The organism is Mesotoga sp. BH458_6_3_2_1 (genome assembly GCF_003664995.1).
In the GTDB taxonomy this organism is placed as follows: Bacteria; Thermotogota; Thermotogae; order Petrotogales; family Kosmotogaceae; genus Mesotoga.
The window spans coordinates 115343-173013 of record NZ_JFHL01000018.1 but is presented as its reverse complement, the minus strand read 5'-3'; the positions used below and the strand labels follow the sequence as shown (position 1 = coordinate 173013).

Genomic DNA, 57671 nt, shown 5'->3' with positions numbered 1-57671 from the left:
AAGAGAGCTGTACGGTCGGCCATTAAAGGTGCCGGTCATTTCACAATCAACGTAGTCCATGGCGAGGAGAACACCGACGGAAGTTCGGAGGAACGGAAAGATATCTCAGAAATTTATCAGGATCATGTAATGAGTGATCACGGCTTCAAACACTTCTGGAGGAACCAAAAAGTCTTCGATAACAGTGCTGGCGACACGTACACGCAGTCCAGATTCGATCGTCACCTCTTCAGATCATTTACTCCTGCTGAAGAGCGTGAAAGTTCACCGAACAAGGAAAAAAGCGAGGGAGCAAAAGCAAACTTCATTGGCGTTTTCGGAGAACGGTATTTGATTGCGGAATCCGAGGACGGTCTCTTGTTGATCGATCAGCATGCCGCACACGAGCGGATCATTTTCGAAGCTCTCAAAGAAAACAAGAAGATCTCCCCCCAGAATCTTCTCATGCCTCTTGAGCTGAATCTCGAGAGGTCTAAAATGGATCTGGTTATCGCAAGAGAGGAAACGTTGATGAAACTTGGGTTCACTTTCAATTTCGTCAATGATAAAATAATAATGGTATCCATTCCTCAAGTCATTAGAACGGAGGGTGCAATAGATACACTCGAGGAAATTCTAGACGAGATGAGATTGGAAGGTCTTGAAACTCCTGCGAAGGTTTTCGATAATCTATTGGCCTCTATAGCATGTAAAGCGGCAATAAGGACTGGAAACAGACTTGACATAGGGCAGGCTGAAGTTCTCTTTGAAGAGTTGAAGAAGAAGAATCTTGTTGTTTGCCCCCATGGAAGACCGATATCCATGGTAATAAGGCTGGAGGATCTGGACAGATACTTCTCCAGATAGCTCTCAGAAACAATGCTTCACATCAAGGGAAACCGGTGCGAATCCGGTACGGTCCCGCCACTGTAAGCGGTACGAACTCTGCAGATGCCACTGGGCAACCGGGAAGGCGCAGATAGTAGATTGATCCGCAAGTCAGGAGACCTGTGTGAGGCTCAGATATCACCATCCTTCCGAGGCAGAAGGATGGTGAAATTCCTTGCAAAAGGGGTGAGTTTTTTGAAGAGGTTTTTGGCAGTCGGTTTTGTGGTGCTATTCTTTGCTCTGTCACTTGCATTTGAAATCGTGGATGATCTTGGAAGACTCGTAACGATTGACAATCCCCCCGATAGAGTTGTCATAGCTTCTCCGGCAATCACCAGGTATCTTGAAATTCTAGGTGTATCATCCAGGATCGTGGGAGTGACTGACTGGGACCCGTATGCACTATCGAATGAAGTGGAGAAAATAGGCAATCTCGTTCCTCTCAACCTTGAGAAGATACTCTCTCTTGGTCCTGATCTGGTAATGATCTCTGGTGGCTTTCAAGAGGCGGAAGTTGCCAAGCTCGAGAAGATAGGGATCACAACCTTCGTAATGAATCCAAACTCTTTCGAGGATATCTACAGGAACCTCATGGTTGTTGGCAATTTGTTCGGCATACCTGATAAAGGAAGGAGAACGGCGTCGAACTTCAGAGATGAGGTTCTTGAAATCGCAAAAGACTCCTATAATGTTCCACAGAACGAGAAGCCCAAAGTTGTGTACGTTATGATAGCCGGCGAGGTAAGCGATATCTGGACTTGCGGAACGGGATCTTTCGTTAACCAGGCGATCGCATATGCCGGTGGGGCAAACGTCGGAGCACCTTACAGCGGAAATAACGGATGGTTTCCCGTCAGTCCTGAATTCGTTTTGAACTCCCAGCCGGACGTAATTCTTGTACCGTATTATTACGACGGTGGGCAGGAAGAGGCGGTAAAAATGATAACTTCTTACAAACCCTTTGCAGATCTTCCGGCTGTGAAGAATGATCGTGTTTACCCGCTCTATGACGGCCTAACCGCTTATGCGAATCCCAGTTTTGTGGATCTCGTGAAGACATTGAAGGAGCTCTTCTATTGAAACGTATTGCACTTTTCGCTTTTTTTTCCACAGCATCCGTACTTGGGATGCTGTGGCTCTCGAGTTTCGGAACAGTCAATTATTCGTTGACTGAGATTTTCGGCGTATTTTTTGGAGATTCTTCGGGACCAGCTTCCAATATCTACATGAATCTCAGACTACCGAGATTATTGGTAGCTTTCCTGATCGGCTCAGGGTTGGCCGTAGGTGGGAATGGACTTCAACTGACTCTGAAGAATCCCCTGGCGGACCCATATATTATCGGCATATCGGCAGGAGCCTCCTTTGGAGCTGTTTTGTCATTGTTTTTGAGAGATGTTGGCAGAATATCGTTGAACATGGACCTCCTTGCTTTCGTCTTTGCCTTGTTTTCTTCCTTCCTAACCTATGCTATCTCCCGCAGGGGTGGGAGAATACCCATAACAACACTAGTTCTCTCCGGAGTAATAGTCTCCTTTCTTTTCAACGCGGCGGTAACTTTTCTTGTCGTATTTGCCTGGCGAAATGTTATCACCTTGCATTTCTGGTCTCTCGGTTCTCTATCGGGTGTCACATGGGATGATTTTTTGAAACTGCTTCCGATTATTGTTCTCCAGTACACTTTGTTCACGACAATTCGCCGAAAAATGATAATAATGGCGGCCGGAGAAGAGCACGCCATGACTGTCGGAGTTCACCCGGAGCGCATAAAGTTCCTGGTATTCTTCACCGTATCAATCGTCTCGGCAATTGCAGTCTCAACGGCCGGTTTGATAGGGTTTGTGGGTCTTGTTATACCCCACATGGTCAGGCTTGCATTTGGCACGGACAGCAAGTTGAACCTACCCGCAACTGCGATGTTCGGCGGGGTTTTTCTGGTGGTCTGCGATACCATTGCGAGAACGCTCTTCCAACCGACGGAACTCCCAATCGGTGCAGTGACTGCCCTGGTAGGCGCTCCGGTATTTATATATCTTCTAAGGAGCAGGGAAGTGGCCAATGATGGTTGATCCAATACAGGTCAGAGATCTGCATTTCAGTTATGGAAAGGAAGAGGTTCTGAGTGGAATCGATCTGGAACTGAGGCACGGAGAAGTGCTTGGAATACTGGGACCAAACGGGAGCGGGAAATCTACTCTGATGGGCGTTATCTGTGGAATTAGAAAGGACTGGAACGGACTTGTGAAAATCATGGGAGAAGACCTTCATAGCCTTTCGGTGAGAAAACTGGCAAGAATTGTATCTTACATACCACAAAGCTTCGAACCATCATTCGATCTGAAAGTCGAGACCATTGTTTCCTTTGGAAGAAATCCACATTTGAGGAGACTGGGAAACTTAACAAATGAGGATTACATGGTAATTGACGACTCGATGAGGCTTACGGAAGTGTATGAATTCAAGGATCGTTCCTTCAGTACCCTCAGCGGAGGCGAGAAACAGCGTGTAATAATTGCAAAGGCTCTTGCCCAGGAAGGGAAGATACTTCTTATGGACGAATTCACAACTCATCTAGACCCGGGGCACGCAAGAAGAGTCGGAAAGATCGCGACCGATCTCGTCCGCGCAAAAGGACTGAGTGCAGTAGCGATCTTTCACGACATAAATCAGGCTGTAGAGATTTCGGACAGGCTTCTATTCATCAATAATGGAGGAGTAATTGCTTCAGGCGAGGTCTGGGATGTCGTTACTCCGGAAATCATTAGGCAGGTTTACGGCCTCAAATCAAAAATCATGGAGAATCCGATCAGCGGGCTGCCACTGGTAGTGTTCTACGATTGAGACATAGGATTGCTGACATCGGCTGCCTCGGCACCAGTGATCCTTACAAGCTCTTCGAAATTAGTCTCGACAGCGGAACCGGACGTCCCCGCAGCGGGAAAAACAGTGTCATACTGTTGAAGAGACTGATCGACAATGATCTTGACTCCTGAAAGTCCATAGGGGCAAACGCCACCTGGCGAGAAACCCGTAACTCTAAGCGTTTCAATCTCATCAGCCAGGCGAGGTTTCTCACCGGCTATCCTCTTGAGCTTCGAGGGTGAAACCTTTCTATCACCTGGGCAGATCACTAGATAAGCTCTTCCACTTTTGCAAGTGAAGAGGATCGACTTCGCTATTTGACCGACTTTCACTTTCAACATCTGAGCAGCCGTCGTGGCCGTGGGTGTCGTCCCTTCGGGGAACTCGTAGAACTCCAGGTCGTTGGCCTTAAGTATGGCCAGCACCTTCTCTGGGATCATCGTACACCTCCGGGAAAGGAATTGAACTATGATACCACGAGTTTGAGAGCCAAATTGCGTATTTACTACAAATGTGGAGCAGAAAACTTAAGCAAAAGGCTTTTACTTTTATCAAGGAAACGTTCAGGTTTTTCTGCGTAATTTCTACTTCGACATAGAAAAGACTGTAGAAGCTCTGTACAAAACCGATTGAAGATTAAACCATTAGCAAATTGAATCTTACAGTAAGACGGAGAACCGCTCTTCAAATGAATGAGAGCGATTCTTTCCATTCATACCTTCCCGCAAAAAACTCTCGACCCACCGAATCAATTCGTTCCCATTCCGTTCACTATTACGGCTTTCGCCAGTTCGTGGGCGAGCGCGGTGAAATCCTTTCCCTCGATGTTGCTCAGTACCACCACGAAAATGTCGTCGTCGACGTACCGATTTATTCTAGTCGAGGTACCCTTCGTGTCTCCGTCGTGATACACAACTCTTCTGTACTCGCCATCTATAAACTCGTTACCGACAAAGACTCCATAGCCTGCCTCAAAGAGTTCATTCGTTGGACTCTGCATTAGTCTTAAAGAGCCTTCCGTAAGCACTTTCCCGGAGGAAAGCGCTCTGTCCCACAAATACAGATCATACACAGTGGAGTACAACCCCCCGGCTCCGCCAGGAAGCCTTCTATCGACCCAGTCAGCAGGTCTTACGCTAGAGAGATCTATAACATATGAATCAGAGTAGTAAGGAAGACCCCATCCGCTATCGTACTCATTGTAATCGTAACCGGTATCATTCATTCCCAGTGGTTCGAAGAAGTTCGTTCTCAGATATTCATCATAGCGCTTCCCACTTGCCCTTTCTACGATGACACTAAGAAGGAAATAGGCGCTGTTGCTGTATAGAAAGCTATTTCCAGGCTCAAATCTTAGAGGCAGTGATGATATGTAAGCTATTTCTGCCTCCTGAAGGCTCCTTCCCTCACCGAATTTCTCCACTTCTTCGAGAAGTTGTTCGGTATTTATCATCGTTGGAATCCCCGAAGAGTGATTAAGCATCTGATGGATAAGGATTCTCTCTCCGTTAGGAAATTCGGGAATGAATTTCGCAACAGAATCTGAAAGAGATATTGTCCCCTCTTCCAGTAGTTTAAGAACTGCAGCTGCGGTAAACTGCTTGGTAATCGACGCGATTCTGAACTTCTTTTCAGGAGTGTTGGGGATATTCCTTTCAATGTTAGCCATTCCGTATCCTGCCGCGTGCAATATCGCATCTCCTCTTGATACAAGGACGGCTCCCCAGAAGCCTTCAAACGCAATACTCTTATTCATAACTTCATCGATAGGATTGGAAAATAGAAGAAAGGAAAGAGAGATGACGAACAATACGACAGTAGCCAGTCTTCTGAACAAAAGGCACCTCCAGTTGAGAGAGTTTGTGGAGCCCATAATCAATGATAACTCACTTTTGCAGTAATGAGATGGATTCTGGATTAACCGTGCGAACCGCTCTTCGTTCTGAATTCACCAGCCAAAATTGTTATCTACAGTATTCCAATCGAATTGATCTGTCACTGTCACCGGCTTTGAATGAAGTCAATCGAATCTCTGAAAGGGCCTTCACTTACCCGGCAACTCAAAAAAAGAGCCTTTCTGCACAGTCGTGAGTTCATATCTACCATCGTTTTGATGAGCAGAATGAAATCATCTGCGATAGACTATAGTTGAGATACAACGTTTGGCAAATCTATTTCAAATGTCTCACTTTGAAAGCAGCGTTAGGTCTCTGCTACCATAAAGATTAGAATAACACTTGTAGAGGACGCAATTATCGAAGTACATCTGACGGCTGAATCGGAGAGATTACCGAAAAGATTTGTTTAGGGAGGAATGAAATGAGAAAGATTCTCGTGATAATCACGCTTTTTTTCATTACAGTGACCAGTTTGCTATCTCAAAAAATCGTGGTCGCAGTGATGCAAGATCCCGATTTTCTTGATCCACATAGAGCGGCTGCTTCGGGGACTTACGAAATGATGTTCAACGTATTTGAGGGTCTCCTCAAACCCGACTCGAATGGAAGTGTTGTTCCGGCCGTGGCCGAGGATTACCATATATCGGATGATGGCCTGACCTATACTTTTACGTTAAGAAGCGGCGTTAAATTCCATAACGGATCTGAGGTTACTGTCGACGATGTTCTGTACTCTCTGAAAAGGCTGAAAGGAAACAATCAGGAAAGGGGCCTTTCATCAGACTTCGAAAAATTCGTCTCAAAGATCGAAGCGGTAGACGAAAAGACAATAAAGGTGGAACTCAATACCCTGAACACCGACTTTCTCGAGAAGTTCATCATTGCGATCATTCCCGCAAATAATGACAACCATGAACTCAACCCGATCGGAACGGGACCGTTCAAATTTGTCAAGTATCAGCCGGGCCAAAGGCTTGTAATAGAGAAATTTGACGAATACTGGAACCCCAAACTGCCAATAGTGGATGAAGTCGAATTCAGGATAATTCCCGACAACCAGGCTGCTATCATGAGTTTCATGGCAGGTGAAGTTCAGATACTTCCAAGACTCGACGCAATTCAGGCAATGGTTCTGGGTAATCGGTTCAACTTAATAACTGCAGAACAAAACATGGTCCAGTTGATGGCAATGAACCATGCGGTCAGCCCTTTTGACGACATTAGAGTCAGGAGGGCGATTAATCACGCTGTGGACAAGGACGAAATAATAGAAATCGTAGCTGGCGGGTACGGAACAAAGCTCGGCTCAAACATGTCTCCAATAATGAGCAGATATTATCTGGAGGGTCTCGAGGATTATTATGAAACCAGTTTGGTAAGGTCAAGGCAACTTCTTTCTGAGGCAGGGTATCTTGACGGCTTCAAGACAAAGATTACGGTACCTTCGAACTACCAGTTCCATATAGATACGGCTCAGATAATTGTCGAACAGCTTAAAAGAGTTGGCATAGAAGCCGAAATAGAGCTGGTAGAATGGAGTGTATGGCTGGACAAGGTCTATACGTCAAGAGAGTACGAATTGACAATAATTGGTCTTACTGGGAAACTAAGCGCGTACGATATTTTGAGGCGGTACATTTCCGATTATCCGAGGAACTTCTACAACTACTTCAACAGCGAATACGATCGAGTGGTCAAAATGGCCATTGAGAGAACTGACATTGAAGAGAAGGCCTCTCTATTCAAGCAGGCACAGAGAATCCTCACAGAAGATGCTGCGGCGGTTTACATAATGGATCCCAACTTCATTGTGGCACTTGCTCCCGATCTATTTGGGTACAAGGTTTATCCACTGTACGTACAGGATATGTCAACTCTTTATTACCGTTAGCGAGGAGCGCCATCTGTGTATGTATATGTGAAGAAACTCTTTGCCATGGTTTTTACAGTGCTTCTGGTTTCGCTCATAGCTTTTGTGGCCTTCGAGGTGATCCCCGGAAATCCTGCACTGTCGAGACTTGGCGTAGACGCTGAAGAATCGCAATTCGAAGCTCTTTCAGCCGAATTGGGACTGGACGATCCTCTCGAAGAGAGGCTTTCAAGGTGGATTAGGGGTCTTCTGACTGGCGACCTTGGTACTTCTATGAGATACTCAGTCCCAGTATCTGATCTGATTTTTGACAGGATACCGGTAACTCTTTCGCTGGCGGTTATGGCCATGATGTTCATTACTCTAATCGGAATTCCTCTAGGAATAGTCAGTGCAAAATATGGTCACAGACTTCCCGGCATTTTGATCTCTATGATCTCACAGATCGGAATGGCCATCCCTTCTTTCTGGAGCGGGATAATCTTGATGTACATATTTGGAATTGTCCTCCGCTGGGTTTCACCTGGAGGGTACGTCCCTTGGAGCGAGGATGCCGTAGGAGCTTTCAAGTCTCTGCTGCTCCCCGCCATCGCAATTGCCCTTCCGTCAATTGCTTCGATCATAAGGTATACGAGAAACTCCGTAATGGATCAGATGAAGAGCGACTACGTACAGCTGGCCCTATCGAAGGGTTTGAACATGAACTCTGTGTTGTACAAGCATGTACTGAAGAACTCCCTCATTCCGATCATTACAGTCCTCGGTATGATAGCGGCAAACATTCTTGGAGGTTCCATTGTGATCGAACAGGTTTTCACGCTCCCCGGTCTTGGAAGACTGTTGATAAATGCGATCTCAACCCGAGACCTGCCTCTCGTCCAGGGGATGGTGCTGTACATTGCGTTTATAATTGTGATCATCAACTTCCTGATAGACATTGTTTATACCGTAATCGACCCTCGAATCAGATTGGGTGCACGAGGATAATATGGACAGGAGGAGCATAAATCTCAAAATTGGAATTGTATTGATATCTCTTCTGTTCTCAATGATGATTGTGAGTTTGTTTTACACGCCATTTTCAGTAACGGAAATCAACAGGGAAGAGCGTTTTTCACCTCCGTCAGGCCGCCACCTTTTGGGTACAGACAATTTCGGAAGAGATGTGCTTAGCAGGATCATGAAAGCTTCTCAGACGGCCTTTTTTGTGGGATTGGTTGCAGTTTCTATCGGAACTCTCTTTGGAGTAACGATCGGTGCCGTGTCAGGTTATTTCGGTGGAATGGTCGATGAGATAATCATGAGATTCATCGATGCGATGATGGCCTTCCCCAGCATTCTCCTTGCACTGATGTTCGTTTCAGTCTTTGGGGTGGGTCTAAGAAACACGATAGTCGCAATAGGTATTATGTCAATTCCTTCATTTGCCAGGATCACAAGAAGTGGCTTTATCCAGCATAAAGAGCTGGATTACGTAAGGAGTGCAAAGGTAAAAGGAGTCTCAAACCTGCGTATCATGTTCAGACACATTTTGCCTAATGTGCTTTCCCCAATTGTAGTCGCAGCATCTATGGGTTTTTCAAATGCGGTTCTGGCCGAAGCGGCGCTCAGCTATCTTGGACTTGGAATTCAGCCGCCCAATCCCAGCTGGGGAAGAATGCTGAGTGAGTCTCAGGTCTTCATAACCGTCAGCCCCTGGTACGCGATAGCACCTGGAATCTTTATCACGCTTCTTGTGCTGGGCTTCAATTTTCTCGGAGATGGGATTCGGGACATGAGAGAGAAGAGAGAATAGGTGAGGGCATATGCGAGTTGAAAAAGAGCCTCTGTTAGAAATCAAAGATCTCAAAATCGCCTTCGATTCTGCAGAAGGAATGCTCTACGCGGTGAAGGGCATATCTCTGGAGGTGCTGGAGAAGGAGATAGTAGGGATCGTTGGAGAATCTGGATGCGGAAAGACCGTGACAGCTCTTTCCATAATGAGGTTGCTTCCAGGGAATTCGCGCCTGAAAGGAAGTCTCTTCTTCTCAGGAACCGATCTGCTTTCTCTTAATGAGGAGAAAACCAGGCAAATACGTGGAAAGGATATCTCGATGATCTTTCAGGAGACACTTTCATCACTCAATCCTCTACTTAAGGTCGGGTGGCAGATTGACGAAAACCTTAAGATGCACACTTCTCTAGACAAGGAGGAGCGATTCTCAAGGGTTCTTGAGATCATGAAAGGTGTCGGTCTTCCAGATCCAGAAAGAACATACGGCAAGTACCCTCACGAACTGTCGGGCGGTATGAGGCAGAGAATAGCTATAGCTATAGCCATAGTCTGCAATCCAAAACTAATAATTGCAGATGAGCCCACTACTTCTCTAGACGTAACAATACAGGCACAGATACTGGAATTGTTAAGAGAGATAAATCGCGAGAGATACTCCTCGATAATTTTCATTTCGCACAATCTCGGAGTAATTCGGGAGATCTGCTCGATGGTCTACGTTATGTATGCCGGGCACATCGTTGAGAAGGCACCTGTCAGTAAGCTTTTCACTGATCCGGCCCATCCTTACACAATGGGACTTATGAAAGCCATACCTAAGAGAGACTCAAAAGGCAAAGAGCTTTTCGACATTCGCGGCCGAGTGCCGTCAATAGCGGAATCAATTCCCGGTTGCCCATTTGAGCCAAGATGTGGCTACGCTGTCGAAAGATGCAAGAAAGAGTTCCCCGAATTCAAAAAGATGACCAATGATCACGAAGCGAGATGCTTCCTTGCTGGAGACATTTGATGAAGAAAGGTATTCTGGAGATTCACAACCTTAGAAAACATTACAGGCTGAGAAGAACCCGATTGCTGAAGAAGCCGGGATCGATCAAGGCACTTAACGGAGTTTCCTTAAGCATTTCTAAAGGAGAATCTTTCGGACTTGTTGGTGAGTCAGGTTGTGGAAAATCAACGGCCGCCTATACAATCGTGGGGCTTTTAAAACCGACGGAGGGGAGGATCCTCTTCAAAGGCAATGATGTCACTTCGCTGAATAGAGATCAGAAACGGGAATTCAGAAAGAAGGTTCAGCTAATCTTTCAAGACACTTCCGGTTCCTTGAATCCAAAAGGAACAGTCGAATGGATACTGAGAGAACCTTTGAGAGCAATGGGAATGCAGAAGAAAGAGATAAAAGAATTGATTTTGGAGAGTATGAACCTTGTCGGACTGGACAAGGATCTGTTGGGGAGATTTCCTCACGAGCTTTCTGGAGGTCAAAAACAACGCGTAGGAATAATGAACGCATTAATTCTGAATCCTGAAGTCGTAATAGCCGATGAACCGATTTCTTCCCTCGATGTCTCTATTCAGGCACAAATTCTTAACCTTATGAACGACCTTCAGGAGAGGCTTTCTCTGACCTATCTCTTCATTTCCCATGATTTGAACGTTGTTCATTACTTCTGCGACAGAATAGCCGTCATGTATCTTGGCGAAATCGTTGAGCTCTCCGAATCTGAAGAGCTATATAGATCACCGCTTCACCCATATACTCAGTCCCTCCTTTCGGCAATTCCCGGTGAAACCGGTCACAAGCTTGAAAGAATAATACTTGAAGGTGATGCTCCCAGTCCCTTGAATCCCCCAACTGGATGCTTCTTTCACCCCAGATGTTTCAGAAGAATGGCGATTTGTTCGAGTGTGAAGCCGCAAATGACCGAGGTAACGAAAGATCACTTTGTAAGCTGTCACCTTTACTAAGCATTCCACTCTCCTGAAACTGGAACCCGAGGCGGTTTTTTGACCGGCATCGCTTCAAAGAGCACGAATCAACTCTTTCATCCGATCTTCTTGAGTAGATACATACTAAGCACATAAAGACAGCTTGCCATAACAGCCAATGAGATAAAAGCAACTCCAAACGAGACTGTGTCAGCAATTCTTCCGAAGATGGGGAAGAAAACTATCATTACTAAGCTGTACATCATGCTTGCAAAGGATATTATCGTTGCCCTGCTCTTGGATGGAATCAGCTTGTTTATGTAGTCGTTACCCGCTACAAACAACATAGCTTCAATCATGGTTACAACCATGAAGAAGGGTAACTTGTTTGAACAAAGAGCCACACCCCACATGGATGCGACGGAGATTAGAGGCAGTATGATTAGGACTTTCTTCTCCTTCAGCAGATGAGATAGCCTCTGAACCTTCATGGCCACTAATCCGGCTAGAAACGAACCGGCCGCGAGGTATATGCCAATCTGGAACTCGGTACGGCCAAGTCCTTTCCAGTAGTTCTGAATGTAAAAGAATATGCAGGCACTGAATGCAAGTATTGTCTGAACAAAAAAGATAAGAAATGCAACCTTTCTATCTCTAGCGATTATTGAGAAGCTATCAGCAATTTGCTTCAGGAAGCCCCGGAAGGTTTTTGAGTTACGGCCCACAGACTCGAGGATTGGTGGTTCTGTGAACGAAAGAGAATAGACCGCCGAAAATGCGATGATCCCGGCGGAAACCCAAAATGCATAGTGATAATTGTACGTTCCCAGGAACCCGCCTAGTAGAAGCGCCGCAACTGAAGACACTTGAAATATGGCCTCCTGCCTCCCAAGAACCGATATGAAATTCTCTTCAGTTTTCAGATATTTGAGAGAATCATATACAAGAGCCTCTCCAGAACCCGATTCCAGGTTATACGAAAGAGCAGCTAGTACCATGAAAATGGTGAAATGAAAGAAGCTGGTCGCACCGATCAACACCAGAATACTCGCAAGAGAGAGACATCTACCAATAGTTCTGCTGAGCTTTCTACCGAACAAGTCTGCTACAGACCCGGTAGGGACCTCCATCATCAAAGAGGTCACGTGGAATATTCCTTCAAGGAAACCGATCTGCGTCAAACTCATTCCCTTGAAGGCCATGTAGATCATCCATAGACCGCTCGACAGTCTCATGTTCATAAGGAAAGAGAATAAATAATTCTTCTTTATGTTGCTTTTCATTCGCTCAACCGTATTATTCATAACATTTTCTCCCAAAAGAAAGAGGCCGTGACGCTCGTCACGGCCTCTTGATTCACAGCTAAGATTTCAGAGCAACCCAGGCTCGACGAGATAGCATTCACCCACGGAACTCGAAAATCCGCCCAAAATAGCTCTTCTATAGGCCTGAATAACTTCTAGCATGTGGGTTCGCTCCTTCTCCTGGATTGAGTTACGAAGATTATACATCAAATAGGCTAATAAAAAAACTCCCGATGTGGATGAGGTATTTCTTGCAATTCTCTGGGTTGTTCAGCCGCTGGAAAAACTCCACCGGTGCCGAGCTCTCAATCTTCTTCCTCAGACTTATGAAGGAGATTTTTTGAGCTTCTCCTGAAGATCGACTCATCGTAGGAGTCCGCAAGAATCTCTTTTGTGCGGGTAAAGGAATCGATATCAATTTCCTCCGAATACTCGAAGCTCTTCAGCATACCTTCTTCAATGGTGACAATTTTTTCGCCATGTTCTGCAATGAACTGCCTGTCGTGACTAATGAAGAAAAACCCTCCCGAGAAGTCGTTTAGAAGTTTGTCAAGTACTTCGAGAGATTCAATATCCAAATGATTGGTTGGCTCGTCCATGAAGATGAACTCAACCTTTGAAAGAAGAGATTTTAGTAAGGCAAGCCTCATCAACTCTCCATAGCTCATCGTTTTAATCTCCGAGAAAGCCCTCTCTCTCTTGAGACCGATATTGGCCAGGTGACTTCTTACTGCGGGCTCTTCCAGTTCAAGGTCGGCAATTTCTTCATAGGGAGTTTTTCTTTCGAAGAGTTCTGCGACATTCTGTGGAATGTACATCCAGTTTACACTCTCATTTCTGTAGATTTTGCCACTCGATAGTTCCAGAATTCCTACAAGGCATTTAATCAGAGTTGTTTTCCCCGAACCATTCGGCCCAATGAGACCGACTCTATCGGAAGTGTCTATGTTAACAGAGGCCTCCCTTATGACTTCATTTTCTCCGTAAGAGAACGACAGGCTCTCCACCATGACCATTTTTCTTTTCGGAACTCCATATTTGGGAATCCTGACATTAACTGGCTTCTCAACAAACGGTTTTTCGCACTCCAGTTCACCGATCAGTCTTTCAGTCCTTTTCTGTACGGCTAACGCCCGTTTGGCTAGTTTGGCCGCCATATGTCCTTCATGGCCTTTATCGCTTGCAAATCTCTTTGAAGCCTCTCTTGAATTGGACCAGCTCTTTCTCCTGGTCGCATCGAGTTCCAGTTGGCGTATCTTCTTACTTATTTCTTCACTTGTCTTCTGTCTTGAGAGGAAATCTCTTTCAAGATGCGCCAGCATCTCAGAATAACCTCCTCGAACTCCTACTGCCTCTCCCCTTTTCAGACAGATCGTCTTGTGAGCGACTTTGTCGATGAATCTCCTGTCATGGCTCACTACAATAACTCCAACACCTCTCTCGCTTAGTGAGGTAATGATCTCTTCAAGTCTCAAGGTCATTTCTATATCGAGATGGTTTGTCGGCTCGTCAAGCAAGAAAAGATTCGAACCGGAGAGAACTCCCCTAATCAGTGAGAGAATTCTCTTCTGCCCATGGGAAAGATTCATGTACGGGAAATCCAGGTTGTCAACATCGATACCAAACTCATTTAGAGATGAAGAAATCTTCGTTTCGAACTCGAATCCCCCAACATTATGAAATTCATTTATGAGTTCCGCATAAGCCATAGGATCATTTACAGACCCACCCAATTTCTCGTAGATATCGAAGAGCTCTTCTCTCGCCCCGAGAAGATACTCCTTCACTGTCCCATGAAAGTCTGACGTCTCCTGGTTCACAAGAAGCGGTTTGATACCTTGCTCTATAGTTATTTTCCCATCCGAGGGAGTGATTTCACCTATAATTGATTTTAGGAGAGTCGACTTGCCGGCACCGTTTGCCCCGGTGACAGCCAAAACCTCTCCTGCAGCGAGATCGAAACTGATTTTCTTAAGAACGTCTACACTTCCAAAGGAAATTGAAAGATTGTATATTCGAAGCAAAGTGATCACCTCCAGTAAGGCTTAAAGCTAGAAATCATTCAAATTGAAAGGTCAAATAGAATCGAAGTCTTTCGATGCTTTTTTGAGGAAGTATTCAGTTTTGTCGATTAAAGAAGTCTATTCTTCATTTCAGCACCTGCTGGTTTGTGATCACTTACTTATAGCATATCAAGGCTAATCAAGTCAAATAGTTAACGTAAATCTGCCCTTCAAATTGTTATTCTCAGTATATTCTTGCCGTCTTCGTAAGAGTATTCTATCCCTCTCGAAAACCTTCTAATGAGGTAAACTCCCATTCCGCCTTTTTGAAGGAGCTCGATATCCTCGAGGTCTGGCTCATCGACCTCTAGGGGATTGAACTCTTTGGAAGTATCTTCGATAGTGATAGTCACTCTGTCTTCTCCAATAGTGAGATCGACAGATATGCGGTCTTCTTCGTCAAGTTCTCCATGCTTCACTATGTTAGAACAAGCCTCGATAACTATGAGCCCGGCTCTGAAACCGTTTTCGTTGCCCATGTTTTTTCTGACTATATCGGATACCTTCGCAGAAAAAGCATCTATCTTGCCTAAATTGGGCTCGATCATGAAGCTGTAGTTCTTCTCACCCATTATTCAGCACGAATTCTTGACAGCTTCTTCAACGCTGCAGTCCTTAACGATAAACAGCCTGTCAAGCCTCAGTGTGTTAAGCAGTTTCTTAATCTCCTCAGAGAGATTCACCAGAACCAGATCATTACCCTCCGCCGCAATAGTCTTATAAATACTTATGAGAGCGGCAATGCCCATCGAATCAATAAATTCGATATTAGTCCCATCAAGAATTACTCTCGAACAGCTCTTCAAATCTACTGTATCCTGCCACTTTCTAAAGTTTGAAGACGTTTCTCCCGTAATTCTCGCCCTCTTCTCGAGAGAAATCACGCCGATCTCATCTTTCGCCAACCTGAACTCAAACATCCTTCACTCAACTCCTCGTTTTATATATTTCCACTTGTAAGGGGGCGAAACTAGAATTCTATTAGCAGCGCCGTAATATCGTCTTCGGCAAGCGCATCACCTTTAAAACTCTCATATGAATCTTTCAAACGCCCAGAGGTTCTTTTGATATCGATTTTAGAACAGCTTTTCACCAGATCTATCAGTCTATCCTCACCGAACATTTCACCGCCTTCATTCATTACTTCTATCAGTCCGTCAGTGTACAGCAACAGCCGATCTCCGCTAAGAAAAGGGATCTTTGCAACGTCTCCCCGAATCATATTTATACCGACCAGACCTTCTCTCTGTCTGTCAAGTAATTCGACAGACCCATTTCTTTGAATTAATGGCGATGGGTGTCCTGCATTTGAAAGAAGGACAATGCCTTCCTCAAGATCCACGATTAACGAAACGATTGTGAAGAAAAGGTTGAATCTCTCGAATACAAAGCTCTTGTCGAGCTCCTTCATGAAAACGCCAAGGTCGAAATCCCTATCCCCCATACCAATTCTGAAATCCTCAATGAACCTGTGGACCATTACAGAAAGCATTGCGGCATTCACTCCGTGACCCGACATATCTGCGAGATATACAAAGAAACGATTGTCACTCAATTTGAAAACATCGAATATGTCCCCACCAACTCTATAAGAAGGTTCATAGATCCACTCAACGGCCAAGCCCTGTGGATTACTCTGGGGCACTAACGCGTTCTGTATCTTTCCCGCTGCCAGAACATCGCTTTCAAGATTGTCCACCGCAATTCTCAATGACTTTATAAGATCATGAAGCTTCAGTTGGGTATTCACTCTGAGAATAACCTCTTCAGGAAGAAAGGGCTTAGAGATGAAATCAACTGCACCAGAACCAAGCGCGGTAAGTTTGCTTTCCCGGTCGGCAGATCCCGTAAGGACAATAACGGGAATAGATTCAAGTTCTCGATCTTGCTTCAGCTCGTTGAGAATATCCAGTCCGTTGTAGTCAGGCAACATGAGATCCAGCAAGATCATATCTGGCTTCCCCTTTGATAGTGAGGAAAACGCCGATTTGCCATCTGCACTTTCTACCACTTCATGTTCGTCTCTTGCGAGTATCGATTTCAGTAGAACCCTTACCGACAGGTCATCGTCCACCACCAGTATTCTGCTCATCTAACCACTTCCTATTCGAAGTACCTCAAAGCTTCTGCAGGCACGATTTTCGAGGCCGAATAACTGGGAATAATCGTTGAAACAAGTGAAGCTATATAAAAGATCAGCGTCATAGCAATTAGCTGATCCCAAGGGATATAGAGCTTCATACCCTCCATCAAAGGAGAAGCGTAAATCTCTAAACTCGTAAGTGTTCCTGTTACTATACCAAGAACAATACCAATAATCGCAATGAAAGACGTTTCGAGAAGGAACGAAGAGAATACCATCTTCTTGGTGAAGCCTATTGCCTTAAGCATACCAATAATTCGCTTCCTTTCGTGAAGCGCCTTGAACATAATGATCGCGATTCCAACAATCCCCACAAGCATCCCGAAGTACAGGAAGGATCTAAGAATACTAATCGTACCCTGCAGCATGGTCGAAGTAAGGTTAATTATGTCATCAACATAGAGCAGGAAGAGATTGCCAGATGCGATCTTGTCCTGTAGGGCATCGAAGTTTCCTTTCTTTTCACCTTCGGTGGCGCCTGCAAGGTTGAAAAGGTACTGCCTCTCAGCAACATTCCCGGATAACTCGGTAGGAACGTTTCCTCTATATATAAGCAGACCGTTCAAGAAGGAGATAGTGTTCTCCGGGATCGTAGCAATCACTTTGAGATATACGGATTTAGAATCAATCATCTCAGAGGCGACATTTCTCCTCAATAAACCGCTTACGCCATGTCCGCTATCTTCTTGAGCGATGACTCCTCTGAGTTCCAGAACATCCCCGGGTTTGACGTCGGGCAGGACGCTGTTCGATACAACAACCGTGCCAGGATTGTCTCTGAGGTACTTCCAGAGATCATTCGGACTTGATATACCTAGTTTTTCATCATAATCAATTTCGAGCAACCTGTTGTAGTCAACAAAACTATCATCGACCGAATAGATCTGCTCAAGACCGTACCGATCATCCCTTCTTACTGCTACATTCATTCCGGCGACAGTAGAAATCTCTCTTACTTCTGGCTGGGACTGCAACTCACTGAAGGAAATGCTTCCATTCCCGGTGAAGGAGAAGGCCCCAACATCGAAACCGGAAAAGACAGCATCTCGACTCTTGACAAGCATTTGCTCCATAGAGTAGGGAATTATCGAAATCAGAGTGATAACAAAAATCACTACGGCAAACATAGCAATTGTAAGCCCCGTTCTCATTCGGTTTCTGGCAGAAAAAGCAACAGATATCTTGAATACGGGAGCCGCCGCTTTTGCTCTCTGGAAGAGCTTATTCAATAGGAATTCAAAGGTCTTAAGATTATACACAATCAGGAAAAGTCCGGCAAAAAGAATTGCGGCGCCTTTCGCCACCGTGAGGTAAATCGACGAACCGGTATTGGAAGCAATTAAAGAAAAGGAATTGCTGAGCATTGTGAATACAATCACACCAATCGAGAACAACGACTCTATCAACCTCTTGTTTTTCACCGGAATTGCAACTGGAATTAGGAGACCCGCAAGCACCACGCCGGTGAAGAACCCGGCGGCATTTCCCAGTGTGTAGCTGCTGTAAGCCATGATAGTCGAAAATAAAACGCCCACAGCAGCAAGAATATTCAGGAGAAGCCTCTTGCGGTCGTCCAGCTCTTCAGGGATGTTCCGAACGGCGGTAACAATGTTCGTTCGGGATATCTTTCTGCCCGTGTAGACAATAATAACCATCGGAATTATCAGTCCCAAAAGAAAACCATAAGCGATAGAATCTGTGCGTACGAAGAAGACAAACGAACTCTGCATTGAACTGAAAGCCATGTTTGCTCCTTCAAAGGGAATAAGTGAAGCAACGTCCTCGAAGAGGTTCACAAAACTCCCCAGGATAAACCTTGCGATTGCCAAACCGCCTAAGACTCCGATCGCAGATGAGAAAATTGAGTAGAAAAAGCCTTCGTACAGAATCGTTTTCGAAACCTTCCTTCTTGAATAACCTATCGCCCTGAGGGTACCGAGTTCAGTTCTTCGCTCCTGAGCAAGCATCAAGTATATATTTGTCAGAAGCAACGCCCCGGCAAAAATAGCAAATACGCTCAACATAAGGAACAACAAACCGATATTGCCCTGGTCAACCATACTAATGGAGTCTCTTTTGACCTCTCTTACCACATATTCCTCACCGGCTATCTCTCTTATGCTTGTAACAACTTCATCGGTGAGTTTCTCCCCTTTCAGGAAGTCGCCGCGGTTTGAGACAAGAAGAGCATTGAAATAGTCGTCAACACCGATCTTCAGGACCTCTCTGGCAGATTCAATGTCCATCAGCATAGTGAATGCATTTGGCCCCTGGTTTTCAATCTGGTAGTGAAGAACACCATTACCTTCGACAATTCCCGCGACTCTCACTTCGGGAAGAGGTATCCAGAAGAGTAGCCTCTGGCCGGGATCGGCAAGGATTTCGAGCGTATCTCCCACAGATACTCCCAGAGAATCTGACAACTCCTTGTTGATAATCACCTCGAGAACGCCCTCTGTCTTGCCGGGCACTGCAAACTCAACCTCGGCAACATCAGGCCAACCTGAGAGTTTTCCGGGCTCTACACCAATGATACTCACCTGAAGACTCTGCCCGGTTTGACTTCTTGCCTCACCTGGAAGCCCGACAGATACGGTTCTGGTGAGAATCGGAAGCACACCGTCAACCTGTTCATTCTCGGACAGTGAATCAACAAGAGCCTCGATCTTGAAATTGGGGATGAATTCTTTGACAACGTTCTGATTGTCGGAAGGAATGTAGACCATTTCATCTATCTCACCGTGGCTTCTTTCAATTTGAGCATAAAGAAACTTCTGGAAAGAATCGTTCATAGCCATTGAACCCATAATTAAAGCCGTTCCGATAAGAGATCCCATGATCACCAGAAGAGTGTCGGATTTTCTTCTGTAGATATTCCTGTAACCGATCTTGAAGATTATCGGATTCGCTATCATTGAAACTACCGTCGCAATCACAGCGATCCCTGAAAGGATGCTCACGATCTGTATTAACACTATTGCACCTTCAGTTCTTTATTCTCTTCAATCTTGAGAATGCGACCACTGTCCATATGGAGAACTCTGTTTGAGTAATTGGAGACTCTTTCATCATGAGTAACGATCACAAATGTCTGGTTAAATGTAGCATTAAGCTCAGTAATCAAGTTCATCAAATCACTGCTGGTCTTTGTATCAAGCGCTCCGGTAGGTTCGTCTGCCCACACTATTGCCGGCTTATGAACAAGCGCTCTTGCGATAGAGACTCTTTGTCTTTCGCCGCCGCTAAGTCTTGAAGGAAGATAATGTTCGCGCTCCCTTAGGTTGACTTTTGCAAGGATGTCCATTGCGGCCTCTCTCGCCTTCTTCTCATTGCTTCCCATAGTGAGCATAGCAAGTTCAACGTTCTCAACTGCCTTCAAGACGGGTATCAAGTTGTAGAATTGGAAAACGAATCCCATGTGCATCGCCCTGAAGCGTGTCTTTTCATCATCCTTTAATGAATGGAGATCCACTCCCTTAATGATGACTTTGCCTTCTGTGGGTGTATCTATTCCTGAAAGGCAATTCAAGAGCGTACTCTTTCCGCAACCGGAAGGACCCAAAATCGACAGTATTTCGCCCTTATAGATATCGAAAGAGACCCCCTTCAGTGCTTCAACCGATATTTCACCTGACCTGTAAGTCTTGCTTAGGTCTCTGACTTCAACAAATGCCATTTCGAATCTCCTTCCTGTGGGCGAAACAGATACTACAAAGTGATATCGTCCACAGCTTTCTTTATCTCACCATTGAGCTTCTCAATCGTCTTTTCAAGAGTTGAAAAGGCCCTTCTTGATAAGACGACAATTATTACAGATGCAGCGTAAGAGAATAAACCGGCAACAATCTCCGTTCTCCTCTGAATAAGCACGGATGAAAGCATAACTGCGAGAGGAAATAGCGGTGCTGCGTAAGCCGAGAATAGATAGAGTTTTCTCTGCAACTCGGAGGGCTTCCTTAGTCTTTCTTCAAGAGAAGACACCACTTCTTCGAGGTTCTTCAGATTCTCAGAATCAATCATCTTTCCCTTTGTGCTTTCTTCGAATGTACTCCTGAGAGTAAGTATGCTTTGAACATTCTCTAGGAATCCCGAGATCTCTTTTGAACGGCTCTTCCCTGGAACTCCCATGATTATTAAGTAGTCAGCAACGATTATTATAGGCATAAAGAAAAACACAGCCTGAGAGTAAGAGCCCTTAGCAAAATTCAGCATGAATAGGATTGCAGTAGAGACAAAGTAGAACACTGTCACTTTTTTCATCAGTCCATTTCCGGTAGTTTCTCCACCATCACCGAAGATGCGGATACCCTAACCTTACACTCATCAATCTCTTCAACCCAATCTATTGGTATTAGTTTCTTCGACTTTGAGCCAAAGCCACCACACTCGCCTATCAAATGAGTTATCTTACCTTCATCGTTAAGAATGAAACTCCTTACCCTGCCCACCGTCTTTTCCTCAGCAGTAACTATATCACACCCTGGTTCAAGTGACTTGCTGTCTTTTGGAACATTTATTGACGTATTCAGTGGTGGAAGCGGGTAGAGCTCAGCATAGTCGCCAACCGGCCTCAGCCAGTACACCGGAGTCACTCCGCTCTCCAAATTCTCTATTTCTTCACCAGTGACGAAGAATGTCTCTTCGTAATCCTGCAAAGTCTCAACATCTTTCGACTCAATCTTCAGTCTTACTTCATCGGGAGCTGCAAAGAACACAGTAGTTATCGGCACCAGTTTTGCCACTCTGTTGAAAATCCCCTTTTCTATTACAACATGAGTAACCTCGTTGCTCTTGGGATGTATAACCACCCGGATGACTTTTCCGAGATCATTGCCGTCGGAAGAGATCGCTTTGGCGCCCCATCTGATTCTGTTTTCCATAGGTTCACCCCCTTCAGTCAAGTTTATCATGCAACACATACACCATTTCAATTACTAGATGTTTGACTGCAGAAAAAGAGAAGGAGTTGTACAATATATGAGCAGAAGGGAGGAGGACATAGAACACGTCGATCTTCCCGGTTAATGAACTGTTCTGAAAAAGCCATTAAATCTGAGAGGAGGAAGTTCGTCTCTACGTGAAGAATACGACGAACAGTGAAGTCGATGAGCCCGTTCCGGCTATTCTGGATATTTGTCAAAGTTAGTTCATTCACAATTGGTGGTGGCTACGCAATGATTCCCGTAATAAAGGAATTCATTGTCGACAAATACAAAATAATGAAGGAAGATGAATTTCTCGACGTAATTGTGACCGCTCAGACCGTACCCGGAGTGATTGCAATCAACACGGCAATGATTCTGGGCAGCAGATTAGCTGGACTATGGGGAGCTTTCTTTGCAGTTCTAGGAGCTTCGTTGACACCGTTCTTCATAATACTTGTCATTGCAACATTCTTCACAGATTTCGCCGATTTGCCAGTTTTCAAAGGTTTCTTTGCTGGTGCAAGAGTTGGTGTAACGGTAATCCTGGCAAATCTTTCCTTTCAGTTACTCAAGAAGAGTCTGAAAAGGTATCTTATCTTGATAGTGATAGCCGCTGGAACAGTGGCAATTGTTTTCTTCAACATTTCTTCAATATGGGTTTTGCTACTTTGCTCCATACTAATCTATATTATCGACAGGCGGCTGGCGAGATGATTCTCATAGAGCTTTTCTGGTCATTTTTCAAAATCGGCCTTCTTGCTTTTGGGGGGGGATACGGCGCTCTCAGCTTAATTCAAGATCAGATTGTCAACATAAACAACTGGATGAATCTCGAAGAGTTCCTTACGTTGATCTCCATCTCACAAATGACTCCAGGTCCAATTGCTATCAATTCTGCAACTTTCATAGGATATCGGATCGCCGGTGTGCCCGGATCGGTCTGTTCTACTGTTGGAGTTGTTCTTCCAAGCGTATTCTGGATTTTCTTAATTCTAAAACTCCTCAAACTTCTGTCAAGATGGATTGACACTTCTGAGGTCTTCAACGCTCTCCGTTTAGGTATAGTAGCTCTTATTCTTTCGGCCACATTCAGAATAGGGATTGAGTCTATCAACAGTATTTTCACGTTAATTCTTGGAATATTCGCCTTCGTAATCCTTAGCAAATTCAGACTGTCTGTCATTTGGATTGTCTTAGGAACGGGTCTTGTAGGCGTGATCTGGACCGTTCTGCTTCCTTTCTAGAATCTGAATTTATAATCTAAATGCGTTGATTAGCAGCCTTGCGTTGCAGAAGCAACGCAATCTTTCGAATGCAATATGTGAACTATTCATTAGAATAAGTAACCTGATTTATTTGTCTCCATTACTAATTTCTCCAAATTCAAACTCTGGTTCGCATAATATAAAGTCTTGTGTATTAAACATATTATATCTTCTATCGTTTGATTATAGCTCATATCGGTTTTTTGTATCCCATCTTGGGCGATTATTGATTATTAGCAGAGTTCACGGACGATTATCGATGATTTACTAGCCCCTGCATGGTTTTGGAATCTGAACGTCTATGATCTAAAATTGACTTACCGTCTTAATTCGTTTCGAAAGAGTTTCGATCATTTTCGTGCAGGTGACCAACAATATTTTCTTGAACTGTGAACATTCAATAGATATAATCAGTAAATTTGGGTTGATTGAAGAAGGTAATGTAACTCAAACACTTGACCAGGAGGTGCTGTATATGTGGAAGATACCTGAAGAAGAAGATCACTGAAAGATGATAACTAAGGAATTGATAACGTGGACAAGCAGATTATGGAGGTGAATTGAATGAAAAAGATAGCAGCGATTATTCTCATTGGTTTGATAGCTTTTGGTAGCGTTGCCATTGCAGGGCCAGGCCTGTGGAAGATCCCCGAGGATGAGATAACAGTTGACGGCGGACCGGGACTCTGGAAGATTCCCGAGGGTTATTGATAGATTCTGAAGCACATTATTGGGATTATGGGAGGTTTTCGATCATGAAGAAAATTATTGCTATTCTGCTTATTGGACTTGTTGATGATGGTAACAGTTGACGGTGGACCGGGACTTTGGAAGATTCCCGAAGGTTATTGATTTCATTCGAGTCGACGCTGTTCCGATTCATTTGAAGAGCTCGGAGATTATTGAACGCCATAATATAGTTATTTCTTCTTCTTGAACATTGATTTCTTTGCGCTGGGAAAATTCTATGAATTTAGTGAGGAGACCTTTTGAGATCAATTGGTCGCCTTTTTCTTCTAAGTACTTCAGTGCTCTTGCTTTCGTTATTGCTTTTCTGTAGGGCCTGTCCGTTGTCAGTGCATCGAAGACGTCTGCCGCGGCAACTATTTGAACAAGCATGTGGATTTCGTCTCCCTTCAGGCCATCTGGATAACCGTTTCCATCTATTCTCTCGTGATGGTGCCTAACAATATCCCTCACTGCCTTCGGAAAATTCAAATCTCTCAAATAACGTTCGCCATAAACTGGGTGTCTCATTATTTCCGTAAACTCTTCCTCGGTCAAAGACGACGGTTTATTCAGCATATTGAAAGGAATATCAACCTTCCCATAGTCATGCAACATTGCGCCGATTGAAAGATTGAAAAGATCTATCTTCTCTAGATTAAGCTCCTTTCCGAACTCATAGCAAATCTTCAGAACGCGAAGCGTATGGAGAGCCGTATAGTCGTCCTTAAGCCTCAATTCTCTGATAAGCTGGCTGAAAACTGAAGAAATGCTCTCGAAAAGGTTGTTCACAAAGTCTTTTAGATGAGGTGATGTTGTACTGTAGAGAGTGAGTGACTCGAATGCACCAACTGAGTTTTCTAGAGCTCTAAAGTGCTCTCCTTTAACCTGCATTATTGACGCTTCAAGAATCAGCGTTTCTCCCTTGATGTAACTGGTTAAAGACTCATCAGGAAGAGACTTGAGTTGATTTAAAAAACTCTCCGCTCTGGAAACGTCTCCACTCTTCACGTAGAAGTGCCCAAGAAAAATGTATGATACTGCAATGTCTGTCCATTCGATATGAGAATTAATAAGCGATTCAAGTTGTTCGACAATAGCTGCCGCTCTGTCGAGGTCATTCATCTGAAGAAGAATCTTCAAGTTTATCATGAGCTTGTATCCGTTTATTGAAACCACATTGCATCCTTCGAGCTGATCAAGAAGCTCCATTGCTTCAGCGAATCTGTTTTTCGAATAGAGAAAATCGATCATATTCAACTGAACCATGAGGGCTCTCACCGGTGATTCGGCCACTTCTTTTGCTCTCTCATAGAATTTCCACGGATTATCGCCTGTCTGGAGCTGAGTCGAGACCAGGCCAAGATCATTGTAGTATTCAAAGCGCTTCTGGGTCGGCACATACTTCTCTAGCTTCACAAGCTCGTCGAAAAGCGAGAGTGTTTCGTCTCCGAAGCCCATTTCGAATGAAGTCATCATATGTAGTATTTTGAGGTTGATTTCCTGTTCCTTTGCACATTCCTTCGCAATCAGATCCACCGCAAGCTTGGAAACAAGGTAAGCAATCTTGTCCTCTGAATTCCTGGCAAAAAAATATGCCAGAGAGTATATTCCTTCTGCCAGAAGTTCGCTTTGCACATCGGAGAAGTCAAATACACCCGTCTCGTCGAATGTCTGAGAGTATGCAAAGTCGAGAGCTACCAGTATTCCGATATCTTCTCTCGAAAGATCCTCTTCATCAAGAATAGCCCTCAGCTCAGACCTAAAACTCTCGGGATCATCATAGTTAAACCTTAAGGCCAGACCGCAAACTCTAGAATTCTTCAAATCTAACTCCTCTTCCCCTCAGTATTCTATCACGCGAACGGCTTTCTGGTAAAATCGGGATAATGCATGATTAGGCCATCTTGAGGAGTCTTAAGAGATGCAAATAATTGAACTAGAACTTTTCTGTCTGAGAAGGCTTGCCTTCAGGACGATTTCCCCTTTCGCTACTTCTGTACTCGATTGAATTGGACTGTAAGTGATAACCGAGAGAGGTGTTGTAGGTGATAACAGTTAAGAGGTTTTTGTCTAGGACTATGGATGAGAATTGCTACGTTGTGGAGGAAAAGGATAGGGTGACCATTATCGATCCGGGGTGGGGAGTTTCTTCTGAATTTTTCCCTTTAGTAGGAAACAAGCAAGTGCGTGTTCTGCTAACTCACGGACACGCAGATCACATCTTTGATCTTGATAAAATAATCTCTGATGAGATCGTTATCCATGAGCTGGATAGAAATATGTTAATCGATCCCGAGAAAAGCCTTCTCAACATCTTCGGAAAAGAGGCTCTACTGATTGAAGAGGCTAAGATAAGGACAACCGAGATTCTTGATGGTCTGTGGAAGTACTTTCATACACCCGGGCACACAGAGGGCTCTTGCTGCTTCCTTTATGACGAAAAGCATCTGTTTTCTGGAGATACAGTCTTCTCTAATTCTATTGGAAGAACCGATCTTCCCGGTGGGAATAAAATCGAAATGGAGAGAAGCATTCAGCAACTCAGGCGACTTTTCTATGAACTTCCCAATTTGCGGGTCCTCCCGGGCCACGGACCGGAAGCAACTGCCCAAGATATCTTGAGAGAAAACCCCTTCTTTAGGTAGGAAGCTCTTTCTTGAAATTCCTCGCCTTCAACTGTTGAAGTTTCTTGTTCTGCCTATTCCAGTAGTTCCTATCAAAGAAGCCAACCTCTTCTTTCTCCTCTCTAAGTAGAGAAGTCATCTTCCTTGCAATATTCCAGCTCTTTTCGAAGGCCTGACTCGTAAGCACTTCTTCTGACATCTTCTCCCGGTTGAACAACAAGTCCAACTCCAGAGGCAGACAGTATTCCTTCCACAGCTCTTTCGCCTTCGAATTTCTTAACAATGCCAGTCTATTGAATATCTCCCAGTTTCCCCAGTAATTGATTCCTTCTTCTTCGAAGGGAAGGCTTGACTTGAAGCTGTCAAACCACACCGGTTTGAAGATTGAAAGACAAGGAAGACTGCTGTTTGTAACCCATACTTCAATTCTATCTCCCAGAGCAACTACCATAGAAGCTGTAGTCTGAGAGCTGACAACGCCTGGACCCGCATGCATGCATATGTTTCTCATTGAGCCGAGCAACCTGCCTCCTCCATGATCTCTAAGAACTTCGAAACTGCTCTCTATGTCCATTTTTCTCTCTTCTATTAGGCTCTTTACTCTCTTTGATCTCGCCTCTGCGCCAGAGAACTTAGCTATCAGCTTTCTTTCATATGATTGGGCGAAATTGAATTCTTTACCCCTCTTGTGCCACTTTCGATTCTCGGCATTACTAACAACTTGAGGGTGGCTCTCATCGATTTCCTCTCCGATAGAAAGACAGTTCGAAATTGCGGCGTACCCATCAACTCTCTTTGCAACCCAGTATCGATCAGAGGTCTCGACAATCCAGGCGTTCTCTCTATCTGCTATCAAAAAGGAATTGTGGTAATAGAAGTACTTGGCGAAACCCCCATTCCCACCCTGGCCGTACTTATCAATAAGCTCAACAATAATTTTGACAGCATGTTCGGCGTTTTCTGATCTCTCGAGAGCAATTCTCAACATGTCCATTCCAAGCAGCCCGTCTCTTCTGACGCTCTCTTTGGTGAATACCGCCTCATTACCTATGACGACTCCCTTTTCACTGACACCCATCTCTCCACCCCACATCCATGAAGGTTTTGAAATGAGTATGGCATTGGTCTCACTCGCCTGATCAACTCTTTGATTAGTCGTGAATAGCTCATCGCTGTTGTTTGAAGAACGTGGGAAGAAATAGACAGACTGTGGTTCATTTGGCTCACGATCGCTGTTCTTTCCGAAGAGAGTTATGCCATCGGCAGACGATTTCCCTAGAACCACAAACGTATCACACATGATCTAACACCTTACGGACTCTTGAACAGATATCTCAATTGTCCGAAATACTCATGGAGGGCGGCTAAGTTAGCATTTAAGGCACCCTGGTTTGGCAGAAAATCGACATAGCTCAGTTTAGTGTGGTCATACATGTAATCAGTCGGGAATGGTGTTACTCTCAGACCGAACTTCTCGAACGAACTGACTGCCCTTTTCATGTGGACGGCAGAAGTAACTAGAACCACGTTTGACCAGTTGAATTGACTGCAGATATCTGAAGCATAGCGCGCATTTTCCCAGGTTGTCTGAGCTCGAGGTTCAACAATGACCCTGGCAGATGCAACTCCGTGATCGAGAAGCCAGTCTCTCATCAGCTCGGCAACTGTTGAAGTTGATCTCCCCGGCATGAAAGATCCCGTCACGATGATCGGAAGTTTCGTCTGAAGATGAATCTCATGAGCCTTTGACAGCCGGGCAATGGTATGATTATCCAGCACTTGACCTTCCGGAGAGATAATTATGCCGCCGCTCAAGACCACTATTGCCTGTCCACTCACTGTGCGGGGCACGGAGTATGAATTTTCCAGCGGCTGAAGATACAGATGTGTTCCAAATCCTGTAGAGAGAAGATAAGCGAAGAAGCACAGGATAATCATTACAATCCCCGTGATTTTTGTCCTTCTCTCTTCACCCTTCTTTATTAGAATCGCTGCGATTACTAGAAGAATGAGAATGAAAAGTCCCGGTGGTGTCAGAATAGCCGAAGCGAATTTCTCGAGATACAGCAACGCCGTCACCTTCTTTCGCTTTTTCCTCCAAGTGCAGCAATTATACCTTGAAGATTGTCGGTAATTATTATGTCAACTTCACCCCTGATCTTCATAAGTAGTCCGGGATCATCTAGAGTCCACAGCGCGATCTTCACTCCTCTGCTTCTAATAAATCTGATGAAACGCATTCCCAGCTCGAAACCGATCTCATCAAACAACTGGACGGGTAGGTTAAGAGAGAAAGGCTCGTATTTGAGAAGCTCTTCGAAATACTTTACAGGATCCTTTCCTCTTGCATCTTCTCCAACAAGAATACCTATCTTTGCTCGAATTTCTTTTTCTTTCACTTTTCTCAGACATGCATGGTAGAAAGATGAGAAGAGTGTCCTATCAATCGCGTTAAAGCTCTTCACAAGAGGAACAACAAGATCGGCCGCTTTGGGGTCCTTGATCTCCACATTGACAAAAGCCGTTTCAGGAAGCTCAAGATAGACTTTTTCGAGAGTCGTAATTCCTTCGGGATTAACTAGATGCATCTTCTTGAGCCTCTTGAAGCTCGTGTCTCTCAACTCTACATCTACGCCCAGAGTCCTTTTCAAACTAGAGTCGTGGTTTACGACAAGCACTCCGTCTCCAGTGAGCTGTACATCCAGTTCGACTCCGTCAGCGCCAACTTGAACTGCTCTTACTATTGAAAGAAGGGAATTTTCCCCCACACCTGTTCCCATTCCCCTGTGTCCGAGAATCAAAGGCCTGGAATTCATAGAAACCTCCATTTAACAAATTAACCGATGTCGAGGCCATCGAAATTGACGACTGAGTTGCCGATTAACCGGCCTCGATTCCGACAACTGCGTATATCCATAATTATAGCAGGATACGTTGCCTGTTCAAGAGTATGCGTTATTATGCTGGTTTTCTTCAGAGAAAGAAAAGGAATTATACTTGTAATAGATATTATATGGAGGCGATACCTTGGAAAGGATAAAGGAGCATCCGCTTCTTTCTTTCGAGCGAGGAGAGTTAATCACTTTCTTTTTTGAAGGAAGAGAGCTTTCTGCATATTCGGGCGAGACGATTGCTGCCGCCCTTCATGCCAACGGCATTAAGGTCTTACGTTACAGCGCGAAGGGAAGACGTCCACAAGGATTGTTTTGCGCGATCGGTAAGTGTTCCTCATGCTTGATGGAAGTAGACGGAAAACCTAACGTGCGTACTTGCATAACTCCGGTGAGAGCTGGAATGATTGTTAGAAGACAGCATGGCAGAGGTGAGATTAGTGAATGATCTCGATGTACTAGTAGTAGGAGGCGGACCTGCCGGGCTGTCCACTGCAATAGAGACCTCTAAGAGCGGTTTGTCGGTAGTGGTAGTAGACGAGGGTGTTTCTTCGGGTGGTCAGCTGGTCAAACAGACTCACAAATTTTTCGGCAATGAGAGCTTCTTCGCATCGGTGAGGGGTATGGAGATTGCTCAAAAACTGATTGAAGAGCTTACTGCTTTTAAGAACGCTCAACTGTTGAGCGAGAGTTCAGTGATGGCTGTCTATTCAGACGGAGTACCGGTACTGAATATGAGGAAGGATTCTACAACAGTTTTCAGACCCAAAAAGATAGTTCTGGCAACGGGCGCCTCGGAGAAGTTTCTTCAGTTTGAAAACAACGATCTTCCAGGTGTCTACGGAGCCGGCGCCGTCCAAACTCTTATGAATCAGTATGGCATCATTCCTGGTAAAAGCGTTCTGATGATCGGATCGGGCAATATCGGCCTGATAGTTGCTTATCAGTTAATGCAAGCGGGAGTAGAAGTAAGAGCGATAATCGAAGCCTCAAGTGAAGTAGGTGGTTATCAGGTTCACGCCGACAAAGTAAAACGTTTGGGAATTCCCATAGAACTGCGCCAGACAATCTTGAAAGCGATCGGAGAAGAATCTGTCAGGGGAGCAGTGGTTTCCGATCTCGATGAGAGATGGAGACCAATCGCAGGAACGGAACGGGAATTTGCCGTAGACACCATATGCGTTGCAGTAGGGCTCTCCCCATCGATTGAACTGGCGGCACAGGCAGGTTGCAAAATAGAATATATCCAAGAGCTGGGAGGGTATGTTCCTTCCAGAGATGAGGACATGAGAACGTCGGTACCCGACGTCTATGTCGCGGGCGATGTTTCCGGGATCGAAGAAGCCACAACGGCAATGATGGAAGGTAAAATTGCAGGACTCTCAATAATAAAGGATTTGACCGGAAATTGCGATGAGGAGCTCCTCAGAAGTTTGAAGGATACCCTAACGACTTTCAGGAGCGGTCCCAAGTCTTCAAGGACAAGAGATGGACTCGGAAGACTTGGAATCAGAGTCAAAGAGTCATCCTTCGCCAAGAGACAGGCGAGCGATTTCGATAAATATGCAGGAAAGTTGCGTCCCATAATTGAATGCTTGGAAGCGATCCCCTGCAATCCCTGTGAAACAAGCTGTCCATTCGGAGCAATAACTGTCGGAAAAAATGTCAACAATATTCCGGTTATAGACTACTTGAAATGCTCTGGATGCGGTATCTGCGCAACCAGCTGTCCGGGACTGGCGATCTTCATGTTTAAGGAGAATGAAGACGGAACTTGTTCTATAGGAATTCCTTACGAGTTTCTACCGATTCCTTCGAAGGGACAGTATGTAACCGCTAGAGGAAGGAACGGAGATTTTATATGCTCTGCTCGTGTAGAAAGAGTAACTAGATCGCCGAACAACACAAACCTTGTATATATTAATGTTTCTTCCGGAGTCGCTTCGGATGTGCGAAGCATTCTTGTGACCTCAGAAGATGCAGAAGCCGTAGTCTGTCGATGTGAAGAAGTATCTGTCGATCAAGTTAGAAGAGCCATTAAAGAGGGTTATACAGATTTTGAAGAACTTAGAAGATACTTGAGAATAAGCATGGGACCCTGCGGCGGAAGAACCTGCAGGCTGAACACCTTGATGATTCTGTCTAAGGAAACAGGCATACCTATTGAGAGACTTTCTCCCGGGGTTTTCAGACCGCCAGCAATTCCGGTAAGCTTCAGAGCGGTAGCTGAAAGCGGGGATGATGACTGTGAAGAATAGATACAGAGTTGTGATAATAGGCGGGGGTGTAATCGGAACGGCAATCGCCTTCTTTCTAGCGAAGAGTGGGATTCGCAACGTCGCTGTGCTTGAAAAGGATTATCTCTCATCCGGCTCAACCGGTCGATGCGGAGGAGGCATAAGGCAACAGTGGTCAGAAAGAATGAATGTGCGACTTGCCATTAGAAGCGTCGAACATTTCAAGAGATTCGAAAGTGAAGTGGGGTTCGAAATTGAGTACAACCAGGGTGGATATCTTCTTCTAGCCTACACAGACGAAGAAGTCTTGTCCTTCAATAAAAACACTTCAATGCAGCAGGAAGAAGGACTTGACGTTGTGCTCCTCTCAAGAGATGAAACGTCAAGGATATTTCCCTTCATAAACTTGACTAATGTTAAGGCTGCAGCTTACTGTCCGAGTGATGGTCACGCAAATCCGCACTTGACGACGTTTGCGTACGCTCGGGCCGCTCAGAGGATGGGGGTAGATATTCTGACCCATACTTCTGCAGAAAGAATTCTTATAGAAAACGGAAGGATAACCGGTGTTCTTACCGACAGGGGCGAGATTGAAGCGGAAGTAGTAGTAAACGCAGCCGGCGGTTATTCCCACGAAGTGGGAAGGATGGCAGGCATTGATTTGCCAACTGAATCCTACAAACACCAGATATTCGTTACGGAACCTCTAGAGCATTTCATGGATCCGCTTGTCATAAGTTTCGAGAAAAACTTCTACATAAGGCAAACGGAATCGGGAAACTTCATAATGGGGCAGGGTGACAAAGCAGAACTCCCCGGACATGATATCACTCCAACATGGAGGTTCTTGAGAGAGCTTACTGGGAAAATGCAGGAATTCTTCCCATTTCTCAGTGATGTAAGAATCCTGCGACACTGGGCCGGACTTTATAATATGTCTCCCGACGCCCTGCCCATCATCGACAGGTCGCGCGAGATTGAGAACTTCTACTGTGCGGTTGGGTTCTCAGGCCACGGATTCATGCTGGCTCCTGCTGTTGGAGAGGCAGTTGCCGAGTGGATAGTATACGGTGAGCCAAAAACCGTTGACATCTCAAATCTGACTCTGAATCGATTCGAGCAGGGCTTTACTAGAGAGAAAAATGTAGTATAGGAGGTCGATAGGATGTTTGATGAAACGGATTTCTTAATTATTCCACCGTTCAAAAATGAAGTCTACATTGATCCCACTAACAATCACGTGAGATCTAAGATGAAAGAAGCAATCGCAACGGTTAGATCTCAAGAGAAAGACTACGATCTATTGATTGGCGGTAGACGCTGCCCTACAGAAAAGCGAATCATTTCAGCGAATCCTGCCGATCCTGATGAAGTAATCGGTAGAGTCTCAAAGGCCAATAAGGAATTAATAAACAGTGCTATGGAGAGCGCTTATGGCGCCTTTAGAAGCTGGAGCCTACTGCCGGCACATGAGAGAATCAAGCCTTTTCTGAAAGCAGCACAGATAATGAGAGATAGACGATTCGAACTCGATGCTACAATGATTCTTGAAGAAGGAAAGAGCTGGATTGAAGCCGACGCAGATCTTGCCGAAGCAATAGATTTTCTTGAGTTCTACTGTCGCGAAGCTCTCAGGTACTCAGGACCTCAACCGGTTGTTCAGATACCTGGCGAAGCAAACGAACTTAAATATATCCCGCTAGGCGTGGGTGTAGTAATACCACCCTGGAATTTCCCCAGCGCAATCATGGCCGGGATGACCAGCGCGGCAGCAATATCTGGAAACTGTGTGCTGCTCAAACCCGCATCTGACTCTCCAGTCATTGCAGCAAAATTCGTCCAGATTCTGGAAGAAGCTGGCCTCCCTGATGGAGTAGTAAACTTTGTACCTGGTTCTGGAAGCGAAATTGGCGACTATCTCGTTGAACATCCATTGACCAGATTTATCTCGTTCACAGGATCGAAAGAGGTGGGACTGAGAATAAATGAGCTAGCTGCAAAACATCAAGAGGGTCAGAAATGGATAAAGAGGGTAGTATTGGAAATGGGTGGGAAGGACTGCGTAGTAGTCGATGAAACGGCAGACATCGAAGCCGCCTCTTCAGGAGCAGTTTCGAGTGCGTTTGGCTTCCAGGGGCAGAAATGCTCGGCCGGATCGAGAATAATCGTCGTGGAGGATGTATATGACGAAACAGTTCGACTTATAAAGGAGAAGACCGAGGCTCTGACCGTCGGAGATCCCACCGATCCGGACAACTACATGGGGCCTGTTATCAACGAGGCCGCCATGAAAAAAATAATGAATTACATTGATATAGGGAAGAAAGAGTCCAGATTGGTAACGGGCGGCAATCATATTCAAAGAAAGGGATACTTCATAGAACCCACAGTGTTTGCCGATGTGTCACCAGAAGCAAAAATCGCTCAGGAAGAGATATTCGGACCCGTTACGGCAATAATAAAGGCGCATGATTTCGATAATGCTATTGCAATAGCCAACGCAACCGAATATGGACTTACGGGCGCACTGTACAGCAGAGAAAGAGATAGGATAGAGAGAGCAAAAGCGGAAATCCATGTTGGAAACCTTTATTTCAACAGGAAGTGCACCGGGGCGCTTGTTGGAGTTCAGCCGTTCGGGGGTTTCAACATGTCAGGCACTGATTCCAAAGCAGGTGGGAGAGATTACCTCCTGCTATTCCTTCAGGCAAAGTCTATCAGTGAGAAGATTCTCTAGTTCACGATAGAAATAACTAAGGTCCCCTCTTAGGGGACCTTCAGTATTTGACGAAAACTCTCACTCTACTACTCTTTTGACCCAGACAGTTCCGCTCAGATAGATCGTCACTGAAGAATCTGAAGATGCTTCATAGTCGTAAAGAGCTAGCCAATCTATGTTTTCAGAAGATCCTTCGTTGATTATTTCGAGGATCATTTCCAGTGAGCCGGAATCCTTCGAATCGATCTCAAAGATATTTTCTCCCGGTCGAACCACATCATTGAAGAGTCTGTGCTCCATTATGGAATCGGGATTTTTGAAGAAATTAAGGAAGTCTTCCGCTGTCTGCCTTTCTCTGAATACATAGAAGTCGATACTGATTAAGTCATCTGGTTCTGGATCTTCTAGAGTCCAGACAACTCTCGCCTTAACTTCAAGATCCGTAACTACGAAATTGTCCGGTAGATTCAGCTGTGTCCTTTTCTTTGCTTCAATTATGATTTCATCTAGCGAAGGAACTTTCTCAGTTCCAAAATCAAAGCTTGAAACAGCCACTGGGCTTCCTTCAAGTTTAAGAACAACTGGTTCTATCGTTCCTTCAACTATTGGGATGGGCACTGAAACTATATAGAGACATGAACTTCCAAGAGCGATTATCAACAGAAACGTTAGAAACAACAATGCTTTTTTCAAAACCGACAACTCCTCTCTTCATAATCCCCAAATGAACCGGCTCTCTCTGAAGTTACTTAATAATTGAATCTATCTCTTTTATCACATCTTCTGTCAGCTTATCTTTTAGATCGAGAGCCTTTAAGTTCTCCCTCAGCTGTTCCACCTTACTGACTCCTAGAATTATCGAACTGACATTTTTGTTCAAGAGGATCCAGGCAAGTGCCAGTTGAGCGAGCCCGGTGTCAAGTTTCTTGGCAACATCTGCCAACCTTGCAACTTTATTAAGATTCTCATCCGAGAAGAGTTTGTTCTCTTCAAGATGCTTTTTCAGACCGGGGAATTTCGCCAACCTGCTGTCCTCGGGAATCCCATTGTTGTATTTTCCTGTAAGAAGTCCGCTTGCCAGAGGGCTCCAAACGGTGAGACCAAGACCGTAATTTTCGTATAAAGGCAAGTATTCAGACTCAACTCTCTCTCTTACAAACATGTTGTATTGAGGTTGTTCGACTACAGGATGAACCGCATTCAACTTGTCTGCAACCTTATGAGCCTCTTCCAGATCCTTGGCACTCCATTCCGATGTCCCCCAATAGAAAGCCATTCCATTTCTGACGATGTAGTCCATTGCAAGAACAATTTCTTCCATCGGAGTTTCGGGATCGGGTCTGTGGGCATATAGCAAGTCAACATAATCAAGCTGTAGCCGCTTTAGTGAATTCCAGGTACCCTCAAGCAGATGCTTTCTCGAAAGACCTTTCTGATTCGGTTTGCTTCCTCCCCAAAAGATTTTTGTTGATACAACGACTTCTTCGCGTTTGAACTCCTTCAAAATTTCACCCATCATCGATTCAGCCATCCCACTCGCATATGCTTCTGCAGTATCGAAGAAATTGACTCCCGACCTGTATGCTTCTCTCATTGCTTCTCTCGCATTATCAATGTCCAGTTGAGCACCAAACGTGAGCCATGAACCAAGACTTAGTTCACTTATGAGAAGACCGCTCTTTCCAACCTTGCGATATTCCATTATCTACAGACCTCCTTAGGTTTAATTCCGATATAGATTGTTTTAATTATATCATTCTAGATACATCTAGTGAAGGCGCTTGTCAGTCCATAACAGAAGCCATATAGCCGTTTAATTGAATGGGTTTCCCCTAATTGAATGGATTTCCTTTCTTCTCTGATAAACTTGGAGTGGGACAAAAAGAGGAGGTGTTGCATCATGTTGGAGAGAACGGATGGGGCATCCGGCATTGAAGGTATCACTTATCAAACTTTGAGCGGCCTAAGCTATTGGGCCGGATTTGTCGGTATATGGACTATAGTAGGTGCCGTTCTTGGGATCATTGGGTCTATCGCAGGTATGGTGGCAAATCCCTTCTCGATTTTCGGTGCTATAAGCGCGGTAGTCGCTTTGATTATGGGGCTGAAACTTAGGAGTTCGAAGAAGAAATTAGACTCGTTTATCCATTCAAAGGAGTCAATCAACTTGGAAATTGCGCTTGACAGCCTTAGACATTACTTCAGAATTCAGGGAATACTAATAATCCTAGCCCTTGTATTCATAGTTATAACAATAGTTGCCATGGCTGCTATGGGCAGTCTAATGGCGAATTATATGAAAAGCTTCTGAAATAACCAAACTCTGGAGGTGGCTAATTGTTCGTTCTGAATATAGTACTTTTCGCAATAATAGCTATACTCGTTTTCCTTTTCTTCCAGTCGAGGAAGAAGGCAAGCTTCAGATCAGAATCGATAATTCATAAGGTTGAAAGAATCTCCGAACTAAGTACCGCCAGGATGACCACCTTGCTCATCTTTGAACCCGAAAAAGGGAGTTTCGTCCCCGGTACTTTTCAGCGCTTCATTTTCATCGTTCCGTTCCAGGTTCGAGGCTATCTTGATTTGAGAAGGTTGAAGGAGGACGCCATCGAAATACATGAAGGTGAAGCAAGGAGAATAAAGCTCACTCTCCCCTCTCCTAAGCTAGAAGTAACTATCCCTCAAAACAAGATTCCCGATATTAGGGTGATCAATCAAAGTGGGGTGTTAGTGAGAATTTTTGGCAACAGGGACATGTTGAAAACCTTTCAGTCATATAGTGAGGATATTGAAAAACAGGCACTTCAAAACGCCTTTGAAATGGGTGTCGATGAGACATCAAGAGAAAGTGCTAGAAACTTCTTTCACGGGCTATTCCTGGGTATGGGCTTCGATGAGGTAGTCGTTCTCTTTGACCAGGATGACGTATCAAACGCTGAAATGCCGACGGAAAAAACCGATAATCCGAGAAGGGAACTGAGTCAATGAATCCCAGACTATTGATGTGACAAGTTCTAGAAAGGCATAAGAAAGTTTGCAGTAGTTCCCGACAATCAGGGGGGAGATATGATGAAAAGATGGATGATCTATGTTCTTATTGCAGCGGCGGCAGCTGCGATAATCTTGGTTATTACGCTTCCTGGACTTATGAATAAAGAACCGGAACTGGAATTGCCAGTACAGGTTATCAACCAGGGTGAAACACTTACTCTGAACTTGAAGCAGTTTGTGAAAGACGAGAAGGTCGATGACGTTGCTCTCGAAATCTTAGAGGGTCCAGGAGAGTTGTCTGGCTTTTCTTACGTTTTTGAACCAGGTTTCTCGTACGCCGGAGAAATCTCGGTGAGGGTCCAGGCAACAGACAATCAAGGGAAAAAATCGGAAGATGAAATGTTGGTAAACGTTATCAGAGTAAACCGGCCGCCGGAGATCGACACGTCCCCGGTCGTTGTTCAAGAAGGAGAGACGCTATCGATAGACCTGAATTCAATAGCAACTGATCCGGACGGAGACGAGTTGGAATTCTCTGTTGAAGGTCCCGGTAAGCTCGAAGGCAGTATCTATAGCTATGCGCCAGGATACAGTGACTCAGGGAAGGCCGTCTTGAGGGTACTGGCCAGGGATACACAGGGAAATGAAACGGCACGAGATATTCAGCTCGAAGTTACAGATGTGAATGCTCCGCCCGAAGTTAGAGTCAACGACCAGATTGTGAATGAAGGAGAAAGACTGACTGTTGATATCATATCCTCGGTGACTGATGAAGATGTTGAAAAGATAATTCTAAGCATAGAAGATGGTCCTGGAAGACTCGAAGACGGTCTATTCATATACGAACCCTCTTTCGAAGATGCCGGGAAGAAAATTGTGTCAATAAAAGCAGCGGACAGCTTCGGAAACGAGACTTTTTCAAGCTTCGAGATTGAGATTCATGATGTGAATCGACCTCCCAGGCTGTTGCTGAGCGACTTGGTTATGAAAGAGGGCGAGACGGTAGAAGTTGATATCCTCAGCAGAGTGAGCGAACCTGATGGCGATGATGTGCAGCTTCGAATTGAGGGACCTGGAGAGATTGTCGACGGTACATATAGATTAAGTGCAGATTTCGGAGATGCTGGTGACAAATCAGTAAAGGTTTTTCTAGAAGATGAGAAGGGTGCAACAAACACCACTGCCTTCACAGTAAGGGTCGAGGAAGTCAACAGATCTCCGGTGGTGTCAATTCCTGATGGAGTGGTAAAAGAGGGCGAGACTCTCAGGTTCTATCTTAGGGGCTTTGCTTCCGATCCCGATGGGGATGAGCTGACTTTCGAAGTCTCTGAGGGTCCAGGCTCCATCGAAGACGGTAACTACATATTCACTCCCGACTTCGATTCCGAAGGGAGTCATGAGGTCGAATTACTAGTCACTGACAATGAAGGCGCTCAAAGTATCGGCATATTTACGGTAACTGTCGAGAATGTCAACAGACCGCCACTCAAGATCCTGCCTTCATTGAGCACAACCATCATGGAAACATTTACTCTGAGCCTGGATCTGAAAAGTCTCTTCACCGATCCTGACGGAGATGAACTGTCTTACGAGGTGGAGGGTTTTGGAAGCATTTTAAACAACAGCTATTCTTGTTCTCCTGGCTACGGTGATCAGGGTGAAAAAGCGGCTACCGTTACGGCATCTGATCCTTTCGGACTATCGGATAGCATGTTAATCAAGATAGATGTTAGGGACAAGAATAGAGATCCCGAATTGTCAATAAGCGATATGACCACTTCAATCAGAGAAGGTTTTACTTTGAAGATTGACCTTAGCACGCTGTTTAGCGACCCGGACGACGATGAACTGGTTTTCAGCATCACCGGTCCGGGGGAAATAGAGGACGGTTATTACTCATATTCTCCAGACTTCAGCGAGGCCGGAGAAAAGAGCATTGTCATATCTGCCACCGATAGTAAGGGAGGCAGTACCTCTCTGCCGATTCACATTTCTGTAGTAGACGTCAATAGAGCTCCCGTGGTGTCAATTCCCGATGGTGTCGTGAAAGAGGGTGAGACTCTCAGGTTGTATCTTAGGGGTTTTGCTTCCGATCCCGATGGGGATGAGCTGACTTTCGAAGTCTCTGAGGGTCCAGGCTCTATCGAAGACAGCAACTACATATTCACTCCTGACTTCGATTCCGAAGGGAGTCATGAGGTCGAATTACTGGTCACTGACAATGAAGGGGCTGAAAGCATCGGCATATTTACGGTAACTGTCGAGAATACCAACAGACCGCCAAATGCTTTCATACCAGACGGGACTGCAAAGACAGGAAGCGAGTACTCATTATATCTAAGAGGCTTCGCCGGAGATCCCGATGGTGATAAGGTTGCTTTCAAAATCGTTTCTGGGTCCGGTGAGATCGTTGAAGACAGATATCTCTTCCTTCCAGAAAGATCCGACATAGGACCTAAAGAGATTGTTCTGGAAATTTCAGACGAAAAGGGAATGAAAACAGAAACGGCATTCACCCTTACGGTAGAAGCAAGTGAAAGAATCGTCGAAATATCTTATGGACTACCCTCATTCGATGGGGAGTCGATAAAGATCGTTGCCGGTCCCAATGAAATCTTCTCCACCGGTAAACAGGCAGTAATCGAAACCGACTGGATGTTCAACTTCGAGGAAATTTACTTCTACGAAATTGAAGGATCCCAAGAGACTCTGATAGGGACGGCAGAAATCCGAGACTCTAGCGATGAACTGAACAGAAAAATCTACTCTCCTTCCGGAACTTACGTAGGAAATATCATTCTATTGACCAACTGATTTTAATATTTCTTCAAAAAATCAGCCCCTCTTTCGAGAGGGGCTTTTGTCTTTAGGTATATACCCCGGTGAGGCATGCTACTATAACGCTCATTTAAAGAACGACATAGAGCTGATCGATCAGCATAATCTAGGCAGTTCCTCCAATATGCTATAATTGATCGTTACTTGTGCGTGGACGAATGCTTCTATTTACGGGGCCGGCTTACTCGTACGATTTATATCATTTGATTCTTTGGATTGTAGAAGATGAAGGAGGCTTATTCTCAATGTGGTTCGACCATTGAGAGTTCTCTTCTGAAAGAGTTTTGCACATCGACATGGGAAAGACATTGACGCAAATCTTTAATCTAGGTAAGGAGTGATCAATTTGCAGAAACCAAAATATCTCACGAACGTCGACAAGATCGAGGATCTCAATGATGAACAGATAAGAGAGATGAAAAGAGTAACTGAAATCTATCCATTCAGGGCAAATGACTATTATCTTGGGCTTATCAATTGGGAAGACCCGCAAGACCCCATTAAGAGAATAATCGTGCCCGATCTCGAAGAACTTGACGAGTGGGGAGATCTAGATGCTTCGCAGGAGCATAAGTACACGGTAGCTCCCGGAATGGAGCACAAATACACAGACACTGCTTTGCTGCTTGTCTCGAAGGTTTGCGGGAGTTTCTGCAGGTTCTGCTTCAGAAAGAGACTGTTTTCAGTAGAAAACAAAGAAGTTGTCAATGACGTCACGCAAGGTATAGAGTACATTAAGAAGCACAAGGAGATTACAAATGTTCTTCTTACAGGAGGAGACTCGCTAATACTCTCTACTGAAAAGCTGGGCGACATTGTTAGGAGACTCCGAGAAATTGACCATGTCGGAATAATCAGGTTTGGAAGTAAGATGGTCGCTTTTAACCCTTACAGAATAATAAATGATCCCGATCTTCCCGAAATGGTAAAGAAGTATAGTACGCCAGAGAAAAGAATATACATAATGGCACACTTCAATCATCCTACAGAGCTTACGGATGTAGCAATTAGAGGCCTAAACATTTTGAGGGATGCAGGTGCAGTGATCTGCAACCAGACTCCAATGATAAGGGGAGTCAACGATGACGTTGAGGTAATGACAGAACTATTTAAAAAACTTTCATTCATAGGAATACCGCCCTACTATGTCTTCCAGTGCAGACCAACGAAGGGAAATCATACTTACGCCGTTCCGGCCGAAAAGGGTTATGCGATTTTCAAGAAGTCCATTGACAGAGTCTCTGGCCTTGCGAAGAGGGCTAGATTCGTAATGTCTCATGCAACTGGAAAGATAGAGTATGTAGGACTCGATGAGAACAAAATATACATGAAGTACCATAGAGCGGCAGATCCCAGACGATACGATCTATTCATGGCCTTCGATAGAAACCCAAATGCTTATTGGCTAGATGATTACGTGGACCCAAATTCACTTGTCTAATAGAGTAGTCTAGAAGGGCGGTTTCTGCCGTCCTTCATATCCATTCAGTCCTAGCCAATGTCAGCAATCTTTCACCGTTGCTAATCCGGTGCATTCCCTCAACGAAATTATTACATTTTCTGAAGGTGCTAGTTACTGCAATCTCATCGTCTCTTCTCGACTCGTGTATGTATCTAATTGCAAGCCTTTGCAGATGCTTGTTCTCGATTTCTCTCGGAACTGTCTCAATTATCCATTTGACATACGATACATTGTTTGAATGTCCATTTGTGTCCAAATCCGACTGGCGAACTCTTAGAGAGACTTCCATATCCGCGGCTTCCGGTTCGGGAATTTTCGTGAAAGAGAGAGGTTGATGGAAGTCAGTGTCAACACCGTATCTTCTATAGAACTCTTCCCCTATCCGAACCGGTCTCCGCTTCTTCTGATCGATCAAAATCCACTGAGAGTCTGCTTCTACAATGCATGCACCTGAAGTATCATGGATTTCGAAACACCTGTAAGCGTAGTACCTGTCCATCGAATGCGGAACAGTTCGAACAACAACACTCTCCATGTAGTCAGGGTACCTGTCGACCCTTATTTCCCAGCGAAGCAGAAGCCATGCATATTCTCCTTTGCTCATTACGTCGACTCCATGGCCAACTTGCACCGTCTGCAATGTCACAATGTCGTTGAAATAATCCATAATAGATGAAATTGAAGCCTTCCAGTCATTTTTCAGTTCATAATACCGTACTCTGTAAACCTCTTCCGTTACCAATGGTTTCAAATCTTCCCTCCATAGTTATGTCTGTGCTTCACATAATGATATGCTCTATCTGTGAGCAGATGTCTCTAATTGTAGCGGCCTGGACGGTGGTATGAATATGATAGCATTCTGTGGCATAGACTGCACTCAGTGTGAGACATACAGAGCCACTTTGGCTAATGATGATTCGTTGAGGAGAGAAACTGCAAATCGTTGGACGAAAGACTTTGGATTCGATATTGCATTCTCTGAAATCAATTGTTGCGGCTGCCACAGCGACATACGCTTCAAACTATGCGATGGATGCCCCTTCAAGAGCTGTTGTGAAGAGAAAGGAATTTCTAACTGCGGGGAATGCGACAAGTATCCGTGTAAAACCTTGGAAAGGTTCTTGAGATCGTTACCCAGAGCAAAACTACGACTGGATTTAGTTCATGAACAACGATACGGTTCCTCCGATCAGGAACGATGATCGCAGATGCCAGGTGTGCCCCTCAATTTCGAAAGACCTGTGAAGAATCGCCTTTCGAGAGCTTCTGCATCTTGCTCAGTCTGTGGCCTGATCCTCTAGTATCCGTTGGGCAAGTCAAGTCTCTTGGCATGAAAATGAACTTATGTTAATAATGTTTGTGGGTATTAAACTATAGGCAATTGATCCTGCATGATTTCGCCTTATTAACACAAAGTTATATTAATGAAAACAAACTAGAATTACTATAGTTTATAACCCCCCTATCCCCCTTAGATAGGAACCCCATATAGTCCGGATCATTAGATCCGGCTTTTTCTTTACTTAACGGTTCTGGTTTATAATTATTTTCATAGCAAACCTTTGGAGGTGCCGTCGTGAAGTGGATAGACATCAGAGGTGATACAGTTACGGTCCCCGGCGAAGAAATGCGCAGGGTAATGGCCGATGCAGAAGTGGGAGACGACGTTTATGGAGACGATCCGACAGTAAACAGGCTAGAAGAGATAGCCTCGGGCATACTCGGAAAAGAGGCCGCACTCTTTGTTCCATCCGGGACTTTTGGGAATCAACTTTCAATCCTGACACATACATTAAGAGGCGATGAGGTGATCATACCTGCTTCAAATCACATTATTGTTCACGAGGCAGGTGCTTCTGCTGTGATAGCCGGAGTTCAAATGAGAACTCTTGATTGTGATGACGGCATGCCTTCGGTGGAAAGAATCAGGAAAGCGATCAGGTCGGAAGATCTTCACTATCCGAGAACGGGCCTAATCTGCCTGGAGAACGCACATTCCAGCGGACGTTTACTCCCCATGGAATACATGAAGCAAGTCTATAAACTTGCAAGAGAGAGAAGCATTCCTCTCCATCTTGACGGTGCGCGAATCTTCAACGCTGCGATTACTGCTGAAGTAAGCCCGGCAGAAATCGCTGCTCAGTCAGATTCAGTCATGTTCTGTCTCTCTAAAGGTCTCGGCGCACCGATAGGTTCAATGCTTGTCGGCACGAAAGAGTTCATAAAAAAGGCTAGAAAGGGAAGAAAGATTATGGGCGGTGCTATGCGTCAGGCCGGAATTATTGCCGCTGCAGGAGTTTTCGCTCTGGAGAAAATGATCGATCGTCTCTCGGAAGATCACAGAAACGCAAGATTTCTCGCCGAAGGTCTGTCAACGATACCTGGCATAGAGGTTTTCTCTGAGAGGCTGGACATTAACATGGTCTTCTTCAAGCTCAATAACAAGGCACGTTCAAGACTCATAGTTGAGACGCTTCTAGAAAAGGGTATAAAGATAAACCCTCCCGAGGGTGGTGAATGGCGATTCGTGACGAATCTTAACGTTTCACGAGACGATCTTGAAAGAGTCGTCACAGAATTCGAAAGTGCGCTCAAAGTTGCCTTAGCAGGCTAGGCAACTCCTCCAGGCTTTCTATTCTAGGAACGTAGTCAAAATATGATTTGGATCTATCGATAAGTATTCCCTTTATTCCCGCGCCGGAAGCTCCAAGCATATCGACCTGAATACTGTCGCCAACAAAGACAACCTCAGGTTTCTCTAGTCCCATAAGTGATAAGATCTTTTTGAAGATCTCTTCGGAAGGCTTGTATGATCTCGCAGTCTCCGAAGTCAACAGCACGTGGTGAGGAATTCTGTTTCTCTCAATCACTTTCTTGACGAAGACATCATCGGCGTTGGTGAGAATCGCAGTGGTGAACTCCCTGCACATCTTCTTAAGTATCTTAGAGTCTGAATAGGCGGGAAGCTTTGAAAAGGAGTCGTACATGAAATTGCAGTATGATTCCATGTCCCCGGGCAGCTCATATTTATCAATTAGTTCCGTTATCAGAAGGTAATAGTAATATCTTTCTGGCTGAAATGGCAAACGATGGCAATTCTTGAAGTGACGTCTGTAAAGATCAACGAAATCTCGCTCGATTTCCTCTAATTCAACACCAGAGTCTGCCGCCATCTTTGAGCAAATAGGTGTGAAGAGCCTTTTGTTACTCACAATAGTCCCGAATAGATCAAGAACGATTCCCTTAATCATATCTCTTCTCCATCATCGGCCAGCTCCTAGCTTTAGTCTATTTAATTCTGTATAATACAATTGCAATTCTAACATCTTCGAATTGAGATCTGCGAAGATTGGCTGGCTTTCGTCCGACTCCAGGAGGTGGTAGAGTTATGTCAAGAGAAATGAGAATTATTTGGCTACATGACCGCCTGTCAAGCAACGATCCGGCCTCTATGAATGAATACACTGGAAAGTTCGGCATCTCCAGCCGTCAGGCTCGAAGAGATTTCAAGTACATGAGAGCAAATCTGGGCGCTCCACTAAAGTACTCCCACACTAGTAGAGAGTACTTCTATTCCGAAGCGTATCGGCTGCCTTCCCTCTTCGAAGACAGCATGAAGTCGCAAACAAAGAGCGAGAATCTTGTCAGCTCAATCTTTCTTAAGGCCATTAATCGAAAGAAGGCTGTGAAAGTTGTTTTTCGAGGAGGTAATGAGCTCTTCTTCAGTCCTGCCTGCTTTGACGAAAGACAAGAGCGATTCTGCGGAGTTCAAGAAGACGGTGAACTTCTCTTTGTCAGGTCGGATGAAGTCGACAAAGTGAAGATCACAAGCAGGAAATACATTGAAGAGCCAATGCTGTGGAACAAGCTGTTCCCTCGTGGGGCGAAGTTCAGTGAGGCTCACTTTGACTTAGAAAAGGACTTTCGCGTCTATCACTTTTTTCACTTTGGGGACCTCGTTATGTTCCTTGCCTCAAATAAAGAAGCAAGAATTACGGGACCGGAAGATATAGTTGAGAAACTGAAAGAAATCACCGCCAGTCTATTGAAGACCTTAGGTGCATGAAATGAAGATTGTCGTGATTTCTCTTATCCTAATTGTCGAAACCGTACTTTCTGCGCTTACAATGGACGCGTTTCTCCATTCAGATACTCTCCCCTCAAACCTTGAAGAAGGAAATGCATTGATTGTGGAATCGCCATCGCAAGGTCTGATAAAAATCGAGACCATGAAGTTTGATTCAGTTACATGGCAGAATACCCAGTGGCAGAATCATCTGATGATAATAAGACCACCAAGTGTACTATCAACAGTCGCAGTAATATTCATTGCCGGAGATTACAAGTATACTCAGGAAGAGCTCTCCATCTTCAGACTTTTGGCGCTGCAAAACAAAGCATACGTTGCCGTGCTTTTCGATATACCAAATCAGCCACTCTTCGGCGGGTTAAGAGAGGATTGGCTGCTTAGCTACTCCTTCTCACAGTTTATCGAAACAGGGGACTATAGCTGGCCGGCTCTGTTACCAATGGTAAAGTCAACTGTTGTTTCGATGAACCTTCTTGATGACTATATCAAGAACATGGGCGACAAGATTGAAGGATTCATTTTGACTGGCGGATCAAAGCGCGGCTGGACTACATGGCTTACAGCCGCAATGGACAAGCGAGTCAAAGGAATCGTTCCTATCGCCTTTGATAATCTCAATATCGCTGAACAGATGCAACACCAGCTTAGTTTCTGGGGAAGCTTCAGCCCTTCGATAAGAGAATACGTTGAGAGAGGGATACTCGACGATCTTGATAACCCTGTCAAGCGAGATCTCCTTCAATACATAGATCCTTTCACCTACCGCATGGATTTAGAAGTGCCGAAACTCATAGTCGTCGGGACCAACGATCCCTACTGGCCGATAGACGCTTCCAAACTGTATGTGGATAATCTCCCTGGTTACTTCTCGATGGTCTATGCCCCTAACGCCGGGCACGGAACAGAAATCTTCAGAGTAACACAGGCTATCAGTTCAATGATCTACCACATCAATACCGGTGAGGAACTTCCCGCTTTGAGCTGCAAAACCGTTTCTTTCGAAGAAGGAGCGAGAATTCAGCCAGTCGTGAAGACAGGAGATGCCAAGCTGAATGAACTTAGACTTTTCACGGCATCTTCTCCAGACGGAGACTTCAGAAAATCCAGCTTCGAATTCGAAATAATAAATGAAAACCAATCAATAGAACTTTCCTTTGGACTTCCTACCGCCTATTACATCGAGGGTGTCTTCATTTTTGGCGGAAAAGAACTTCTCATTTCCACACCTGCAGTAGTGTTTGGAAAGTGACTTGACTCAGGCAGATATTCGAAGTACAATCAATTAGACACTCATCTAATTGATTGGAGGTAGGCAGTGAGCGATCTGTGCCCGAGTAGAGAAGTTCATGTTGATGTGAACAAATATAGAGAGATTGCAGAGGAAGTTTCAGGACTCTCAGAACTCTTCAAGGTACTTTCAGATGAGACGCGAACAAAGATAATATTTCTTCTGTCTGAGGCCGAGTTATGTACTTGCGATCTGGCCGAAATTCTGGAGTTGACTCTCCCTACGATTTCTCACCATCTGAAGCAGCTTAAATCTTATCGACTTGTGAGAAATCGTAGGGAGGGGAAGTCAGTCTTATACTCTCTGGGTGACCATCACGTTATTGACCTCATACACATTGCCAGAGAGCACTTCCAGGAACTGTCGGAGGGCGATTAGAATGAAGAAATACAGAATAGAAGGACTTGATTGTCCGAAATGTGCAGCCAAACTGGAGGATCAGCTAAAGAGATCGGGCGTTGATGCTAGAATAGATTTCTCTTCTTCGACACTAATAATCGATAGTCAGACTTTCGAAGAAGTCGAAGAAATCATTCACAAACATTCTCCGAAGATAACTTTGCTGCAATCTTCCGGGGTTGAGCAAGACTTACCCGTCAAGGAACTAATGAGACTACTCTTCTCAGGAGCCCTGTTTTTCATTGCTTTGGTCTTTTCTCCCTTTCTCCATGGGAACAATGAATTGCTGGAATATGGTTTGTTTGTGACTGCATACCTTGCCGCTGGGGGAAATACCGTCCTAAAGGCTTCCAGAAATCTCCTCAAGGGCGACTTGTTCGACGAGAGTTTCCTCATGACCATCGCCACTATGGGCGCATTTGCGATCCACGAATTGCCGGAAGCTGTTGCCGTGATGATCTTTTACAGTTTTGGAGAGCTTCTGGAAGCAATCGCCCTGAGAAAATCAAGAAGATCAGTGAAGGAACTGATAGATTTAAGGGCTGAAGAGGTCAATCAGATCATTGACGGAAAACTTCGGACTGTGCCGGCAGGTCAGATCGAACCGGGTGATAGATATGTTGTCAGACCGGGAGAGAGAATTCCCATTGACGGCCTCATCAACTCTGGAAGCACCTGGATAGATAAATCACTTCTTACAGGAGAAAGCAGTCACGTGCCTGTAAAAGAAGGCGATACAGTTCTTGCCGGAACCATAAACAAGTCAGGTGTAATAGAAATCACTGCATCAACAAATCTTCAGAAATCTTACACTAGCAGAATGCTGGAGTTAGTTGAAGAGGGGACTTCAAGAAAATCTAACAAGGAGCGGTTCATTACTAGGTTCTCGAGACTGTACACACCTATTGTGGTCTCCATTGCAACTGCAATAGCGGTGTTTCCTCCTCTGCTGTTCGGAGGGGAACTCTCAGACTGGGTTCATAAGGCCTTGATCCTTCTTGTCATTTCCTGTCCCTGTGCATTAGTCATCTCTGTTCCGTTAAGCTACTTCGTCGGTATTGGAAAGGCCTCAAAAGAGGGAATATTGTTCAAGGGGAGTAATTATCTGGAATCTCTCTGCAAGGTTGACGCGATTTTCATAGACAAAACGGGAACACTGACCAGGGGAAAGCCAGAGATCTCTCAAATAGAGACTTCTGGCCGATATAACAAGAGGGAGTTATTGGAATACGCAACCCTAATGGAAAGCTACTCCACTCATCCAGTGGCAAGTTCTTTTAGAGAACTCATTCCAGAGATTCCCGAAGAAATGAAAATCTCCCACCTTACTGAAATCGCAGGAAAAGGTATCACAGCAGAAATCAACGGCAAGAAAATGGGCATTGGCAACTCATCTCTGCTAAGAGATATCGGAATCGATTATGAAGAGCGAGGCGAATCAGGAAAGATATTTCTTTCCATTGATGGCAGAGTAGAGGGAGTATTTACTCTGTCAGACGTTTTGAAGGACGATTCTGCCGATGCCCTCATCAAGCTTAGAGAACTCGGAATTCATGAGATAGTAATGCTTACGGGTGATAGTCAAGATAATGCTGCTTCTATATCGGCCAAACTGGACCTTGACAGTCTGATTTCCGAAGCGACTCCCGAAGACAAAATGAAAGCAGTGGAATCAGCAATTGATAGTGGAAAACTAACCGCATTTGTTGGCGACGGAATAAATGATGCACCTGTAATTGCAAGGGCCGATGTTGGAATTGCCATGGGGGCTTCGGGCGCCGACGCAACAATCGAAACGGCAGACGTCGTTCTCTCAAATGATTCGCTCTCGAAAGTCGCAAGAGCAATAGAGATATCGAGGTTCACTAACACCACCGCAATTCAGAACATTGTGATGTCCATAGGGATCAAGATTCTTTTTGTGACTCTAGGCACTTTAGGCTTAATGAACATGTGGGGGGCAGTATTCGCTGATGTGGGGGTTACTCTACTGGCCGTTCTCAATTCTCTTAGGTTGCTCGGAGAATAAGCTGAGAGTGGAATGCTCCGTAAGTTGTTTCACTTTGATCTACCCAGCCGGTCGGTCTCATCATCAAGCCTTGATGCAAGTAAGTCAAAAAGGTTTGTGACTCATGACAAAAACGATCAAATTGGTTACTTCATGATCAACCTGTATTTTTCTCCTGCTGCCCTCTCTATAGAAACCTTCGAAAAAAATTCCTGTGCAGTGATGTAAGCATGAGAAAGGACAATTCCAAGATCTAGCCAGTGACTGCCACCAATCATGTTTGCCTTGGTCCAGATATATAGATCGCCATTCTTAACGTTGAATCTCCAGGGTTGCCTGTTCATTGAAGAAGGGGCAAGTCTGCATGATTCCAATATTTGAAGCAGCCTCTCGTCTTCGGGCAACGGTCCCTCGACAAGAGTTTCCAGCTCCTTCCTTCTCCCCATTCCGGTAAGGATATCGTTTAGGGTTATTTTTCCTGAATCTTCCTTGCCAAGGATAATCCCAGCCGGAGAGTTCTCCTCTCTAATCCCGGCATTCCAGCAACTACCTAATCCCATCTTGGTCACTTCCAACACAATGATTTCTCCCTGGAATCCATATTCTACAAGGCAGTTCGGCTTTGCGGGACACGGTGCAAATACAACGCCCGATCCTTTGTTTAGATCTCTTAGGGTCCATTTCAGGTGCAAAGAATGAAGAGTAGGAAGCTCCCTGAAGAAGCTCATTAGCCTTTCCTTTTCCTCTTCAGACAGGTCGTAAGCGAGGAACTTCCTTGTTGAATGCCTCATTCTTATTGTCTCAATAATCATGTGCACCTCCACAAAAACTACTCACCCGAAATCTTCAGCCCCTCTATAGAGATCGAGAGAGGTCCATAGTAATCTCCGTCCAGTTCTGTCTCTTTCGACAGATAGATTGACTCAAGTTCTCTTAGATTACCGGTCACAGAACCTCCCGATACCGCGATTCTCTCCGAACCATCGAAATACCAGCCTAATCTGATCTCTCCTCCGAAATCGCCCGTTGTTTCATCAACGTCAACTGCAGAAAAATTAGTAACCTCCAGATGATCTACTTTTCGCATCTCGTCAATGCTGAGACTGCCATGACCAACCGAGAAGTTCAGAACAGCACCTGTTGGTTCGATTCCCAGGTAGTGGGAATATTTGATGTCACCCCAGTAATTCTTCAAAATCCCATTTTCGATAACAGTCCTTTTCCCAATGAGAAAACCATCATTGTCAACAGGAAGGCTGAAGTATGAACCTTCAAGTTCCGGCACAACTTCAAGAGTTATCTTATCTCCCGATTCTCCTGACTGAACAGAGTCTCCAGGTTCAGCTTCGGATATCCTGTCATACTTAAGACGTGCATTTGCCTGTTTCAAATAGTATCGCATTACCTCTTTGGCCGGCTCTCCGGTAAGTACTACCGGTATCCTGCCTAAAGCTGGCGTAGGAACGGCATTAGCTCTTTCACTGACCAACAGAAGTAATCTGGAAATCCTTTCTCTTATACGTTCAACATCGGGAAGTGCAAGGAGCAACTGATCGTACAGCTCGACTTCTTCTCTGCCAGAAGAACTTACAATGCTTTCGATGTATGTTCTATATTTTGAAAAAGCCACGTCGAGACCTTCAGAGTTGAGAATGCGGAACCCGTTTTTCGTCACAAAAATCTCAACAGAGTTCAACCATGAATTAGACGGTTTTCCATTGTCAAAGATTGCTCCAATAGCATCTCTAGAAAGATCATGAAGGTCATGTTCGACTGCTTCGAATCTCCGTGAAAACTTCGGCGCCATTGGATACCAGGGATTCTTTACGAAACCTGCAGCAAAAAAGGCTTCCTGTATTGAATGGACGATTTCTTCAACCGTTGTTCCAGGGCTCATGGTAACCGTAGAGCTTCCTCTGTATTTCTTTTCGCCCTCTTCAAAATCGCGGTAGACAGTTACTTCGTACTTCTTTACCTTCTTCGCCCTTCCAAGATCGACCTTGTTCCCAACAAAGAAATACTCTTCACTCTCAATGTTCTCTTCCCTTATTCTCCATGCATCAACTGAATTTGCTTCAAGGTTCTTTACAATAGTCTCTATCATTATCCCAACCTCGCTTTTGCCTTAATATACGGTCCACCTGCAGAGACTTTTGCGAACTCCTTATGACCTTTGCCGCAGGCTCCCGTTCCTGAGAGCTTGAAATCTCCAGATACCATAGAAATCGACTTCAGCAATGAAGGTACATATCCTGTCATCATTACTGGAGATACGATACGACCTGTAAACTGGCCTTTCTTAATCTCGCGTCCGTAGGCTATGACGCACTGAATCCCCCAGTTTTTGGGATCTTCCATTCCGCTATAATAGTCTTCAAGAAGAAAACCATAATCTATTGATTCGATCATGTCTCTTAGATCATCTTTTCCCGGAGAGAAATATGTGTTCGTCATGCGTGCATATGCTTTTCTCTCAAACGATTCCCTCTTACCGTTGCCGGTAGGCTCAGTTCCAAGAACAGATGCAGAAATCAAATCTGAAATTCCCCTCTTGAGGATTCCATTTTCAATTATCACTGTGTCCTTTGCCAGACTGCCTTCATCATCAAATGCGTAAGATGAAACTTCCCTTACACCGGCCGCACCGTCATGCATCGTGACTAACTCAGACGCAACGTGCTTTCCCAGGTACTCGACTGCCTTTGCCCTCCCCTTCACAAACATGTCCATTTCGACTCCGTGCCCGAAAGCTTCATGAGCAATCAATCCTGCAACATCTGGCGAGCAAATTACATCGTACTCACCTGGATCTATTCTCTCGGCTGAGAGCAGGAGTCTAGCATTCTCGACGACTTTTCCAACGAATGCTTCCATCTCGTCCAGAACTTCCAGACCCTTTAATCCCGAAAAACCTTTCATACTATACTTGGTCCTCTTGTTCCTTCTGGCAACGACGTACAAATATCCTTGAGACCAGATGTAGGATTGTGAGAGTTCCTTCCTGGACGAAATGAAGAGCTTGCTCACTTGCACGTTTTCCATGAGGGCCATTACGTTTACCACTTCATCGGAGAGTTCATGAGCCCGATCCTTAAAAGAAGACAGTCTATCGATTATCTCTCCTGCCGAGAGAGACCCCGGAAGAATCCCAACTTCGTCATTGAAACAGAGTTCCGATTCCTCTTCTTCGAACATCGATACTGCTGAAGCATCCAGACTATTCTCATTCATACTATTCCTGAACGCAGAAAGCTTTCTCCCGACATACTCTACAATCTCTTCAACTGATTGATTTCTCATTTCATTAAACGAGAATTCAAAGTAGCCTCTTCCATCATGAATCCTGAGTACGAACCCTCTTTCGGACCACCTCGAATCGTTCACGCTAATCCCAGTTGTCATCACCTGGTACTGTTTGCCCCCGACATCCGTGCCGAGAACTGAAACGTAAGGAAAGTCGCGTTCCAGGGAACTCACAAGTTTCTTCAAAAAGCCTCGTTTATCGTTGAGATATCTTGAATCTTCTACCTTCATCTAGAACCTCCTAATGGAATGCGTATTTTGTTATCTCTAAGCAAACCTTCTCCGAAGAGTCGACTCTAAGATTTCTAAGCGGGTTTCTTATGACAAATTATACTATAATTCATCAATGATTGAAATAAATGAATTCCGTAGTGAATATAATTAATCAATATCCCCCCTATAATGAAATATTTTTTCACAATTCTTATTTCTTCACTCCACATTAACAATGGAGTGTTATTCTACTCCCTGGAAGAAACGTTTTTAGGAGGCAAAAAATGGTTAAGGTTGAGAAAATCACAAAGACTTTCGAAAGTCGAAGGAAAAAGGTGGTAGCAGTCGATTCGTTGAGCTTTTCCGCCGAGCCAAAGAGTATTTATGGCCTTCTAGGGCCAAATGGTGCCGGAAAGACTACAACACTCAGAATTATCTCAACTCTTCTCAAGCCAGACAGTGGAAAGACAAGCGTAATGGGATTCGACTGCGTGATTCGCCCCACAGAGGTTCGGAAGAGAATAGGGTTCCTTACAAGCGATATGAAACTATCTGGAAACCTTACACCGAAGGAACTGCTTAGATTCTACGGCGAACTCAGTCAAATGAGGGACACAGATATCTCTAAACGGACAAAGGAACTATCAGATTATCTAGATATGAATGACTTCCTTGACAAGAGAATCGGGAAGCTCTCAACAGGAATGAAGCAAAAGGCCGCGATCGCAGTCAGTCTTATTCATGATCCCGAAGTCATAATCTTTGATGAACCCACAAACGGTCTGGACATCCTTACGGCAAGAACAGTTACCGACTTTCTCAAAGACTACCGCGATCAGGGAAAGACCATAATCATCTCTACTCACATCATGTCTGTTGCCGAAAAGCTATGCAATAGAGTCGGGATTATTTTCAAAGGCAGGCTTGTCGAAGACGACACTCTTGAAGGGCTTTATGAGAAGTTTGGGGAAGACAATCTTGAAGATGTGTTCTTTAGGATTGCCGATAGAGAAGGGGTGATCGAGATTGTTTAGGGATGCTCTAATTATCTTTCGAAAGGAACTCAAGAATATATTCAAGGACGCAAGAACTGTCTTCGCAGTTCTGATTTTGCCGATGTTGATCATGCCAGTGATCTTCCTGGTAATGAACACAGTGTCTTCATCCCAAAGCAGAACCTACGAGAACACAGTCTACAAACTGAATATAATTAATTTGCCAGATGCGAGGTTCTTGAGTCTTCTGGATCAGATGATATCATTTGAAATTGACGAAAATCTTAGCGAAGAATCGGTCAGAAACCAGGAGAACTCAATCATGGTAGAGTTTCCCGTAGATGCCGCGGAAAGAGTTCGCGGTGGAGAGAAGATAGATGCCCGTCTCTTCTACAATTCAACTTCAAAAGGTTCTTCATATGGGGCTCAAATAGTTCAGAATGCCCTATCGTCATATTCATCTCTGCTTCTTTCGGAGAAGCTTCTCGAACATGGATTGACACTCGAAGATCTCAATCTCGTAAGCGTAGAGAAGAGAGATGTTGCGCCGGAAGAATCTCAGGGAACAGAGCTGCTGGCCACATTGATCCCATACTTCCTGCTCATTTACATCTTCGCCGGATCCATGAATATTGGTCTCGACACAACTGCGGGCGAAAAAGAGAGAGGAAGCATGCCTGTGCTGCTTGTTAATCAGGTGTCGAGATCATCAATTGCAGCAGGGAAGATTCTGTATGTGATGACTATTGCGATCTTGAACAGCATATTCACCTTCATCGGCCTGATAATCGCTTTCAAAGTTGGAGGACCTGCATTTGGGGGTGGTGAGCTCAATTTTTCATCCCTGTCAGCCACAACTCTCTTTGGTCTCTTCATTACACTGATGACAATGTCCGGGCTCGCAGCCTCTTTAATTGTTCTACTTGGCTCCTTAGCAAGAAATATGAAAGAGGGAAGCGGTTATGTAATGCCCATATATATTATGGCAATAGTACTGGGAGTTGCCACTATGCAGATGGAATCTCCAGATAATCCCCTTCTCTACTTGATTCCTTTCATGAACTCGATTTTCGTTATGAAGGATATCATTACCGCCAGTTTTGTTTTTTCGAGATTCTCCCTCATGCTTGTGAGCAACCTCGTTTATGTATCATTGTTCATCTACTTTCTTACTAGAGTCTTCAACAGCGAAAAGATCATGGACAGTTCGGGAGCTTAACTGATTACCTGGAAATCTTTAGATATTACAGACAAAGGAGGGCACAGGCCCTCCTTTTGATTTCACCAATCAAGGGCAATGGTTTATCATTGAGTTAGGGATAAATAGGAAGAATCATTTGTCGGGAGAAGTCTAGGTTGAGGAAAATAGTATCAGTCGGGGTTTTTGCTATTCTGGTTCTCACAATGCTCTTTGGATCCGAGGTACTTGCTGACAGGTATCTTCAGTTTCTATTACGAGGAAACTATCATCTTGCTTACGAGATGCAAAGTCTAAGAGCAAGAACTCTCTATACAGTCGAAAACATGAGTCAGGAATTTCAGCAGCTTTCTGAGGAATACGGCGCATATCTCTTCATTTTCTCAACTGAGACAAGCGAGATAAGAGGATTCACAGTATTCATCTTTCATGCTCAGTTTGAGAGAGGGTTTATCGACTTCAACGTAGTGGTTGATGATCAAGGCAGAATTGACACATTTCTAGTTCAACCGACTTTACAAACAGGAGCAATTGCCGAATACATCGACACGAGCAAATTCGATGAGTTTGAAATCACGATTGGAGAGGATAGGAACCGGCTTCCCGCAGTAATTACCGTTCCCAAAGAGATTGACAAGTATCCACTTGTAATTCTCATACATGATTCAGGAGCTATGGACAGAGATTCTACAATTGGGCCGAACAAACCATTCAGGCAGATAGCCTGGGGACTGGCGACTCAAGGTGTGGCCGTTCTGAGGTATGATAAGAGATCCTTTGTGTTCGGAGAGCGGCTATCTCAAGCCTCTCCCAGCATCGAAACAGAAGTGATTGAAGATGTCGTCAATGCGATAACTGCCGTATCGAGAATACCCTCAGTTTCATCGATTTTTCTTGCTGGGCACGGACTTGGAGGCAGAGTTGCTCCAGTAATCGCCACCAGAGACTCCAGGGTCGATGGAATTATCCTTCTGGCTACGCCTGCAAGGAGAGAACTGCAGGTAATAATCGACAAACAAAAATACATTAGGTCGCTCTACGGTGAGGAGACTGGACAGCAGACCAAACTTCTCACCGACTACCTGCAGACCGCTCTTGACGGCAAGCTACCTCCAGGAGCACCCGTCCTGGCAGCAACGGCCGGATATTATTATGAACTTGACAGAATGAATCCTATTGAAATTGTAAGAGAACTGGAGATCCCCGTGCTTATTGTTCAGGGCGATGCCGATTTCGAATCGACGGTCCAAGACTACATAATGTTCATGAACGCGCTATGGACACGCTTGAATGTTTACTTTCAGCTGCTACCCGGTCTTGACCACTACTTCATGCCCGTGAAGGACGATATGTCAACACCCGACCACTATTACGAGTTCCGGCACATCGATAGCCAGCTCATTGACGCTATGTTTTCCTGGATCTACATTTTTGATTGAGCGACACGCCGGCCCTCAAACCAATGAATCACGTAAGACTACTAATTGTAAAGAAAGCACGAGACAAAGTGTCCTTCGCTTACTTCCTTCAGAGAAGGGCTTTCTTTCCTGCATCTGTCGAAGGCCTTAGGACATCTCTTGACGAATCTGCAAGTTTCAGGCGGATCAACGGGAGAGGGAATGTCTCCTTTCACGATCTCCCTCTTTCCGGTCTTTCTCATGTGAGGATTCGGAACGGGAATCGACGAAAGCAATCCGCGCGTGTAAGGATGAAGAGGATTGTCAAATAGCTCGTCGGTTTCAGCGGTCTCAACAATTTTCCCAAGATACATAACCGATATCCTGTCACAAATGTGCTTCACAACTGCCAGATCGTGTGCAATGAAAAGATATGTGAGACCGAAGTCGTGTTTCAAATCTTCGAGGAGGTTTATTACCTGAGCCTGAACGGAAACGTCAAGAGCCGACACCGGCTCATCACATATGACCAGACCTGGGTTTAAGATCATAGACCTTGCTATCCCAATTCTCTGTCTCTGTCCACCTGAGAATTCATGAGGGTATCGGTACATGTACTCTGGCCTTAGGCCAACCTTCTCAAGAATTTCGGCTATCATCGACTTTCTATCTTCTCTGCTCTTGCCCACCGAATGCACTCTCAGGCCTTCGGCGATTATATCGTGAACCGTTATTCGAGGGTTGAGGGAAGCGTAAGGATCCTGGAACACCATCTGTATCTCTCTCCTGAAAGGTCTCATTTTCGATTCCGAGAGAGAAAATATATCGACTCCACCCTCAGAAGAACCTTCACCTCTGTAGAGGAACTCTCCATCTGTCGGCTGGTAGATCTTAATGAGAGTCCTTCCTATAGTAGTCTTGCCGCAACCCGATTCTCCAACCAGTCCGAGAGTCTCACCCCTGTAAATATGCAGGTCAACCCCATCTACCGCCTTCAGATTGGACTTAGACCTGAACCCGCTCTTTATGGGAAACCATTTCTTCAGGTTCTTGATCTCTACCATTGGGGAAACCTTCATCACTTATCATCCCCTTCAAATAGCCAACAACGAACTGAATGATGGCTTTCGGATTCAATCATCGGCGGTTTCTCCAGACATTTCTCGAATGCCATCGGGCAACGCGGCCTGAATCTGCAGCCATCGGGGAAACTCGAAGGATGGGGGACATAACCATTTATTACGCTCAACTTCTTCTGATCTTTTTTAGAAATCTCAATCTTTGGTATTGAGTTAATCAGGCCCTTTGTGTAAGGATGCATGGGATTGTCGAAGATGTCAAATATATCCCCGCTCTCAACAATCTGTCCCGCATACATGACGAGAACTC

General features: G+C 44.8%; 54 protein-coding genes and 1 riboswitch (2 of these 55 running past the window's edge). Of the genes, 30 read left to right on the top strand and 24 right to left on the bottom strand.

From position 1 onward, the window contains the following. The 4 genes from mutL to Y697_RS09650 all read left to right on the top strand — a co-directional run. On the top strand, nt 1-846 hold the end of the coding sequence (mutL, locus tag Y697_RS09665; RefSeq protein WP_121551416.1) for a DNA mismatch repair endonuclease MutL. Its footprint begins 951 nt before the window's first position; only the last 846 of its 1797 coding nucleotides appear in the window; the start codon falls outside the window, past its left edge; it ends in the stop codon at nt 844-846. Between the two features lie 2 nt (nt 847-848). Next, a riboswitch (cobalamin riboswitch) is annotated at nt 849-1010 on the top strand. A 43-nt stretch (nt 1011-1053) separates the two neighbouring features. Further along, the gene (locus Y697_RS09660) at nt 1054-1947 is read left to right on the top strand and encodes an ABC transporter substrate-binding protein (protein ID WP_259462481.1); all 894 of its coding nucleotides are present in this window, start codon (nt 1054-1056) and stop codon (nt 1945-1947) included. Next, nucleotides 1944-2936: an iron ABC transporter permease gene (locus Y697_RS09655; protein ID WP_121551415.1), complete on the top strand. Its 993-nt coding sequence runs from the start codon at nt 1944-1946 to the stop codon at nt 2934-2936. The genes Y697_RS09660 and Y697_RS09655 overlap by 4 nt, the downstream gene beginning before the upstream one ends. Next, nucleotides 2926-3708: an ABC transporter ATP-binding protein gene (locus Y697_RS09650; protein WP_259462471.1), complete on the top strand. Its 783-nt coding sequence runs from the start codon at nt 2926-2928 to the stop codon at nt 3706-3708. The genes Y697_RS09655 and Y697_RS09650 overlap by 11 nt, the downstream gene beginning before the upstream one ends. On the opposite strand, the gene Y697_RS09645 is transcribed toward Y697_RS09650, so the two are convergent. After that, nucleotides 3699-4169, bottom strand: a complete 471-nt coding sequence (locus Y697_RS09645) for a YbaK/EbsC family protein (protein ID WP_121551414.1) — start codon at nt 4167-4169, stop codon at nt 3699-3701. The genes Y697_RS09650 and Y697_RS09645 overlap by 10 nt on opposite strands. Nucleotides 4170-4477: 308 nt before the next feature. Next, the gene (locus Y697_RS09640) at nt 4478-5566 is read right to left on the bottom strand and encodes a serine hydrolase (protein WP_121551413.1); all 1089 of its coding nucleotides are present in this window, start codon (nt 5564-5566) and stop codon (nt 4478-4480) included. 482 nt (nt 5567-6048) lie between these two features. Between Y697_RS09640 and Y697_RS09635 the strand changes: the two genes are divergently transcribed. Genes Y697_RS09635 through Y697_RS09615 form a run of 5 tightly spaced genes read left to right on the top strand, consistent with a single transcriptional unit; the run spans nt 6049 to nt 11239 of the window. Beyond that, on the top strand, nt 6049-7518 hold the full coding sequence (locus Y697_RS09635; RefSeq protein WP_121551412.1) for an ABC transporter substrate-binding protein: 1470 nt from the start codon (nt 6049-6051) through the stop codon (nt 7516-7518). Between the two features lie 15 nt (nt 7519-7533). After that, nucleotides 7534-8484, top strand: coding sequence for an ABC transporter permease (locus tag Y697_RS09630; RefSeq protein WP_121551411.1), 951 nt, complete (start codon nt 7534-7536; stop codon nt 8482-8484). A gap of 1 nt (nt 8485) precedes the next feature. After that, nucleotides 8486-9292 (top strand): ABC transporter permease, encoded by an 807-nt coding sequence (locus Y697_RS09625; RefSeq protein ID WP_121551410.1) that lies wholly within the window; start codon nt 8486-8488, stop codon nt 9290-9292. Between the two features lie 10 nt (nt 9293-9302). Then, nucleotides 9303-10280: an ABC transporter ATP-binding protein gene (locus tag Y697_RS09620; protein WP_121551409.1), complete on the top strand. Its 978-nt coding sequence runs from the start codon at nt 9303-9305 to the stop codon at nt 10278-10280. Further along, the gene (locus Y697_RS09615; RefSeq protein WP_121551408.1) at nt 10280-11239 is read left to right on the top strand and encodes an ABC transporter ATP-binding protein; all 960 of its coding nucleotides are present in this window, start codon (nt 10280-10282) and stop codon (nt 11237-11239) included. The genes Y697_RS09620 and Y697_RS09615 overlap by 1 nt, the downstream gene beginning before the upstream one ends. A gap of 77 nt (nt 11240-11316) precedes the next feature. On the opposite strand, the gene Y697_RS09610 is transcribed toward Y697_RS09615, so the two are convergent. From Y697_RS09610 to Y697_RS09570, 9 genes are all read right to left on the bottom strand, one after another. Continuing rightward, complete coding sequence (locus Y697_RS09610; RefSeq protein WP_121551407.1) at nt 11317-12504, bottom strand: MFS transporter; 1188 nt, start codon at nt 12502-12504, stop codon at nt 11317-11319. A 305-nt stretch (nt 12505-12809) separates the two neighbouring features. Further along, on the bottom strand, nt 12810-14537 hold the full coding sequence (locus tag Y697_RS09605; protein WP_259462464.1) for an ABC-F family ATP-binding cassette domain-containing protein: 1728 nt from the start codon (nt 14535-14537) through the stop codon (nt 12810-12812). A 200-nt stretch (nt 14538-14737) separates the two neighbouring features. Next, nucleotides 14738-15139, bottom strand: a complete 402-nt coding sequence (locus Y697_RS09600; RefSeq protein ID WP_006487715.1) for an ATP-binding protein — start codon at nt 15137-15139, stop codon at nt 14738-14740. Nucleotides 15140-15142: 3 nt separating this feature from the next. Beyond that, on the bottom strand, nt 15143-15487 hold the full coding sequence (locus Y697_RS09595) for an STAS domain-containing protein (protein ID WP_006487720.1): 345 nt from the start codon (nt 15485-15487) through the stop codon (nt 15143-15145). A gap of 50 nt (nt 15488-15537) precedes the next feature. Beyond that, on the bottom strand, nt 15538-16659 hold the full coding sequence (locus tag Y697_RS09590; RefSeq protein ID WP_006487722.1) for a PP2C family protein-serine/threonine phosphatase: 1122 nt from the start codon (nt 16657-16659) through the stop codon (nt 15538-15540). 11 nt (nt 16660-16670) lie between these two features. Further along, nucleotides 16671-19685, bottom strand: coding sequence for an ABC transporter permease (locus tag Y697_RS09585; RefSeq protein ID WP_121551405.1), 3015 nt, complete (start codon nt 19683-19685; stop codon nt 16671-16673). Then, entirely contained in the window at nt 19685-20386 is a 702-nt protein-coding gene (locus Y697_RS09580) for an ABC transporter ATP-binding protein (protein WP_121551404.1), read from the bottom strand. The genes Y697_RS09585 and Y697_RS09580 overlap by 1 nt, the downstream gene beginning before the upstream one ends. 32 nt (nt 20387-20418) lie before the next feature. Continuing rightward, entirely contained in the window at nt 20419-20970 is a 552-nt protein-coding gene (locus Y697_RS09575) for a hypothetical protein (RefSeq protein ID WP_121551403.1), read from the bottom strand. Further along, nucleotides 20970-21590 carry a PRC-barrel domain-containing protein gene (locus Y697_RS09570; RefSeq protein ID WP_183083772.1) on the bottom strand — a complete coding sequence of 207 codons (621 nt, stop codon included), beginning with the start codon at nt 21588-21590 and terminating at the stop codon, nt 20970-20972. The genes Y697_RS09575 and Y697_RS09570 overlap by 1 nt, the downstream gene beginning before the upstream one ends. A gap of 225 nt (nt 21591-21815) precedes the next feature. Between Y697_RS09570 and Y697_RS09565 the strand changes: the two genes are divergently transcribed. From Y697_RS09565 to Y697_RS14720, 3 genes are all read left to right on the top strand, one after another. Then, nucleotides 21816-22349, top strand: coding sequence for a chromate transporter (locus Y697_RS09565; RefSeq protein WP_121551483.1), 534 nt, complete (start codon nt 21816-21818; stop codon nt 22347-22349). Next, the gene (locus Y697_RS09560) at nt 22289-22879 is read left to right on the top strand and encodes a chromate transporter (RefSeq protein ID WP_259462460.1); all 591 of its coding nucleotides are present in this window, start codon (nt 22289-22291) and stop codon (nt 22877-22879) included. The genes Y697_RS09565 and Y697_RS09560 overlap by 61 nt, the downstream gene beginning before the upstream one ends. A gap of 585 nt (nt 22880-23464) precedes the next feature. Further along, a complete protein-coding gene (locus tag Y697_RS14720) occupies nt 23465-23611 on the top strand; it encodes a hypothetical protein (protein WP_183083771.1) in 147 nt (48 codons plus the stop codon). 168 nt (nt 23612-23779) lie between these two features. On the opposite strand, the gene Y697_RS09555 is transcribed toward Y697_RS14720, so the two are convergent. Beyond that, nucleotides 23780-25453, bottom strand: a complete 1674-nt coding sequence (locus tag Y697_RS09555; protein ID WP_121551400.1) for an HD-GYP domain-containing protein — start codon at nt 25451-25453, stop codon at nt 23780-23782. A gap of 221 nt (nt 25454-25674) precedes the next feature. Here Y697_RS09555 and Y697_RS09550 point away from each other — a divergent pair, with 221 nt between their 5' ends. Beyond that, the gene (locus Y697_RS09550; RefSeq protein WP_259462458.1) at nt 25675-26274 is read left to right on the top strand and encodes an MBL fold metallo-hydrolase; all 600 of its coding nucleotides are present in this window, start codon (nt 25675-25677) and stop codon (nt 26272-26274) included. Here Y697_RS09550 and Y697_RS09545 read toward each other — a convergent pair. From Y697_RS09545 to Y697_RS09535, 3 genes are read right to left on the bottom strand one after another with little or no spacing between them, the layout of a single operon-like run. After that, entirely contained in the window at nt 26267-27553 is a 1287-nt protein-coding gene (locus Y697_RS09545) for a C69 family dipeptidase (protein ID WP_121551399.1), read from the bottom strand. The genes Y697_RS09550 and Y697_RS09545 overlap by 8 nt on opposite strands. Nucleotides 27554-27564: 11 nt before the next feature. Further along, a complete protein-coding gene (locus Y697_RS09540) occupies nt 27565-28332 on the bottom strand; it encodes a YdcF family protein (protein ID WP_121551398.1) in 768 nt (255 codons plus the stop codon). After that, nucleotides 28329-29069: a glycerophosphodiester phosphodiesterase family protein gene (locus tag Y697_RS09535; RefSeq protein WP_121551397.1), complete on the bottom strand. Its 741-nt coding sequence runs from the start codon at nt 29067-29069 to the stop codon at nt 28329-28331. Before Y697_RS09535 ends, Y697_RS09540 begins: the two co-directional genes overlap by 4 nt. A 211-nt stretch (nt 29070-29280) precedes the next feature. Here Y697_RS09535 and Y697_RS09530 point away from each other — a divergent pair, with 211 nt between their 5' ends. Genes Y697_RS09530 through pruA form a run of 4 tightly spaced genes read left to right on the top strand, consistent with a single transcriptional unit; the run spans nt 29281 to nt 34118 of the window. Then, entirely contained in the window at nt 29281-29592 is a 312-nt protein-coding gene (locus tag Y697_RS09530; protein ID WP_121551396.1) for a (2Fe-2S)-binding protein, read from the top strand. After that, nucleotides 29585-31402, top strand: a complete 1818-nt coding sequence (locus Y697_RS09525) for an FAD-dependent oxidoreductase (RefSeq protein WP_121551395.1) — start codon at nt 29585-29587, stop codon at nt 31400-31402. The genes Y697_RS09530 and Y697_RS09525 overlap by 8 nt, the downstream gene beginning before the upstream one ends. Beyond that, complete coding sequence (locus Y697_RS09520; RefSeq protein ID WP_121551394.1) at nt 31386-32534, top strand: FAD-binding oxidoreductase; 1149 nt, start codon at nt 31386-31388, stop codon at nt 32532-32534. Before Y697_RS09525 ends, Y697_RS09520 begins: the two co-directional genes overlap by 17 nt. A 12-nt stretch (nt 32535-32546) precedes the next feature. Continuing rightward, on the top strand, nt 32547-34118 hold the full coding sequence (gene pruA / locus Y697_RS09515; protein WP_121551393.1) for an L-glutamate gamma-semialdehyde dehydrogenase: 1572 nt from the start codon (nt 32547-32549) through the stop codon (nt 34116-34118). Between the two features lie 60 nt (nt 34119-34178). Here pruA and Y697_RS09510 read toward each other — a convergent pair whose 3' ends face one another. Both Y697_RS09510 and Y697_RS09505 read right to left on the bottom strand, forming a co-directional pair. Then, the gene (locus Y697_RS09510) at nt 34179-34793 is read right to left on the bottom strand and encodes a hypothetical protein (protein WP_121551392.1); all 615 of its coding nucleotides are present in this window, start codon (nt 34791-34793) and stop codon (nt 34179-34181) included. 52 nt (nt 34794-34845) lie between these two features. Next, the gene (locus tag Y697_RS09505) at nt 34846-35802 is read right to left on the bottom strand and encodes an aldo/keto reductase (protein WP_121551391.1); all 957 of its coding nucleotides are present in this window, start codon (nt 35800-35802) and stop codon (nt 34846-34848) included. Nucleotides 35803-36000: 198 nt separating this feature from the next. Between Y697_RS09505 and Y697_RS09500 the strand changes: the two genes are divergently transcribed. The 4 genes from Y697_RS09500 to Y697_RS09485 all read left to right on the top strand — a co-directional run bounded on the left by Y697_RS09500 (nt 36001) and on the right by Y697_RS09485 (nt 41370). Beyond that, entirely contained in the window at nt 36001-36411 is a 411-nt protein-coding gene (locus Y697_RS09500) for a DUF5362 family protein (RefSeq protein ID WP_121551390.1), read from the top strand. A gap of 26 nt (nt 36412-36437) precedes the next feature. Continuing rightward, nucleotides 36438-37088: a DUF4230 domain-containing protein gene (locus Y697_RS09495; protein WP_121551389.1), complete on the top strand. Its 651-nt coding sequence runs from the start codon at nt 36438-36440 to the stop codon at nt 37086-37088. Between the two features lie 81 nt (nt 37089-37169). Next, nucleotides 37170-39905 carry an Ig-like domain-containing protein gene (locus Y697_RS09490; protein ID WP_121551388.1) on the top strand — a complete coding sequence of 912 codons (2736 nt, stop codon included), beginning with the start codon at nt 37170-37172 and terminating at the stop codon, nt 39903-39905. A gap of 370 nt (nt 39906-40275) precedes the next feature. Further along, nucleotides 40276-41370, top strand: a complete 1095-nt coding sequence (locus Y697_RS09485; RefSeq protein WP_121551387.1) for a KamA family radical SAM protein — start codon at nt 40276-40278, stop codon at nt 41368-41370. Between the two features lie 34 nt (nt 41371-41404). On the opposite strand, the gene Y697_RS09480 is transcribed toward Y697_RS09485, so the two are convergent. Continuing rightward, nucleotides 41405-42142: an acyl-[acyl-carrier-protein] thioesterase gene (locus Y697_RS09480; RefSeq protein ID WP_121551386.1), complete on the bottom strand. Its 738-nt coding sequence runs from the start codon at nt 42140-42142 to the stop codon at nt 41405-41407. A gap of 91 nt (nt 42143-42233) precedes the next feature. Here Y697_RS09480 and Y697_RS09475 point away from each other — a divergent pair, with 91 nt between their 5' ends. Then, nucleotides 42234-42593, top strand: coding sequence for a DUF3795 domain-containing protein (locus Y697_RS09475; protein ID WP_310793768.1), 360 nt, complete (start codon nt 42234-42236; stop codon nt 42591-42593). 374 nt (nt 42594-42967) lie between these two features. Beyond that, on the top strand, nt 42968-44005 hold the full coding sequence (gene ltaE / locus Y697_RS09470; protein WP_121551384.1) for a low-specificity L-threonine aldolase: 1038 nt from the start codon (nt 42968-42970) through the stop codon (nt 44003-44005). Here ltaE and Y697_RS09465 read toward each other — a convergent pair. Continuing rightward, nucleotides 43983-44642 (bottom strand): HAD family hydrolase, encoded by a 660-nt coding sequence (locus Y697_RS09465; RefSeq protein ID WP_121551383.1) that lies wholly within the window; start codon nt 44640-44642, stop codon nt 43983-43985. The two genes, ltaE and Y697_RS09465, sit on opposite strands and share 23 nt — an antisense overlap. 137 nt (nt 44643-44779) lie before the next feature. On the opposite strand from Y697_RS09465, the gene Y697_RS09460 reads away from it, so the two are divergent. The 4 genes from Y697_RS09460 (at nt 44780) to Y697_RS09445 (ending at nt 49197) form a co-directional block, all read left to right on the top strand. Beyond that, complete coding sequence (locus Y697_RS09460; RefSeq protein ID WP_121551382.1) at nt 44780-45457, top strand: hypothetical protein; 678 nt, start codon at nt 44780-44782, stop codon at nt 45455-45457. Between the two features lies 1 nt (nt 45458). Further along, entirely contained in the window at nt 45459-46730 is a 1272-nt protein-coding gene (locus tag Y697_RS09455) for a PhoPQ-activated protein PqaA family protein (protein WP_121551381.1), read from the top strand. 66 nt (nt 46731-46796) lie between these two features. Continuing rightward, nucleotides 46797-47147 carry a metalloregulator ArsR/SmtB family transcription factor gene (locus Y697_RS09450; protein WP_121551380.1) on the top strand — a complete coding sequence of 117 codons (351 nt, stop codon included), beginning with the start codon at nt 46797-46799 and terminating at the stop codon, nt 47145-47147. A gap of 1 nt (nt 47148) precedes the next feature. Beyond that, the gene (locus tag Y697_RS09445) at nt 47149-49197 is read left to right on the top strand and encodes a heavy metal translocating P-type ATPase (RefSeq protein WP_121551379.1); all 2049 of its coding nucleotides are present in this window, start codon (nt 47149-47151) and stop codon (nt 49195-49197) included. 125 nt (nt 49198-49322) lie between these two features. On the opposite strand, the gene Y697_RS09440 is transcribed toward Y697_RS09445, so the two are convergent. From Y697_RS09440 to Y697_RS09430, 3 genes are read right to left on the bottom strand one after another with little or no spacing between them, the layout of a single operon-like run. Beyond that, on the bottom strand, nt 49323-49988 hold the full coding sequence (locus Y697_RS09440) for a nitroreductase family protein (protein ID WP_121551378.1): 666 nt from the start codon (nt 49986-49988) through the stop codon (nt 49323-49325). A 17-nt stretch (nt 49989-50005) separates the two neighbouring features. After that, nucleotides 50006-51280: a metallopeptidase TldD-related protein gene (locus tag Y697_RS09435; RefSeq protein WP_121551377.1), complete on the bottom strand. Its 1275-nt coding sequence runs from the start codon at nt 51278-51280 to the stop codon at nt 50006-50008. Continuing rightward, nucleotides 51280-52710: a TldD/PmbA family protein gene (locus tag Y697_RS09430; protein WP_121551376.1), complete on the bottom strand. Its 1431-nt coding sequence runs from the start codon at nt 52708-52710 to the stop codon at nt 51280-51282. The genes Y697_RS09435 and Y697_RS09430 overlap by 1 nt, the downstream gene beginning before the upstream one ends. Before the next feature lie 266 nt (nt 52711-52976). On the opposite strand from Y697_RS09430, the gene Y697_RS09425 reads away from it, so the two are divergent. From Y697_RS09425 to Y697_RS09415, 3 genes are all read left to right on the top strand, one after another. Next, entirely contained in the window at nt 52977-53726 is a 750-nt protein-coding gene (locus Y697_RS09425; protein WP_121551375.1) for an ABC transporter ATP-binding protein, read from the top strand. Beyond that, nucleotides 53719-54906, top strand: coding sequence for an ABC transporter permease (locus tag Y697_RS09420; RefSeq protein ID WP_121551374.1), 1188 nt, complete (start codon nt 53719-53721; stop codon nt 54904-54906). The genes Y697_RS09425 and Y697_RS09420 overlap by 8 nt, the downstream gene beginning before the upstream one ends. Nucleotides 54907-55043: 137 nt before the next feature. Continuing rightward, nucleotides 55044-56324 carry a DUF3887 domain-containing protein gene (locus Y697_RS09415; RefSeq protein WP_121551373.1) on the top strand — a complete coding sequence of 427 codons (1281 nt, stop codon included), beginning with the start codon at nt 55044-55046 and terminating at the stop codon, nt 56322-56324. 41 nt (nt 56325-56365) lie between these two features. On the opposite strand, the gene Y697_RS09410 is transcribed toward Y697_RS09415, so the two are convergent. Next, the gene (locus Y697_RS09410; RefSeq protein ID WP_121551481.1) at nt 56366-57361 is read right to left on the bottom strand and encodes an ABC transporter ATP-binding protein; all 996 of its coding nucleotides are present in this window, start codon (nt 57359-57361) and stop codon (nt 56366-56368) included. Continuing rightward, nucleotides 57361-57671, bottom strand: partial view of an ABC transporter ATP-binding protein gene (locus tag Y697_RS09405; protein WP_121551372.1) — the 3' portion only. Its footprint extends 673 nt past the window's final position; 311 of the gene's 984 nt are visible here — the last part of the coding sequence; the start codon falls outside the window, past its right edge; its stop codon occupies nt 57361-57363. The genes Y697_RS09410 and Y697_RS09405 overlap by 1 nt, the downstream gene beginning before the upstream one ends.

Bases quoted from the DNA above. Each gene is read 5' to 3' on its own strand.
- Y697_RS09445 (WP_121551379.1), top strand. From the start codon at position 47,149: ATGAAGAAATACAGAATAGAAGGACTTGATTGTCCGAAATGTGCAGCC.
- Y697_RS09460 (WP_121551382.1), top strand. From the start codon at position 44,780: ATGTCAAGAGAAATGAGAATTATTTGGCTACATGACCGCCTGTCAAGC.
- Y697_RS09620 (WP_121551409.1), top strand. From the start codon at position 9,303: ATGCGAGTTGAAAAAGAGCCTCTGTTAGAAATCAAAGATCTCAAAATC.
- Y697_RS09590 (WP_006487722.1), bottom strand. From the start codon at position 16,659: ATGAGCAGAATACTGGTGGTGGACGATGACCTGTCGGTAAGGGTTCTA.
- Y697_RS09650 (WP_259462471.1), top strand. From the start codon at position 2,926: ATGATGGTTGATCCAATACAGGTCAGAGATCTGCATTTCAGTTATGGA.
- Y697_RS09425 (WP_121551375.1), top strand. From the start codon at position 52,977: ATGGTTAAGGTTGAGAAAATCACAAAGACTTTCGAAAGTCGAAGGAAA.
- Y697_RS09505 (WP_121551391.1), bottom strand. From the start codon at position 35,802: ATGGAATATCGCAAGGTTGGAAAGAGCGGTCTTCTCATAAGTGAACTA.
- Y697_RS09560 (WP_259462460.1), top strand. From the start codon at position 22,289: ATGGGTTTTGCTACTTTGCTCCATACTAATCTATATTATCGACAGGCG.
- Y697_RS09580 (WP_121551404.1), bottom strand. From the start codon at position 20,386: ATGGCATTTGTTGAAGTCAGAGACCTAAGCAAGACTTACAGGTCAGGT.
- Y697_RS09410 (WP_121551481.1), bottom strand. From the start codon at position 57,361: ATGAAGGTTTCCCCAATGGTAGAGATCAAGAACCTGAAGAAATGGTTT.
- Y697_RS09435 (WP_121551377.1), bottom strand. From the start codon at position 51,280: ATGATAGAGACTATTGTAAAGAACCTTGAAGCAAATTCAGTTGATGCA.
- Y697_RS09430 (WP_121551376.1), bottom strand. From the start codon at position 52,710: ATGAAGGTAGAAGATTCAAGATATCTCAACGATAAACGAGGCTTTTTG.
- Y697_RS09645 (WP_121551414.1), bottom strand. From the start codon at position 4,169: ATGATCCCAGAGAAGGTGCTGGCCATACTTAAGGCCAACGACCTGGAG.
- pruA (WP_121551393.1), top strand. From the start codon at position 32,547: ATGTTTGATGAAACGGATTTCTTAATTATTCCACCGTTCAAAAATGAA.
- Y697_RS09520 (WP_121551394.1), top strand. From the start codon at position 31,386: ATGACTGTGAAGAATAGATACAGAGTTGTGATAATAGGCGGGGGTGTA.
- Y697_RS14720 (WP_183083771.1), top strand. From the start codon at position 23,465: ATGAAAAAGATAGCAGCGATTATTCTCATTGGTTTGATAGCTTTTGGT.
- Y697_RS09595 (WP_006487720.1), bottom strand. From the start codon at position 15,487: ATGTTTGAGTTCAGGTTGGCGAAAGATGAGATCGGCGTGATTTCTCTC.
- Y697_RS09475 (WP_310793768.1), top strand. From the start codon at position 42,234: ATGAATATGATAGCATTCTGTGGCATAGACTGCACTCAGTGTGAGACA.
- Y697_RS09465 (WP_121551383.1), bottom strand. From the start codon at position 44,642: ATGATTAAGGGAATCGTTCTTGATCTATTCGGGACTATTGTGAGTAAC.
- Y697_RS09565 (WP_121551483.1), top strand. From the start codon at position 21,816: ATGAGCCCGTTCCGGCTATTCTGGATATTTGTCAAAGTTAGTTCATTC.
- Y697_RS09535 (WP_121551397.1), bottom strand. From the start codon at position 29,069: ATGAATTCCAGGCCTTTGATTCTCGGACACAGGGGAATGGGAACAGGT.
- Y697_RS09440 (WP_121551378.1), bottom strand. From the start codon at position 49,988: ATGATTATTGAGACAATAAGAATGAGGCATTCAACAAGGAAGTTCCTC.
- Y697_RS09455 (WP_121551381.1), top strand. From the start codon at position 45,459: ATGAAGATTGTCGTGATTTCTCTTATCCTAATTGTCGAAACCGTACTT.
- Y697_RS09635 (WP_121551412.1), top strand. From the start codon at position 6,049: ATGAGAAAGATTCTCGTGATAATCACGCTTTTTTTCATTACAGTGACC.
- Y697_RS09490 (WP_121551388.1), top strand. From the start codon at position 37,170: ATGAAAAGATGGATGATCTATGTTCTTATTGCAGCGGCGGCAGCTGCG.
- Y697_RS09610 (WP_121551407.1), bottom strand. From the start codon at position 12,504: ATGAATAATACGGTTGAGCGAATGAAAAGCAACATAAAGAAGAATTAT.
- Y697_RS09570 (WP_183083772.1), bottom strand. From the start codon at position 21,590: ATGGAAAACAGAATCAGATGGGGCGCCAAAGCGATCTCTTCCGACGGC.
- Y697_RS09500 (WP_121551390.1), top strand. From the start codon at position 36,001: ATGTTGGAGAGAACGGATGGGGCATCCGGCATTGAAGGTATCACTTAT.
- Y697_RS09575 (WP_121551403.1), bottom strand. From the start codon at position 20,970: ATGAAAAAAGTGACAGTGTTCTACTTTGTCTCTACTGCAATCCTATTC.
- Y697_RS09545 (WP_121551399.1), bottom strand. From the start codon at position 27,553: ATGTGTGATACGTTTGTGGTTCTAGGGAAATCGTCTGCCGATGGCATA.
- Y697_RS09625 (WP_121551410.1), top strand. From the start codon at position 8,486: ATGGACAGGAGGAGCATAAATCTCAAAATTGGAATTGTATTGATATCT.
- Y697_RS09615 (WP_121551408.1), top strand. From the start codon at position 10,280: ATGAAGAAAGGTATTCTGGAGATTCACAACCTTAGAAAACATTACAGG.
- Y697_RS09600 (WP_006487715.1), bottom strand. From the start codon at position 15,139: ATGGGTGAGAAGAACTACAGCTTCATGATCGAGCCCAATTTAGGCAAG.